The 57,671-nt window shown below is 35.9% G+C and carries 54 protein-coding genes; 9 read left to right on the top strand and 45 right to left on the bottom strand.

From position 1 onward, the window contains the following. Positions 1 to 53: 53 nt before the first annotated feature. Complete coding sequence (gene rlmD, locus AB3I20_RS03610; protein WP_071868233.1) at positions 54 to 1,430, top strand: 23S rRNA (uracil(1939)-C(5))-methyltransferase RlmD; 1,377 nt, start codon at positions 54 to 56, stop codon at positions 1,428 to 1,430. Between the two features lie 94 nt (positions 1,431 to 1,524). On the opposite strand, the gene AB3I20_RS03605 is transcribed toward rlmD, so the two are convergent. The 8 genes from AB3I20_RS03605 to AB3I20_RS03570 form a co-directional block, all read right to left on the bottom strand. Continuing rightward, positions 1,525 to 2,772, bottom strand: a complete 1,248-nt coding sequence (locus AB3I20_RS03605; RefSeq protein WP_270346104.1) for an LCP family protein — start codon at positions 2,770 to 2,772, stop codon at positions 1,525 to 1,527. Positions 2,773 to 3,163: 391 nt separating this feature from the next. Beyond that, a complete protein-coding gene (locus AB3I20_RS03600; protein WP_231885359.1) occupies positions 3,164 to 4,168 on the bottom strand; it encodes a DUF916 and DUF3324 domain-containing protein in 1,005 nt (334 codons plus the stop codon). Between the two features lie 33 nt (positions 4,169 to 4,201). After that, positions 4,202 to 4,810 carry a WxL domain-containing protein gene (locus AB3I20_RS03595; RefSeq protein ID WP_067480775.1) on the bottom strand — a complete coding sequence of 203 codons (609 nt, stop codon included), beginning with the start codon at positions 4,808 to 4,810 and terminating at the stop codon, positions 4,202 to 4,204. A 24-nt stretch (positions 4,811 to 4,834) separates the two neighbouring features. Further along, the gene (locus AB3I20_RS03590) at positions 4,835 to 6,199 is read right to left on the bottom strand and encodes an adhesive domain-containing protein (protein WP_368026948.1); all 1,365 of its coding nucleotides are present in this window, start codon (positions 6,197 to 6,199) and stop codon (positions 4,835 to 4,837) included. Between the two features lie 33 nt (positions 6,200 to 6,232). Continuing rightward, a complete protein-coding gene (locus tag AB3I20_RS03585) occupies positions 6,233 to 7,720 on the bottom strand; it encodes a Mur ligase family protein (RefSeq protein ID WP_368026947.1) in 1,488 nt (495 codons plus the stop codon). A 29-nt stretch (positions 7,721 to 7,749) separates the two neighbouring features. Further along, positions 7,750 to 7,989, bottom strand: coding sequence for a hypothetical protein (locus AB3I20_RS03580; protein ID WP_067480764.1), 240 nt, complete (start codon positions 7,987 to 7,989; stop codon positions 7,750 to 7,752). Beyond that, the gene (locus AB3I20_RS03575; protein ID WP_368026946.1) at positions 7,989 to 9,674 is read right to left on the bottom strand and encodes a hypothetical protein; all 1,686 of its coding nucleotides are present in this window, start codon (positions 9,672 to 9,674) and stop codon (positions 7,989 to 7,991) included. Before AB3I20_RS03575 ends, AB3I20_RS03580 begins: the two co-directional genes overlap by 1 nt. Positions 9,675 to 9,745: 71 nt before the next feature. Then, positions 9,746 to 11,734, bottom strand: coding sequence for an adhesive domain-containing protein (locus AB3I20_RS03570; protein ID WP_368026945.1), 1,989 nt, complete (start codon positions 11,732 to 11,734; stop codon positions 9,746 to 9,748). 482 nt (positions 11,735 to 12,216) lie between these two features. On the opposite strand from AB3I20_RS03570, the gene AB3I20_RS03565 reads away from it, so the two are divergent. Together AB3I20_RS03565 and AB3I20_RS03560 are read left to right on the top strand one after the other, a co-directional pair. Beyond that, positions 12,217 to 12,651, top strand: a complete 435-nt coding sequence (locus tag AB3I20_RS03565) for a hypothetical protein (RefSeq protein ID WP_368026944.1) — start codon at positions 12,217 to 12,219, stop codon at positions 12,649 to 12,651. A gap of 386 nt (positions 12,652 to 13,037) precedes the next feature. Continuing rightward, positions 13,038 to 13,664, top strand: coding sequence for a hypothetical protein (locus tag AB3I20_RS03560; RefSeq protein ID WP_368026943.1), 627 nt, complete (start codon positions 13,038 to 13,040; stop codon positions 13,662 to 13,664). A gap of 136 nt (positions 13,665 to 13,800) precedes the next feature. Here AB3I20_RS03560 and AB3I20_RS03555 read toward each other — a convergent pair whose 3' ends face one another. The 3 genes from AB3I20_RS03555 to AB3I20_RS03545 form a co-directional block, all read right to left on the bottom strand. Further along, the gene (locus tag AB3I20_RS03555; RefSeq protein ID WP_067480755.1) at positions 13,801 to 14,001 is read right to left on the bottom strand and encodes a cold-shock protein; all 201 of its coding nucleotides are present in this window, start codon (positions 13,999 to 14,001) and stop codon (positions 13,801 to 13,803) included. Between the two features lie 136 nt (positions 14,002 to 14,137). Continuing rightward, the gene (locus tag AB3I20_RS03550) at positions 14,138 to 14,746 is read right to left on the bottom strand and encodes a superoxide dismutase (protein WP_067480752.1); all 609 of its coding nucleotides are present in this window, start codon (positions 14,744 to 14,746) and stop codon (positions 14,138 to 14,140) included. A 114-nt stretch (positions 14,747 to 14,860) separates the two neighbouring features. After that, on the bottom strand, positions 14,861 to 15,319 hold the full coding sequence (locus AB3I20_RS03545) for a GtrA family protein (RefSeq protein ID WP_067480749.1): 459 nt from the start codon (positions 15,317 to 15,319) through the stop codon (positions 14,861 to 14,863). 245 nt (positions 15,320 to 15,564) lie between these two features. On the opposite strand from AB3I20_RS03545, the gene AB3I20_RS03540 reads away from it, so the two are divergent. Both AB3I20_RS03540 and AB3I20_RS03535 read left to right on the top strand, forming a co-directional pair. After that, on the top strand, positions 15,565 to 16,374 hold the full coding sequence (locus tag AB3I20_RS03540; protein WP_067480746.1) for a DUF1189 domain-containing protein: 810 nt from the start codon (positions 15,565 to 15,567) through the stop codon (positions 16,372 to 16,374). A gap of 122 nt (positions 16,375 to 16,496) precedes the next feature. Further along, on the top strand, positions 16,497 to 17,444 hold the full coding sequence (locus AB3I20_RS03535; protein WP_086270798.1) for a phosphoglycerate dehydrogenase: 948 nt from the start codon (positions 16,497 to 16,499) through the stop codon (positions 17,442 to 17,444). Between the two features lie 135 nt (positions 17,445 to 17,579). Here AB3I20_RS03535 and AB3I20_RS03530 read toward each other — a convergent pair whose 3' ends face one another. The 7 genes from AB3I20_RS03530 to mltG all read right to left on the bottom strand — a co-directional run bounded on the left by AB3I20_RS03530 (position 17,580) and on the right by mltG (position 23,156). Further along, positions 17,580 to 17,879 carry a HesB/YadR/YfhF family protein gene (locus tag AB3I20_RS03530; RefSeq protein ID WP_067480740.1) on the bottom strand — a complete coding sequence of 100 codons (300 nt, stop codon included), beginning with the start codon at positions 17,877 to 17,879 and terminating at the stop codon, positions 17,580 to 17,582. A gap of 18 nt (positions 17,880 to 17,897) precedes the next feature. Beyond that, entirely contained in the window at positions 17,898 to 18,563 is a 666-nt protein-coding gene (locus AB3I20_RS03525; RefSeq protein ID WP_067480737.1) for a TrkA family potassium uptake protein, read from the bottom strand. Positions 18,564 to 18,772: 209 nt separating this feature from the next. After that, positions 18,773 to 19,405: a response regulator transcription factor gene (locus tag AB3I20_RS03520; protein ID WP_067480731.1), complete on the bottom strand. Its 633-nt coding sequence runs from the start codon at positions 19,403 to 19,405 to the stop codon at positions 18,773 to 18,775. Between the two features lie 6 nt (positions 19,406 to 19,411). After that, a complete protein-coding gene (liaS, locus tag AB3I20_RS03515; protein ID WP_075492152.1) occupies positions 19,412 to 20,479 on the bottom strand; it encodes a two-component system sensor histidine kinase LiaS in 1,068 nt (355 codons plus the stop codon). Further along, positions 20,476 to 21,207 (bottom strand): cell wall-active antibiotics response protein LiaF, encoded by a 732-nt coding sequence (gene liaF / locus AB3I20_RS03510; RefSeq protein ID WP_067480723.1) that lies wholly within the window; start codon positions 21,205 to 21,207, stop codon positions 20,476 to 20,478. The genes liaS and liaF overlap by 4 nt, the downstream gene beginning before the upstream one ends. A 162-nt stretch (positions 21,208 to 21,369) precedes the next feature. Beyond that, positions 21,370 to 21,849: a transcription elongation factor GreA gene (gene greA / locus AB3I20_RS03505; protein WP_067480720.1), complete on the bottom strand. Its 480-nt coding sequence runs from the start codon at positions 21,847 to 21,849 to the stop codon at positions 21,370 to 21,372. 134 nt (positions 21,850 to 21,983) lie between these two features. Continuing rightward, positions 21,984 to 23,156, bottom strand: a complete 1,173-nt coding sequence (gene mltG, locus AB3I20_RS03500; protein ID WP_270344705.1) for an endolytic transglycosylase MltG — start codon at positions 23,154 to 23,156, stop codon at positions 21,984 to 21,986. 169 nt (positions 23,157 to 23,325) lie between these two features. Between mltG and AB3I20_RS03495 the strand changes: the two genes are divergently transcribed. Continuing rightward, complete coding sequence (locus AB3I20_RS03495) at positions 23,326 to 24,483, top strand: serine hydrolase domain-containing protein (protein ID WP_368026942.1); 1,158 nt, start codon at positions 23,326 to 23,328, stop codon at positions 24,481 to 24,483. 70 nt (positions 24,484 to 24,553) lie between these two features. Here the strand turns inward: AB3I20_RS03495 and AB3I20_RS03490 are convergent, their stop codons facing one another. Continuing rightward, on the bottom strand, positions 24,554 to 25,504 hold the full coding sequence (locus AB3I20_RS03490; RefSeq protein ID WP_368026941.1) for an NAD-dependent epimerase/dehydratase family protein: 951 nt from the start codon (positions 25,502 to 25,504) through the stop codon (positions 24,554 to 24,556). A gap of 116 nt (positions 25,505 to 25,620) precedes the next feature. Continuing rightward, positions 25,621 to 27,003, bottom strand: a complete 1,383-nt coding sequence (locus tag AB3I20_RS03485; RefSeq protein WP_368026940.1) for an O-antigen ligase family protein — start codon at positions 27,001 to 27,003, stop codon at positions 25,621 to 25,623. Between the two features lie 133 nt (positions 27,004 to 27,136). On the opposite strand from AB3I20_RS03485, the gene tagD reads away from it, so the two are divergent. Then, the gene (gene tagD / locus AB3I20_RS03480; RefSeq protein WP_067480702.1) at positions 27,137 to 27,541 is read left to right on the top strand and encodes a glycerol-3-phosphate cytidylyltransferase; all 405 of its coding nucleotides are present in this window, start codon (positions 27,137 to 27,139) and stop codon (positions 27,539 to 27,541) included. A gap of 49 nt (positions 27,542 to 27,590) precedes the next feature. Here tagD and AB3I20_RS03475 read toward each other — a convergent pair whose 3' ends face one another. From AB3I20_RS03475 to map, 24 genes are all read right to left on the bottom strand, one after another. Further along, positions 27,591 to 29,015 carry a flippase gene (locus tag AB3I20_RS03475; RefSeq protein WP_368026939.1) on the bottom strand — a complete coding sequence of 475 codons (1,425 nt, stop codon included), beginning with the start codon at positions 29,013 to 29,015 and terminating at the stop codon, positions 27,591 to 27,593. Further along, positions 29,012 to 30,160 carry a CDP-glycerol glycerophosphotransferase family protein gene (locus tag AB3I20_RS03470; RefSeq protein WP_067480695.1) on the bottom strand — a complete coding sequence of 383 codons (1,149 nt, stop codon included), beginning with the start codon at positions 30,158 to 30,160 and terminating at the stop codon, positions 29,012 to 29,014. The genes AB3I20_RS03475 and AB3I20_RS03470 overlap by 4 nt, the downstream gene beginning before the upstream one ends. 8 nt (positions 30,161 to 30,168) lie before the next feature. After that, the gene (locus AB3I20_RS03465; RefSeq protein WP_086270796.1) at positions 30,169 to 31,164 is read right to left on the bottom strand and encodes a glycosyltransferase family 2 protein; all 996 of its coding nucleotides are present in this window, start codon (positions 31,162 to 31,164) and stop codon (positions 30,169 to 30,171) included. Continuing rightward, positions 31,165 to 32,220 carry an NAD-dependent epimerase/dehydratase family protein gene (locus tag AB3I20_RS03460; protein WP_368026938.1) on the bottom strand — a complete coding sequence of 352 codons (1,056 nt, stop codon included), beginning with the start codon at positions 32,218 to 32,220 and terminating at the stop codon, positions 31,165 to 31,167. It abuts the gene before it with no gap. Between the two features lie 11 nt (positions 32,221 to 32,231). Then, positions 32,232 to 32,933, bottom strand: coding sequence for a 2-C-methyl-D-erythritol 4-phosphate cytidylyltransferase (locus AB3I20_RS03455; RefSeq protein ID WP_067480686.1), 702 nt, complete (start codon positions 32,931 to 32,933; stop codon positions 32,232 to 32,234). Further along, the gene (locus AB3I20_RS03450) at positions 32,930 to 33,784 is read right to left on the bottom strand and encodes a phosphorylcholine transferase LicD (protein ID WP_082294049.1); all 855 of its coding nucleotides are present in this window, start codon (positions 33,782 to 33,784) and stop codon (positions 32,930 to 32,932) included. The genes AB3I20_RS03455 and AB3I20_RS03450 overlap by 4 nt, the downstream gene beginning before the upstream one ends. A gap of 70 nt (positions 33,785 to 33,854) precedes the next feature. Next, complete coding sequence (locus tag AB3I20_RS03445; protein WP_083571949.1) at positions 33,855 to 34,658, bottom strand: glycosyltransferase; 804 nt, start codon at positions 34,656 to 34,658, stop codon at positions 33,855 to 33,857. A gap of 91 nt (positions 34,659 to 34,749) precedes the next feature. Next, positions 34,750 to 36,138 (bottom strand): sugar transferase, encoded by a 1,389-nt coding sequence (locus tag AB3I20_RS03440; RefSeq protein WP_067480678.1) that lies wholly within the window; start codon positions 36,136 to 36,138, stop codon positions 34,750 to 34,752. A gap of 235 nt (positions 36,139 to 36,373) precedes the next feature. Continuing rightward, positions 36,374 to 38,512, bottom strand: coding sequence for a glycosyltransferase family 2 protein (locus AB3I20_RS03435; protein ID WP_270346141.1), 2,139 nt, complete (start codon positions 38,510 to 38,512; stop codon positions 36,374 to 36,376). 35 nt (positions 38,513 to 38,547) lie between these two features. After that, positions 38,548 to 40,128, bottom strand: a complete 1,581-nt coding sequence (locus tag AB3I20_RS03430; RefSeq protein ID WP_067480670.1) for a bifunctional 2-polyprenyl-6-hydroxyphenol methylase/3-demethylubiquinol 3-O-methyltransferase UbiG — start codon at positions 40,126 to 40,128, stop codon at positions 38,548 to 38,550. After that, on the bottom strand, positions 40,118 to 41,338 hold the full coding sequence (locus tag AB3I20_RS03425) for an ABC transporter ATP-binding protein (RefSeq protein ID WP_067480667.1): 1,221 nt from the start codon (positions 41,336 to 41,338) through the stop codon (positions 40,118 to 40,120). Before AB3I20_RS03425 ends, AB3I20_RS03430 begins: the two co-directional genes overlap by 11 nt. A gap of 11 nt (positions 41,339 to 41,349) precedes the next feature. Then, a complete protein-coding gene (locus AB3I20_RS03420; protein WP_067480665.1) occupies positions 41,350 to 42,156 on the bottom strand; it encodes an ABC transporter permease in 807 nt (268 codons plus the stop codon). A gap of 248 nt (positions 42,157 to 42,404) precedes the next feature. Then, a complete protein-coding gene (locus AB3I20_RS03415; RefSeq protein ID WP_368026937.1) occupies positions 42,405 to 43,667 on the bottom strand; it encodes an EpaQ family protein in 1,263 nt (420 codons plus the stop codon). A gap of 52 nt (positions 43,668 to 43,719) precedes the next feature. Further along, positions 43,720 to 45,720, bottom strand: a complete 2,001-nt coding sequence (locus AB3I20_RS03410) for a hypothetical protein (protein WP_271026828.1) — start codon at positions 45,718 to 45,720, stop codon at positions 43,720 to 43,722. Positions 45,721 to 45,766: 46 nt separating this feature from the next. Then, positions 45,767 to 46,618: a dTDP-4-dehydrorhamnose reductase gene (rfbD, locus tag AB3I20_RS03405; RefSeq protein WP_067480659.1), complete on the bottom strand. Its 852-nt coding sequence runs from the start codon at positions 46,616 to 46,618 to the stop codon at positions 45,767 to 45,769. Between the two features lie 79 nt (positions 46,619 to 46,697). Beyond that, positions 46,698 to 47,726, bottom strand: a complete 1,029-nt coding sequence (gene rfbB, locus AB3I20_RS03400; RefSeq protein WP_071868223.1) for a dTDP-glucose 4,6-dehydratase — start codon at positions 47,724 to 47,726, stop codon at positions 46,698 to 46,700. A gap of 22 nt (positions 47,727 to 47,748) precedes the next feature. Continuing rightward, entirely contained in the window at positions 47,749 to 48,321 is a 573-nt protein-coding gene (rfbC, locus tag AB3I20_RS03395; protein WP_067480653.1) for a dTDP-4-dehydrorhamnose 3,5-epimerase, read from the bottom strand. A 13-nt stretch (positions 48,322 to 48,334) separates the two neighbouring features. Next, entirely contained in the window at positions 48,335 to 49,201 is an 867-nt protein-coding gene (rfbA, locus tag AB3I20_RS03390) for a glucose-1-phosphate thymidylyltransferase RfbA (protein ID WP_067480649.1), read from the bottom strand. 100 nt (positions 49,202 to 49,301) lie between these two features. Then, the gene (locus tag AB3I20_RS03385) at positions 49,302 to 50,009 is read right to left on the bottom strand and encodes a glycosyltransferase family 2 protein (RefSeq protein ID WP_368026936.1); all 708 of its coding nucleotides are present in this window, start codon (positions 50,007 to 50,009) and stop codon (positions 49,302 to 49,304) included. Between the two features lie 4 nt (positions 50,010 to 50,013). Then, the gene (locus AB3I20_RS03380) at positions 50,014 to 50,841 is read right to left on the bottom strand and encodes a glycosyltransferase (RefSeq protein ID WP_271026832.1); all 828 of its coding nucleotides are present in this window, start codon (positions 50,839 to 50,841) and stop codon (positions 50,014 to 50,016) included. Continuing rightward, positions 50,841 to 51,641 (bottom strand): glycosyltransferase family 2 protein, encoded by an 801-nt coding sequence (locus tag AB3I20_RS03375; protein WP_368026935.1) that lies wholly within the window; start codon positions 51,639 to 51,641, stop codon positions 50,841 to 50,843. Before AB3I20_RS03375 ends, AB3I20_RS03380 begins: the two co-directional genes overlap by 1 nt. Then, entirely contained in the window at positions 51,642 to 52,772 is a 1,131-nt protein-coding gene (locus AB3I20_RS03370; RefSeq protein ID WP_067480639.1) for a glycosyltransferase family 4 protein, read from the bottom strand. Between the two features lie 89 nt (positions 52,773 to 52,861). After that, positions 52,862 to 53,785, bottom strand: a complete 924-nt coding sequence (locus AB3I20_RS03365; protein ID WP_067480635.1) for a YihY/virulence factor BrkB family protein — start codon at positions 53,783 to 53,785, stop codon at positions 52,862 to 52,864. Positions 53,786 to 53,808: 23 nt separating this feature from the next. Next, entirely contained in the window at positions 53,809 to 54,573 is a 765-nt protein-coding gene (gene map, locus AB3I20_RS03360; RefSeq protein WP_067480633.1) for a type I methionyl aminopeptidase, read from the bottom strand. Between the two features lie 163 nt (positions 54,574 to 54,736). Here map and AB3I20_RS03355 point away from each other — a divergent pair, with 163 nt between their 5' ends. Beyond that, positions 54,737 to 55,180 carry a flavodoxin gene (locus AB3I20_RS03355; protein WP_075491562.1) on the top strand — a complete coding sequence of 148 codons (444 nt, stop codon included), beginning with the start codon at positions 54,737 to 54,739 and terminating at the stop codon, positions 55,178 to 55,180. Between the two features lie 300 nt (positions 55,181 to 55,480). On the opposite strand, the gene AB3I20_RS03350 is transcribed toward AB3I20_RS03355, so the two are convergent. Further along, on the bottom strand, positions 55,481 to 56,053 hold the full coding sequence (locus AB3I20_RS03350) for a TetR/AcrR family transcriptional regulator (protein ID WP_368026934.1): 573 nt from the start codon (positions 56,051 to 56,053) through the stop codon (positions 55,481 to 55,483). 260 nt (positions 56,054 to 56,313) lie between these two features. Between AB3I20_RS03350 and AB3I20_RS03345 the strand changes: the two genes are divergently transcribed. Beyond that, a complete protein-coding gene (locus AB3I20_RS03345) occupies positions 56,314 to 57,546 on the top strand; it encodes an aminopeptidase (RefSeq protein WP_095803746.1) in 1,233 nt (410 codons plus the stop codon). Positions 57,547 to 57,671 lie beyond the last annotated feature (125 nt).

Below are 57,671 nucleotides of genomic sequence, written 5' to 3'. Positions count from 1 at the left end.
CAGCGATTTTGTGATAGAATAGACCCACATCAAACGAAAAAAAGGAGATACCTATGGCAGAAACAATTGTCAAAACCGGACAAACAGTTCCTTTAAAAATTAAACGACTTGGTATCAATGGTGAAGGCATTGGCTACTTCAAACGATTGATTATTTTTGTTCCCTATGCTTTACCAAAGGAAGAAGTACTGGTAAAAATCACCAAAGCGACACCTCGCTACGCTGAAGCAGAACTTGTGAAAGTGAAAAAGCCGAGTAGTCAACGTGTTGTCGCTCCCTGTCCTGTTTATTACGAGTGTGGTGGTTGTCAATTACAACATTTAGCCTACCATGCACAACTCGATTTCAAAAAAGATTTGCTTTTACAAGCACTTGAAAAATTCAAACCAGCTGGCTTTCGTCATTTTTCTTTATTACCAACGATTGGCATGGAAGACCCTTGGCGTTATCGTAACAAAGCCCAATTTCAGCTAAGAAAAAACAAAAAAACAAACCAAATCGAGGCTGGTTTGTATCAAGCGAATTCACATAACTTAGTTCCGCTGACTGATTGCTTAGTCCAAGAACCTCGAACACAAAAAGTGATGAATACGGTCGTTCGCTTGTTAAATAAATATGATCTACCCATTTATGACGAACGAACAAATAGCGGTATCTTTCGAACAATCATGGTTCGTGTGGGAATCCAAACGGGGGAACTACAAGTCGTCTTCATTACTCGTAGCCAAAAGTTCCCACAAAAAAATGCACTGATTCGTGAAATCAACGAGCGATTACCCGAAGTAGTTTCCATTATGCAAAATGTTCAACCGCAAAAAACTTCTTTAGTAATGGGTGACGAAACAATTCATCTTTGGGGAAAAGAAGCAATCGAAGAACGAATCAATGAAGTCACTTTTGATCTATCGCCACGCGCCTTTTTCCAACTGAATCCAGAACAAACAAAAGTTCTTTATCAAGAAGGAATCAAAGCACTGGCAATCGAAAAAGATGACACAGTTGTGGATGCGTATTGTGGTGTTGGAACAATCGGGTTAAGTGTTGCAAAATATGCCAAAGAAGTTCGCGGAATGGACATTGTTCCTCAAGCAATTGATGATGCAAAAAAAAATGCCACTCGTTTAGGCTACGACAACACTCGCTATGAAGTCGGAACGGCAGAAGAACTTTTACCTAAGTGGCTCGAAGAAGGGTTCCAACCAGATGGAATTATCGTTGATCCACCTCGAACTGGTTTGGATGCGAAATTAGTTCAAGCTTTGTTGAAACATCCAGCCAAAAAATTGGTTTATATCTCTTGTAATGTTTCAACCTTGGCGCGCGACTTAGTTGAATTAACAAACTGTTATCAAGTCGACTACTTGCAATCTGTCGACATGTTTCCACAAACTGCTCGCTGTGAAGTCGTTGTAAAGCTAACAAAAAAATAAACGGATAAAAAGAAGTTTTCATTTCCGATCGATCAACCAAAATCGCCCTATTAAAAGTTACTCAACGACTTTTAATAGGGCGATTCATTTTTAGTTAATAATTTCCATTGTAATTATATTGATTCGTATCTTCTGGTGTATATTGCTCATATGTTTCTTGATTGTTGTTTTGATCGTAGTTATTTTCAGTACCATACCCATTGTCTTGATTGTTATAGTCTTGGTTATAATTACCGTTACCATCTGAGTAGGTTGATGAATAATCGTCTGAATAACTGTTGGAATAGTCATTTGAATAATTATTTGAGTAGCCATTTCCATCGGTGACAATGCTACTCGAAGTTAGACCCGTTCCATCTTCTGAATCATCATAAAACATTTGATACGCATTGTCATTTTCTAAATTAGGCAAAGTACTACTTGTTTTCAAGTCTAATTGTTTTTTCAATTTGTTTTGAACTTTCAATAACTCATTTTGACCAAGAATTTGGTAATAAATTTCGTTAATTGTCGTGCTTTCTCCTTGCAGTTGTCCTTGATCGATTTTGCTGAATGCTGCAGTGTAATTCGTTGCAACATCTAACATGTCGTCCCACTCCAAGTCTGTCTTCACGTTGTTTTCAACTGCTTTTAAAATCTTTTGATAATTGCTCACACCATCTAGACTTAGTACTTTGTTGACGATTTTTGTTACAACTTCACGTTGACGACGTTGACGACCAATGTCCCCTTCTGGATCTTCATGGCGCATTCTGGCATAAGCTAATCCTGTTTCACCATCCAGCTTTTGTTTGCCAACTGGCACGTGAACACCATCTAGGGTAAAGTCGATTTTATTATTGACTTCAATCCCACCAACTGCATCAATCAAATCTTTCATTCCATCCAAATTGATCGTCACATAGTGATCAAGTGGTATGTCCAACAACTGTTCAATCGAATCCATTGCCATTTCAACTCCGCCAAATGCGTAGGCATGATTTAATTTGTCCACTGTTCCATAGCCAACGATGTTCGTATAAATATCACGATCCAAGCTGACAATTGTTGAAGTTTTCTTTTCTGGATTAACTGTCACAACCATCATGGTGTCTGAACGTCCTTGTTCTGTTCGTCCCAATCCACCAGTGTCTAGTCCGAGTAATAAAACGGAAAATGGTTCTCGATCGTCAATACTAACTTTGTCCGATCGTTTAGTTGAAACTCGATTTAAATTCTTTGAAATTTTGTTGACTGTTTGATTTGCTTCACCCATAAATTTGATTCCATATGCCGAAAGTCCGACAATCAAAAGAACAAAAACTCCGAGAAAAGCTAAAACTACTTTTTGCCACCGCTTCATAGTACACCTCTGTTTCACATTTTCTAAAATATTTTCTCATACAACAATTTATTCAGCAATTCCCCACTTTAATCATAATAAAACTTTAAAAAACAGGAACAAAATGCGAGGAAATTATGTAAATTTTCAAAATTCTTCATTATCATACCATAGCACTTCTTTTGAGAAAAGTCAGAATTGTGCATAAATGAGCGATAAATTGACAGAAAATGAAAATTTATGCTGGAAGTTTTGGCACCAAGTGGTTATCTCCAAGCAATGAGAACACTTTTCTAAAAAATAAGTTCTCTTTTTACCTATCCTATTCAAGAACACTTTTATGATAAAAAATTTCTAAATACCACACAAAAAAGCTGGAACACCACACTGTCCCAGCTTTTCGATTCAAACTTTATTCATTTTGGTTATTTTTTCGTAATTTGTTTAGTAACCAGACAATGACTAAAACCAGTCCCACGATTGTCCCAATCCCTAGCCATATCAACCATGGAAACGGCTTTTCAGGTTCTTCGATTGAAGCATCTTTTCTATTGTAAGAGTCAGATGTCTTCTTACTCACCTTGAATAACGTTTCATCACTCCAATGAAAGTTTTCTTTACTAACTGTTATCTTTAAACGATACGTTCCCTCCTCAAACTTTTGTCCTTCTAAAAAAATCAAGTATGCCATCCCGCTATTCGGAGCAAATCCGATTGCTTGATTCCCACTTAATTGAGGAGTTTCTTCATTTCCGTTAAATAACTCATACTGAATATCAGCTGTCGATAAATACGTTGCCTTTGTATTTTGTAAACCTACCTTCACAGCATTTCTGCCATTAACTTGAGTTGGGGAAGCTTCCTTCATTTCAAGAACAGGTTCAATTTTTTCTCGTTCATTTTGTAGCAAGACAGCTATTTCTCGAGAAAAGACATTTTGAATGTTACCTTGTGCTTTTTCTCGTGGCTTTTCTTGAAGATAAATTCCGCCAGCAAGCACACCTTCAAATGGTTTATTTGGCATTGTGACAGTTAACTCAAGAATTTTTTGTTCATTTTCTTTTAAAGTAAATTCTTTTTGTGACAATTGAACTACTTTCTCAATATCGGCTGGTAATGCTTGCGTTGTATCCTGGTTTTTCCCTGAATACTCGACGACACCAAGTTGGTTCGTTCTTGCGCGATTAAAAGAAGGAATAATCGTGACTGGCGACTCTTTTAAATTAGTCACGGTTACTTTTAACTGAACCTCTTGTTCAGGTGCTAATTGCAAATCAAAATAGGCATCATTTTGGGAAGGTATTTCCTGATCCGGCTGAATTTGCGCATCAAAACTTTGAAGTGATTCTCCCTGAACCGGTACTATAAATCCCAAACTCAATCCTACTATTCCGAGTATTCCAATCAACCATTTCACAATTATCCCTCCTCTTTTCATCTACTCAAGTTTTTATGGTTCGGGTGTTGAAGAAAATGTCCAATTCAAGGTTGTCGTATACTCTGCTGCTACTTTATTCGTATTAGCTGGTACCGCTAAAGAAAACTGGTCAATTGCCAAAGAAGTATCCCCAGAATTCTCCCCAGCAGTTGCACTTAATACCGTAAATTCTTGGTTAAATACCTGAATAGCTAATTCATCATTTTCATAAGTGCTTGTTGGGCTTAAAGATAAGTTATTTGTAACTGAACCAAACGATAAACTTAACACTGCATCTGTCAATTCCACTTCGTCACTCGTTTGAAATTGTTCGACTTGTGCTACTTTCACCAGCCAAGTTCCTGTAAGATCTCCTCGGTTATCTCGAACGTCAACTGCTCCAGTTGTTGCAGGCGCTGTCTGTTCACCAGTCGTAGTAGCAATCCAGTTTTCCGGTGTGACGGTTTGAATTGGATGTTCACCAAAATTTAAATCAGTCGGAATCTCACTAGTGTAATCGAATTCCAATGCTCCAGGGATATAATTCACTTCACCTTGTGTCTGTGAGTCTGCCAAAACAAATTGACCAGAGAATAAGCACAGCCCTAACATCGCTAAGCTTGTAAAAATTTTCTTTTTCATAACAATTCCTCCTCCTTTAGCAATCTAACTAGGTGTATCTGACAACACCCACTCCAAAACAGTTTGGTAAGTTCCCGTCGACTTCACAGCTTCTTTTGGAACAAACAGTTGAAATTCACTCAGATTTAATAGAACATTACCTGGTTGCGTCGTTCCATTTAACTGGACAAGAGTTTGTTGAACGCCAACATTTAAGCCAACTGTCTGATTGGCAGTGCTACTAACTGAACCTGCAGGAAAAGTTGAAATCAGATCAGCATTTTTAATTTGTAATTGTGCCAAAAGTTCATTCGTACCTTGGTTCCATGAAGTTAGCTGCTCCACTTTTAACTGCCAAAATTTTTCTACCAATCGCGTATCACTAATTTGAATAACCCCTGTCGTTACTTGTTGATTTTCTTTAGCAATCAGTAACTCATCTATTTGCGTTTGAATGGTATGTTCACCAAAATCCAAATCACTTGGAAGCAATGCCGTTTCCATATCTAATGATCCTGCAGAAAAATAAATGGCTGTCTGCGCAACAGATTCTTCTAGTTGGATCAACGTTTCATCTGTCTGGATAAACATTCCTGAAAAATTTGCAACATAATCACTTGTAATCGCAGGCGAAGAAATTAAAAAAGGTAATGATGCTTGCGTATTTCCTAAAATTGAACCTGCTACCAACGCACGACTATCCGCAGAAGTCGGTGAATTCAAGTTATTAATCAATTGATTCAACGCCGTTGTAAACGGTGTTAATAACACGCCCAAAACCGTTCCAATTAGAGGAATTGCCGTGACAACAGTCAATAGATTTTGAACACGATTTTTTAACGTGGTAGCCAAAATCGGTAATAACCCTTGACTAATAGCTACTTCAAATTGTGTGCTAGTTCTTGGGGTAATCGCAAGAGACAAATTTTGACTACCAAAATTTTCCGAGGTTAATTCCGTTAATGCTTGATTCACAGCCGTTTTATTTGCTGCAGAGACCAGTGGCGAATTAACGATCAGAGAAATTACTGAACTGATTGTCGGCATCAATACTTGTAAAGGGGATTGGCTCAAAGGAACAGTCACCGTCGTCTGTACAGTTGCAGGCCCGTTAACTTGAACATAACCAACCATCTCCGTTGGAATTTCAAGTATTCCGTATTTTTCACCCGTTGTAATCGCTCCAATACCTACGCCATCTTCTCCCGTAAGCACAAAAGTAACTGGCGTATTTTCCACATGCAAAAATGGTTCTTCTACCGTGGTTTGGCTGTTATTTGAAAGTATCGTTGTCCCAAATAGTTCTAAAGAAAGTGCATGAACGACATAAGTCTGACTTAAAATAATCCAAACCAAGCAGAAAGTCATTCCAAGTATTTGCCAAACTTTTTTTCTTTGAAAAAAACACATCTAACCCCCTCCCTCGCATCAATTTGAACTCAATCAATGAACCTTTTGACTATTGAAATTTCTCCCTAAACTACGGATATACTGATCAATTTGCTGAAAATCGCTTCCTGTTACTGAGCCTTTAGCTAAAATCAAACTATCATCACTCAGTAGCGCTTCCAATTGATTGGATAATTCTTTTAACGTAGCAAACCAGTGAAACTTCGGATCGTTTTGTTGCTCCAAAGCAAAGATTTCTTTGAACTGTTCCCCATAGCCAAAGATATAATCAGCGTCGGCATCTTCCATATCTTTTTTGATTGCAAGATGAACAGATTTCGCTGCATCTCCTAAATCAGCAATTTGTCCTAAAATCAGAAAACTTTTTCCTAAATAATAAGGACGTACATCATTAAAATAACCAATCGCATTTCTCATAGCCGGTAATGAAGCGTTGTGGGTGTCATCAATAAACGTAACTTTTTTTTGTGGTGCAATCGTTATTGATGATTTTTCTAAAATTTTGTGTAGTGGTCTAAATGTCTCAAATTTTCTAAGATAAGGCTTGATCGTCCCTTCCACCTCATGAACCACTAGTAACGTTGCTAAGGCATTGGAAATCATTCCAGCAGAAGAAACTGTTAAATTGACAGCCATTTCTTCGCCTAAAAAAGAAATCACTAACTCACAGTATTCTCTTTTTTGTTGCCAGTGTTTGACATAGACATCAGCTAGTGAATCTTGTAATGAATAAGTGTAGATTTTCGCCTCTCTTTTTCTGGCGCCATCAACTAAAATAGTGAACTCTTCTCGCCCCATATCTTTATTGATAATTGCCGTTCCACCTTTTTTTAACCCTTCAAAAATCTTGGCTTTGTGAATTGCTACACCTTTTGTATCCTTCAACGAGCTAAGATGTGCTTCACCAATTGAGGTCACCAACGCAATATCTGGTTTAATCAACTTTGACATAGAACCAGTATCATAGGAATTCAATGCATTTACTGAAACTTCTAAATTAAAAACTTCTGGATCAGTTAATAACTTGCTCATATACAGCGGGACCGCAAAACGTACATTGTGATTTCCTCGGTTTTCTAATACTTTCTTTTCTTTAAATAAATGAGAAATCATCATTCGCGTCGATGTTTTTCCCGCAGAACCGGTAATGGCAATCACTGGTTTAGTAAAATCTGCTCGCAGCTTAGCTGACAAGTTCAATAGAAATTCCCAACTATTCGGAACGGTAAACTGTGGAACCTGAACTGTCTCATCTGTGATTGGATGTTCCGTTACAATCAAGCCAAACTCATTTTCTCTTCCAGCAATTTGTTCATTGCCATCTAACCATTTAACTGGTTTTCGATTGATATAATTTCTTCTTCCAGGCGTGATACAAACAAAAATCGTTGAAGAATAATCATGGTGTTTCTTTAAGTGTCCTGAGAAATATTCTAAATCTGTTATTTCTTGATCCAAATTTTCATACTCTCTGAAATAATTTCCTTCGATTTCCGTTAGCAATGTTCGAATGGTCGTCATTTTTTCACCCCACCTTCTTCATTTATCGGCTACCAGCGACCACGTCTTGGACGTGCCTGGTTCACGTATCTGGTTGCTGTTTTTTTAATTCTTTCAGGTGAATCATTCTGGTCGTTTTCCCAAGGATACAAGCCATTTTCATCTTTCTCATACCCAGTTAGATCTGCTGGAGGCTGCTGACCTTTCCGCTCTTTTTTCCGGCGTACCTTAAAAATAAAATAAGATAAACCAATCAAAGATAACGCAATAAAACGAATCGTTCCAACCATTAGAATCCCTCCTCTTTATTGGTATGCATTCGATAATTGATCAAGCCTGACAGAAAGTGCTCCGCATCGTCAATTCGCATTCGAAAACGGTCATGTCGGGCAAAAAAACCATAACAAACAACAGCCGGCTGTTTAAAAAATTGCGCAAATTCTGGGAACATCACACCTGTTGTTATTTCATGTAAAGCTCTCTTTTCCATCACCTGATTAATTCTAGATTTTGCTTGAAAAAAATCTTCATCTAATGGAAAGATTTCTTTTCTAAATGGACTCACTTCTAATTTAGTCATCATTTTTGATGCTGCGACTAACAATTCCAACATGGTTGGATAAGCAGTATCACGTTTATCAATGAAATTGATATTTTCCAGAGCGTTTTTTAGCCCAAATTGATAATATTCCTTTTTCTGTTGATATTTCAGTAATTCATTTGTCGCATAGCTTAACCAATGGTCGTGATATTTTTGATAATTATTAGCAACGAACTGTGCCATTAGACCTTCGCAGATTGCCAAAATTTCTTGCTGTTTCAAAATCTCATAAGCACGTAACAACGCAAACAAAATTTCACCGTCATAGTAAACGATTCGGAATTGCTCTTTCACTTGCAATTGACCATCCAGCACATGAATTGTTTTCTTTTCTGCTGTTAAAAACTTATCTTCAACTACTCGAATCAGCTCTTGTAAAAAGGAATGAAACTGTTCGTCTTGAGTTAGCTCAACATACTTAGAAACAGCGAGTATCGCCGTTGCTTGTGCGCCTAGCTTATACTCCACATCATTTGTTAGTTGCTCTTTAATGAAGAGATAATCATCGAGTTCAACTGTTAAGTGTTCCATCCCCCAGAGCAATCCATCTTTTACTGATGCCAGCATCTTTTGATCGGAAAAGTATTCGGCTGCTTCTGCCAACGCATATAAGGAAGAAAAATGTCGAACTGAATTATAACCTTTAATTGGTTGATCATAGCAGGGATAATAGCCATAAATAAATTTTCCAGTAGAAGTTAACTGATTTTCTAAATAACTACTCCCTTTAGCAATAACCAAGTCTGTCATTTGTGCTAAATTTTCTCGAGAAATTTCCCGTATTCGATTCCCATTTCCATAGTCCTTAATCGGTAAAAGTTGCCCCTCCTCAAAGTAATAGGACTTCGTTTCAAACAAATAAAAGTCCGAGCGCTGTAAGTAACTTAGATCTTGTTCATTTCTCCCGTATTTTCGTTTGACATAACCACGGTAGTTTTGTTCATCAATTTGTAAATCTGGAAGATTTTTTCCTACTTTATGTGCTTTACTTGGTTTCAAGATTGCATTAGCAACAAGTTCTTCCATTAAGAAGCTTCGTTTTCGTAAACCATCGATCCTGACATTAAAATCAACGTAGTTATTTCGGCGAACTTTTTTTAAACCTGCTAAAAACTGAGTAAAATCGATTTTTGTTTCTTTTGTCAAAATATCAATTCTTAAATAAGGAGCTTGATTGAATTGATTGATTTTATATGCGGATAAAAAGTTGTTCCAGATTGTCTTGAAATTGTTGCCATAAAATTCAATGACTCGTCCGCGTTCACTAAAATCACCGGTGCTAACAATCAGCAGTTTATTAGTCGCACTCGTTTCAACTTGATCAATGATTTCTTTGATTGAAGCCAAACTATTTTCGGTCGTCTGAACAAACATATCCTCACCTCATGAAAGACTGATGAAGAGAATGCTCCCTTCATCAATCTATTTTATTTTCCTACTTAGCTTTATTTATTCTTTTTTCCTTTGCGAAGTTTCCAAATCCCTAGTCCAGAAATAAACGCTGTTAATGCTCCTAGTAATGAGGTTGAAGCACTTGTTTGATCAGATGTTTTCGGATAAGTTTTTGGACTCGTCTTCGATGTCGCTCCAATTCCAGTCCCACCTTTACTACTTGGTGGATAACGGTCATTACCAAGTTGAAGCGGTAATTTTGGTGTCGGTCCTGTTTGCTTAACTGGAGTAGGATCATCATCGTCAGCATCAGCATCCGCATCAGCATCAGCGTCGGCATCAGCATCGGCATCCGCATCAGCATCGGCATCAGCGTCCGCATCGGCGTCCGCATCGGCATCCGCATCAGCGTCGGCATCCGCATCAGCGTCAGCGTCGGCATCAGCGTCCGCATCGGCATCCGCATCGGCATCCGCATCTGCGTCGGCGTCCGCATCAGCGTCGGCATCGGCATCGGCGTCAGCATCAGCGTCGGCGTCCGCATCAGCGTCGGCATCGGCATCGGCGTCAGCGTCCGCATCAGCATCGGCGTCAGCATCGGCATCGGCATCAGCATCGGCGTCAGCATCGGCATCGGCATCAGCATCGGCGTCAGCATCAGCATCGGCGTCGGCGTCGGCGTCGGCATCTGCATCATCGTCGTCTTCATCCGGAATAAATGCTTGCGTTGGTAAACTTGGAATCTCATTCTCATCGTAAGCAATCAACTGAATTTCATCTAATGGATCAACGTCCTCTGAAGAAATTGGAATAGTAAAGCTTCCTGTTACTTCATCCGCTGGTCCTTCACCAATCAATACTCCATCTTTATAAATTCTTACTGTAGCACCAGGATCAGCCATACCCGTGACTTCATAGCCATCAGCTACATTTCCAGTCACCTCAACATTGTAAGGAGCAGTTACATCACTTGCCTCATAGAAAACCGGTGTGTACCCGTCATAATTTGAAGCAATGTCAATCGCCAATAGACTTGATTTAATCATCGTTGCTAAAAAACCTGCTTCATAGGGATTCGAGATGTCTACTCCCGCTGTCAATAAGTCTTGATAAGTTGGATCTTGGATTAGAGTTGGAATGGTCACGGTTGTTTCACCAAGCACACTGCCATCTACTAAATTACCAATCAATGCAGAACCTACGTTAACTAAAGCTAAAGCCGTATTGTAAGTGAGTGTAAAAGCTGGTTTAAGTGTGGCATTTAACGTTCCATTAACTGCACTCGCCGCAATCGTGCCTGCTATCCCTGAGCCAGAAGTTGGAACTGCTTGGATAGATTGCACTGCGTTATTCAAATCTGTTAAAATATCCGTTAGTGATTCACGAATGATTACTTCAAGAGCACCTTCGAGTTCAGCATAGATGTATTCATCACCTTGAGCTTCGAGTTGCAAAGCAACATCAGCAGCCGTTAAATTACTTAGGTTATTCAATAAGTCTAACTGTGTATAAACTTGTGATAAATCTACTGTTGCTAACGGGTTAAGTGCTAGTGCGGCGTTTATTCCATTCACTAAGGTAGTCACCGCACCATTTACAACTGTTAGTAACGGATCTAAGGCATTCGTAGGAAGCAGAATTTCGGTTGAGAATGTTCCATCACCATTTGGCGTTACTAGTCCTTGCATTTCTTCTGGAATTGCTAGAACTGCTAGACGATTTCCTGGTAAAACACTTAAATCAATTCCACTATCTGCTGATATGATAAAATCAACAGCACGACTAGTATTTTCTAAAGGATAAGGGGCAGAGCTGGTGGTTCCACTTGTATTATCCGAAGTTAAATTACTGAATAGCTGTCCGCTAATCAAATCTGCGTAAACTTCGTTCGTTTCAAGGGTAAAAAGTGGCGTAGCAATTGAAATTGGGGCTAACCCTAACAACATACCTGTTGCTAACGACGTTCCTACAAGCAAGTACTTTCTTGAGCGGCGCTTAGCACTTGCTTTTTGGTCCATTAATTTTCGGTAGTCCTTTTTCATGTTTATCCTCCTTTTTGAAACACATCTCCTAACTGTCCTGTCCTCCGACAAAAGAATAAATATGTGAAGTAGCTAACGACCTCCCCTTTATATTCGATTTTTATACCTAAAAGGCGCCTTTTTAGGTATTTTCATTCACTAGCAACTTAAGTTATTCGGAGTTTATCAAGGGTATATTATAAAATCTATTATTTTGCTCGTTAGTCAATAAAATAACCACCATTAAACGAAATTGTTACTTTAAGATTAAAAAATAATAAAAAATGTATTATAATATTCACCATAAATAGATAAAAACTCTTATAAAACAAATAAATCTATAACACGCAAAAAAGATAAAATATCATACGATATTTTATCTTTTTGTAGTTTTACGTTATTTTTTCTTATTTTTTGCGTTTATTAAGTTACAAAAAACGAGAATTTTTAACGAAGTTTACTAATATTATCTATTTTAAATAATTTTTGGAGGAATAACTTATATGAATCAATTTTTTAGTTTAGAACGTCCGATACAAATGCAGTTGACCATTCTTGAAACACTTTACTTTTCAGAAAAGTCTTATTCTTTAGAGAAACTTGCTCACTCAATCTCATCTGACAAACGATCAGCTGCTCAATATTGTCAAAAAATCCAAGAATTACCAAATGCGATTCATTTTTCCAAAACTTCATCCTATTATCGTTTCTCAGGTGATGCAAAAGAGTATCAGCTCCTACGTTCAGATATCTTAGCTCTATCACCGATTTTCCAACTAGTTTACCAGTTAATTTTACTTTCTAAAATTCAAATAAACGAGTTCTTGGATTCACTTGAGATCAGTGAATTTATTTTGCGTAGACATATGACACAATTAAATAAAAACTTGATCCTTATCAAATCCAAATCAAAACTAAAAAAGGAGACATTTACCTAACTGGAAAAGAAACGCAAATTCGCTATTTTAGTTACTTAGTTCTATGGGAGACTTATCAGGGCGTAACCTGGCCTTTTTCAACCATTGACTTTGAACAAACATTATCTGATGTAGAAGGTCTTTTTGAAGCTGTAGGTCAGCAACCAAATAAAATAAAAGCTCTGCAATGGTGCTATATTTCTGCCATTAATCTCTTACGATCCTCTCAAGGACATTTAATCGATAACAAGACATTACCTTCATTTACCACACAAATCTGGAAAGAATTTTCGGAAGAAGTGGAAAGCTTTCAGCAAGCAATTGGAGATAAACTTTCGGAAACAGAATTACGTTTTTCTTTTCTCTGGATGCAGTCAAAAACAAATTTTTATTTAGCAGAAAATTTTTTGGAAAGAGCGCTAAAGCTTCATTTGGCAAAACAAACTTCAGCAAGATTATTTTTGATTAAGTTTTTTTCCTATTTAAATACATTGAAACGAAATCAGCTTAACCATATCAAAAAACGTAAGCTGTTAAACGCAACCTTACTAGCTAACTCGATGCACGCCATTTTATTTCCGAACTTTTTAACATTAAATAAAGAATTTATTTTTGATATAGAAGAAAAACATCCAAAACTCTTAGAGGAAATGACGCGTGTCTGTACCGAGTTCAAGGATCAAGACCAAGCGCTCTATTGGTTACAACCTTGGATTTTGACGGAAGCATTCCTGATTATTGCTCCACCAACTTATTTTGATAAACAGGTCAATATCAAATTTGAAAGTGACCTTCCTCATTCACTAGAGTTAGCGACAATGAAAAAAATCAATGATTCTTTACGTCCGTACATCAATGTTTTTATGACAAATGATCTTGTGATTCAACCAGATTTGATTATCCGAACAACAGACACGTTACTTACCATGCCAAAATTTGAAGAAGAACCAACAGCTGTTACAATTTCCATCCAATACATTGAAAAACAAATCCATTCACTGGTTCACTTCATTAAAGAACGTTTTACTCCATAATCCATTTTTTCTATAAATATAAATAAAAAAGGAGTCATGGCATACGCCACAACTCCTTTTTTGCATGATCTTGTAAAAGAAGTCAACTTTTTTCAAAGTCACTTGTTTTTGACAAGATCGTTTTATTCAACAAATATTATAATTTAGTCACTTCAGCAGCTTGAGGTCCGCGTGAACCTTCAACAATTGTGAATTCAACTTCTTGGCCTTCTTCTAAGCTCTTGAAGCCATCTCCTTGAATTGCTGAGAAGTGTACGAATACGTCATCTCCGCCATCTACTGTAATAAACCCAAATCCTTTTTCATTGTTGAACCATTTAACTGTTCCGTGTTCCATAAGTGTATAGCCTCCAAAAAATGTTCTTGTAAGAATTCTTCTTACAAAAATATTATACCGAATTTAGAAAACGCTCGCAAGGCTGTTTTTCACTTTTTCCGGAATCAGTCAAAGAGAGAGCTAACACATAAACACGTTATTTTGCTTGTTCAAACTGTTTATTTACTTCATCCCAATTCACAAGGTTCCAGAATGCTTCGATGTAATCAGGACGTACATTTTTATAGTTCAAATAATATGCATGTTCCCACACATCCAAGCCTAACACTGGTATTTGACCTTCCATCAAAGGTGAATCTTGATTAGCAGTTGAAGTAACAACTAATTTGCCATTATCAACAGCTAGCCAAGCCCAACCAGAGCCAAAACGACCAGTTGCAGCAGTTTTGAATTCCGCTTTAAATGAAGCAAAATCACCAAAAGCAGCATCAATTGCTTCTTTGATTGCTCCTGTTGGTTCGCCACCGGCATTTGGTGCCATAATTTTCCAGAAGAATGAATGGTTTGCGTGACCTCCACCGTTATTGCGAACTGCAGTTTTAATATCTTCAGGAATAGCATCCATATCAGAAATTAATTCTTCTACTGATTTTTCGCCAAGTTCTGGATATTTTTCGATTGCTGCATTTAAATTCGTAACATAAGTATTATGGTGCTTGTCATGATGAAGGTGCATTGTTTCTTCATCGATATAAGGTTCTAAAGCATCATATGCGTATGGTAAATCAGGTAATGTGTAAGTCATTGAAAATCTTCCTCCTCAGTAATTCTGTTAGTCTTTACACTCAAAAGAGTAACAAAGAGTTGAGATTTCTTCAAAAGTTATGCCTACGATTTTTGTTATTGTTCTTTGATTTGATCATTTGGTTTCTTTGATTTCATCGATTACCTCAGTTTTTTTGAAAATAAATAACTTACTGAATACATAGTTAGCCAAAACAACTAAAATTTGTGTAATGATTTTGGCCACATACTCGTTACTATGGAGCCCCTGAATTAGTAAAATCATAGCGCCCATATCCAGTCCATAGGAAACAATTCGATAAAAAAGAAACTTGCCAAATTCTTCCAGCACGTGCCAAAAACTTGGTGATTTAGAATGAAAAACCCAAATTTTATTTGTTACAAAAGCGAACAACACTGAACAAATCCAGGAAATCGTATTGGAAACAACCATGCTGAAACCAAATACTTGTAATGCCAACGCAAAGGTCACGAAGTTTACCACTGTTGCTAGTCCGCCAAAAAAAATGTACACAAAAATTTCCCAGTACCCTTTTTCTTCTAAAAATTCTTTGATTTGCAGATATGCTTTCATTTTTGAACCTACCTTATTAAAATTCTTATTTATCATACGCTATTTTCGCAAAATTTTCAGCCAGATTATCAAAAAATTAGTAAACAGCTTCGTTTAGCCATAAAAAAACAAGCAACTAATTTCTTTAAGAATAACATTTTTCTGATTGACAACCAATCAATCGTGTAATTTTGGCTCCTTCCCTTGTATTTCCAGCCATACTTCGCTAGAATTGCTGTTGAAGACAATACTAAAGAGGAGCTATTATGACAACAAAACAATTATTATTCAGTTCATTTACACAATTCAAAAATCTCAAAGAGGCACGACAAACTCCTTTTTGGAAATCAATTCTTTATCTCTTAGCGCTAAGTGTAATCATGGCTTTGCCAATTTCATTCCAAGTCTTTCAAGTTTTGGATAACATCAAGACAGATGGACAACAAATTGCAAAAAAAATCCCTGATTTTGAAATCAAAGATGGGCAATTAGATGCCCATGGCGCTGAAGGTTTCATTTATCAAACAAATTCCATCATTTTTACTTTTGATCCAGATGGAAAACGTTCTGAACATGACATCTCAACTGATTTGATGGGTAATTTTATCAGTGTTGGCATGCTGAAAGATCAAATGGTTATTGCCTTACCAAATTCTGGCACAACTACTTCTTTGTTGGGTAGCAATGAAATGACCTTGAGTTATTCAAATGAAGCATTAGCTAACTTGAATGGGAAACAAATGCGTGAAGTCTTAGCAAAATCAACGATTCCGTTTTGGATTAAAGCAGTGACTTTTATTATCACTATTTATCCAAGTTTTCTTAACTTACTGATTACATTAATTATTGCAAGCTTTGCCGGTTATATCTATGCTCGTTTGCGTTTGACTAGAGCAACATTCCTTGATTGTTTAAAAACAATGATTTATGCGATTACTTTACCAACACTTCTTTCCACTGTGCTTTTAATTTTTGTTCCAACATTTGATACAAGTATCTTCATCACGTTAGTTGGGTTATTTATTTTCATTCAGGCAAGTAAAGGTTGGCCAAGATTTCAATTACCAAAACAATAATTCTATTTGAGCTATGACAGCTGTCATAGCTCTTTTTTTATTTGCTGACCTCTTCCTCATCAACTTACTTCAAACTTTTCATACTTTGCGCTAAACTTAAGACAAGAAAGGTGGTCAAATCTATGAAACAGCCAATCATTTACTCCACTCGTCCTTTTCGTGACGAATTTATAAAACAAATTCAGACATTTGCACCAAATTATCAATTCAAAACAGAGCTAACTCCTGCTGAACTCTCACAAGTCGAGATTAGTTTAGGTTGGAATCGTGAATTTCAGTCTGAACTACTAGCAAGTAATAACTTGAAATGGGTTCAATCCATTTCTGCGGGTGTTGACACATTACCATTGGAAGAATTCTCAAAGCATGACATTTTACTTTCAAATGGTAGTGGTATCCATAGTGAATCAATTGCTGAACATCTAATGGGCGTTATCTTTGGATATTCACGTGGTCTTTTTCAGGCACAAAAAGCACAAGTTTCTCAAAATTGGCTTGGCTCATCTGTTCACTATCAAGCAATCCAGCATAAAAAACTGCTGATTATTGGTACTGGACGGATCGGTAAAATGGTTGCTCAAAGAGCAGAAGTTTTTGGAATGGAAATCTATGGTATCAACACGACTGGTCGGCCAGTAGAGCATATTAAAGAAACCTTTCCGTTAGCAAAACTTAAAGAAGTCTTACCAACCATGGATATTGTAATCAATATCTTACCCTTAACCGAACAAACTAACGGTTTATTTAATCAAGAGTTGTTCACTTTCTTTTCACCAACAGCGCTCTTCATCAATGTTGGTCGTGGACCATCTGTTAAGACCAACGAACTAATTGATGCGCTCAATCAAAAGAAACTAGCTTTTGCTGCGCTAGATGTCTTTGAAGAGGAACCACTCCCAGAAAACAGCCCACTTTGGTCAATGGAAAATGTGTTGATTACTCCACATATTGCTGGTTTGACTCCCCATTTTCAAACTAAATTTATGGATATTTTTCTCAAGAATCTTGAAAGTTATCTTTCAACACAGACTCTTGTAGTCAATCAAGTACAGTTGCTTTCTGGTTATTAAAATAAAGGTTCGCTCACTGAATAAAATCGATTAATCATGTAATTTTTTATTTTGTGAACGAAGCAGATTAGAGTTATTAGTCAAAAAATAACGGAGAAACCAATCAATGATTTCTCCGTTGTTTTTATTTTATTGTTAATCATTTTTTTCAAAATGATAGGCTGGTTCATCCTTTTTGGCGTCGTAATCGACAACTAAATCGTATCCTTTGAAGAACCATTCATCCGCTTCTTCAATAAAGAACTTCATGCCATCAATCAATTCTTCTTCAATGACATTTTCTGGTTCTTCAACTGATAAACCAATCGAAAAGCCTTCGTGTACCTCTGTTTTACCATAAACTTTTCCGAAAAAGCGAATGCCAAGATTTTCAGGTGGATTCACTTCTTTTTTGAACCATTCTTGTGCTGCAGGTGTTACTGTTAACTTCGTCAAAATCACTCACCCCTATAATTATTGATTCATTTTATCGTCAAGCATCTCTACATCTTCCGTTTCTCCAATTACTAATAAATTATCATTTTGACGGACAAACTCATCTGCTGCTGGAGAAACAACCACTGTTCGATCCACTCGACGAATCGCTACAACAGTTAAATCAAACCGTTGACGGAAATTTAGTTCGCCAAGTGTTTTATTGAAAAACTTAGGATTAGCTACTCGAATTTCAGCTAATGAGTACGCATCCGTCAGTTCTAAGTAATCTAAAATATTTTTTGAAACTAAATTATGCGCAATTCGAACACCCATATCTCTTTCCGGATGTACTACGCGATCTGCGCCAATTTTTTCTAAAACGCGTGCATGATATTCATTTTGTGCCTTCACTAGTATGTTAGGTACACCCATTTCCTTGACCATTAGCGTTACTAAAATGCTAGCTTGAATGTCTTCACCAATCGCCACAATCACATGGTCAAAGTTACGAATTCCTAACGAGCGCAAAGTCATCTCATCTTGCGCATTTGCTACCACTGCATGCGTAGCAATATTCATATATTCATTTACGCGATCTTCATTGCTGTCGATTGCCAAAACTTCTTGTCCTGATTCAATCAATGTGCGACAAATACTGCCACCGAAACGACCAAGACCGATGATTGCAAAATTTTGTTTCAAGTCATTACTCCTCTTCATCCTTATTTCTTTTCAAGTATAGCAAAGCCTTTTCAAAAACAAAAGGGGCGAGACTTAGCCAATCTTTTTTCCTTCAAAAATTGACTGATTTTCCTTCAAAAAAATAAAAAAGCGGGACAAACACAAATTTGTTTTGTCCCACAGTCTTTTTAAATTCAATCAGCTGTTCATTATCAATTGCTTTTTATTCGTTATTTGACCAAACCATGTTTGAACGCATAAATTGCGGCTTGTGTACGATCCTCAACTTCAAGTTTTGCCAAAATATTTGAAACATGGGTTTTGACTGTTTTCAAAGTGATAAATAACTCATCTGCGATTTCTTGATTACTCTTTCCTTCAGAAATCAACATCAGAATTTCATTTTCTCGTTTCGTCAAGTCTTCATGCAGAATTGGTTCGTTTCGGCGGCTCATTTTTTCCATCATTTTGGTTGTTACTTCTGGCTCCAGTACTCGTTCGCCACGTTGCGTCGCGCGAATTGCATCTGCGATTTCATGCGCAGTCGAAGTTTTTAATAAGTAACCTGCAGCACCAGCCTCAATTGCAGGATATACTTTTTCATCATCAATAAAACTGGTGACAATAATAATTTTTGCCTCTGGCCAATCTTTTAAGATAGCTTTTGTTGACTCAATTCCATCCATTTCTTCCATCACTAAATCCATTAGAATAACATCTGGTCTCAGTTCCATTGCTTTCTCATAGCCAATTAAGCCATTCTCAGCCTCTCCGACTACTTCGATATCCTCTTGAATAGATAAGTAAGAAGAAACGCCTAAACGCACCATTTCGTGGTCATCTACGAGCATTACTTTTATCATCCGCCGTTATACCTCCTTAATTAAAGGAACCTTGATCTCGACACTCGTTCCCTGTCCCTTAAAGCTAATAATTTTCACTGTGCCACCAATTCCTGCAACACGTTCTTTGATATTTCCTAAACCGTAACTTCCCGTTTTCGTTTCGTTCATATTGAATCCCGTTCCGTCATCAATGACCCGTAACAATAAATTATTGTCGATTCGGTGTAAATAAACCTCTAATTCATTCGCTTTTGCATGGCGTAATGTATTTGAAAGCAACTCTTGCACAATTCGGAAAAGATGATCTTCGATTGAACTGGATAATTGAACATCTTCAATCTCCCACTTCAATGAAATTTGAATTTTATTTTGTAATTCTTTTAATAATTGCTCAATTCCTTGTTTCAAACTTTTCTCTTCCAGATTAACTGGGCGTAAATGTAATAATAACGCGCGCATCTCTGATTGAGAAGCGTTGATGATCTCTGCGACCATACGTAGTTGTTTCCGAAAAACTTCTGGTGTATCACTTTTTTCTGCCTGCTCAGTCAAAGCAGACATCATCATCATGGCTGCAAATAACTGCTGTGAAACAGAGTCATGCAATTCACGCGCTAATCGATGACGCTCTAATTCTAAAATTTCTTCTTTTGTTTGTCCATTTACATATTGCGGACGACTTGTCAAAATTTGAAGTTCACTAGAAACTTCAATCATTTTTTCTTTAATTTTAATAATTTCTTGGTCAATATCTTTGATATATTCGTTATCAGCTGCTGCTAAAATCGGTTGATCCAAAATTTTTGCATCATAGTTCCCAGAAGAAATTGCTCGTAACTTTTCTTCGATTTTACCATATCTTGTTTTTTGAACAACTGATACGATCAAAAAAGTCAATAATCCTACACCTAAAGAAATCGCAAATAGATGAAAAATCAGTGGTACATAAAGCAATCTTGCTTGCAGTAATTCTGCCCACCAATGTTTCTGTTTACTTGCATAAAAATAGGTGAACATAGCGAATAAAATAACCATAAATGTGCTAAGCGAGGCATAAAAGGCAATCATTGGTCGAGAAATTTTCCCAATCATACACGGATCACCTCGACATCACCAAGCAAGGTATTCGTAATAATTTTCAATCGACGTGGATTCTCGTCATAATCATTACTGTAAATTTTGATTGATTCATTTTTCAATGCAAATTGTTCTTCTTCAAAGTAAACATTTCCAACTATCGTCGCATGCTCTAAACTGATAGCAATCCCTAATGGAACAAGAATTCTTGTTCGACCGACACCTTTTCGAACGATGACAATATTATCATCTTTAGGTAACAAAGTATTGCCTAAATCAATGATTGTATCACCCGTAGCAATCGCAATATTGATGTCATCCCATTCATACACATCTGAACCAATTCTCTGATTGCCAATCAATTGTTGTTTCGTACGTTCGTTGTTATGTGGTTTCAACTGTTCTGTCTGAATCATCATCATTTGCTTTTTGCGCCAAAAAGCATTCTTGGTTAAATCAATGCCAGAAATTTCAACACCCTTTAGTCCAATAAACAACACAGCAAAAATCAGCATCAACCAGAGTGCTGGACTGCTAACTAAACTGAAAAAAAGGATCAAGCTCCCTAGAATCAATTGAAATTTTTGGAATTTTTTGCGTGGTTGTTTGCGTAGTGCCAAATAAATATTGAGTGCGCCAAAGACCACGAAGATTAAAATTTCTGTATTATTAACAATTTGCCAAACAGCAAATAATAGCAATAAGGTTTCTACTACGACAAAAAATCGTAAAGAACTATTCATCAGCTTGCTCCTTTCCTATTCACTTTCTTCATCATACCTATTTTTTCTAAGCTTTACTATAGGTCTCTGGTTGTAAAAAGCTCTTTTTCTTATCAAACAAACCAAAAAGAAAGACCTAGACTAATCATCTGATTATGCTCTAGGTCTCTAGTTAACAAAAAATTAAGCCTGTTCAACTTTAACGATTTTAACTAACATATCTCCACCTGGTGTAGTGATTGTTACTTCATCGCCTTTTACTTTTCCAATCAAAGCTTGTGCAATTGGAGAGTCATTTGAAATCTTACCGGAAAATGGATCAGCTTCAGCACTACCAACGATAGTATATTCTTCTTCATCACCATCAGGAAGTTCAACAAATGTAACTGTTTTTCCGATTGAAACTTCGTCAGAATCCACGCCATTATTATCAATGATTTGTGCAAAACGAATCATTGTTTCAATCGTTGTGATACGTCCTTCTACAAAAGCTTGTTCATCTTTTGCTGATTCATATTCTGAGTTTTCTGACAAGTCACCAAAGCTCCGAGCAATTTTGATACGCTCAATAATTTCTCCGCGTTTAACTGTTTTTAATTCTTCCAATTCTTGTTCTAGTTTTTCTTTTCCTTCTAGCGTCATTGGGTAAACTTTCTCTACCATTCGTAACGTCTCCTTCATCTCAATAAACTACCACAAAAGGTAACCTTTTATGGACTATAGTCCAAAAAAGATTACCATGCTTTTTCTAAAATGTAAATGTTTTTCTAAAAATGAATGAATAACACTAGTCTATTTTATGATTTATTGACATATTTTTCAACTAATTCTAAGTGTTCTTCATACGTTTTGGCAAAGTAAACATTTCCTGTACTTATGTCTGCCACAAAATAGTAATAATCATTATCTGCAGGAGATAAGACTGCTTTGATGGACTCCTCACTAGGACTATCAAATGGTCCAGGTCCAAACCCAGGATTCGTGTATAAGTTATATGGAGAATCAACCGCAGTATCAGCATAACTTACTGTCTCTTTGTGTTCGCCAAGAGCGTATAAAACGGAAATATCCGTTTGTAGCGGCATATCTGACTCAATTCGGTTATAGAAAACTCGTGCAATATTCTTACGATCATTTTCCTTGACGCCTTCTTTTTCAACTAAAGATGCCAATGTCAATACTTCTTGAACAGTGCGATTTTGTTGCTTAATCGTCGCATAGTAATCTTGCATAACTGAGTCTGTTTTTTCAACCATTTGGATAACTAAATCTTTCAACGAAGTATCCTTATAATAATCATAAGTAGCTGGGAACAAATAGCCTTCTAAATGATATTTTACATCTTTAGCTTGAGATGAACTTTCCAGCAATTCTGGGAATTTTTGATACAACTCTTTTAAGAAAGCATCATCTGTTATCAAATCTAAAAATTCTTGCTTGTCTTTCCCGGTAATCTTAGCCACCCGACTTGCTATTTGATCGATATCATAACCTTCAGGAATCGTGATTTTCCCATCAGCAACTTCTTTGGGTTCAGCAGTACCACCTTCTTGCAGTAATTTACCAATCTCATCTAAAGTCATGTTTGGAGCCATTTGATAAAATCCTGCTTGGAAACCAGTTAAATTTTTGAATTTCGTATAATAATTAAAAACGATACCACTTTTGATAACATGATCGTTTTCTAGGATTTCACCAATTTGTTTATTCGAAGAACCACTTGGAATCTCTACTTGAACCAATTGACTATCCGAATTATCTAATGGTTTTAAACCACTTTCAACATACTTATAGGTAGTAAAACCAAATACTCCAACGATTGCTAATAAAGTGATTACGATCACTAAAATGATCTTGCCAACGATTTTATCTTCTTTTTTACGCAAATTTTTACGTTTGACCATCACTTCTTGCGTTGTCGTGTGTTCAATTTTATTTTTTTCTTCTGGATGTTGTTTGTTTTCTGACAAAACAACTCCTCCTTACTCTCAAGTTCATAACTTCATCCATTATACATGAAATTCCTTTCAGAGTGAATTCTTTTCATAAAATATATTATTGCAAAATTGTTAGTAGGAATCTTCTTACTATCCGTATTAAAATGAAGATGTTTTAACAAATATCAGAAAGGGTCATCCTATGCACAATAAAAAACATCAAAAAAGGCAAGCAAGGAAAAAGACGGTTCTTCTTGCTATCTTAACAATTTTTCTGGGATTAGGCGTAACCACGAGTTGGTATTTGCTCCTACTTTCTGACACAATCAAGCCCGTTGCAGATCAAGAACCAGCAACTGTCGTAAACTTGACAGCTTCCGAAAAAAAAGCAGCAACGGAAATGGATCAATTGCTGAAAAAATCGAAATATATTGGCACAATCTATGTTCGAAAAAACAATCGAATTATCTTAGAGAAAACTTATGGCTATGCAGACAAAGAAACAAATCAGCCAAATTCTCTATCACTCGACTATCAGATTGGTTCGATTCAAAAAGCGATGACGGCACTCCTCATTCTAAAACAAATCGAACAGAAAAAAATAAGCTTTACAACACCTTTAGCAACCTTCTATCCGCAAATTCCAGGTAGTCAATCAATCACGATTCACGACTTGTTGACAATGCGATCAGGGTTGCATAAGACCGAGCAACCTTCTGTTCCACTGACTGACCGTGACATTGTTCAATTTACTGTAGAACATTTAAAATGGACTGATTACCAGACGTATCATTATGAACCACTAAACTTTACTTTATTGGCTGGAATTCTAATTCAGTTGACTAATAAAAGCTATGAAGAGCTATTATCAGATTCGTTAATCAAACCTCTTCAATTGCAACACACCGATTTTTATGAAAATGTCAAAAATTCTCCTCAGCATGCAAAATCTTATCAAATGTCAGCTGATGATGACTACTGGAAAGAGTTAGATGAAAACGAAACTGCGATCCATAACGAATTAGGAACCGGAAATATCAGTATGAATACGTATGACTTGGCAGCTTTTTTTACAAAAGTACTATCCGGTCAACTTATTCCCAAAAAACTACTCTTCTCACTTTGGCAGAATAATCAACTGAAACATCCTTATAGCGGGGGTGTTTACAGCGGTGCAGATTACATTTTAGCGCAAGGGAACATCAATCGTTTTCACTCAGTTGTTGCTATGACAAAAGATACTAAAAACGCAATCGTTATGCAAAGTAATATCCAATCTGACACAAAAATCAAACCTGGGGCAGTTGCTATCAGGAATCAACTGTACGAAATTCTAACAGGCAAAAAACTTCCTTCATAATTTTAACTACAAAAAAATAGCGAGGTGGTAAGTAAAATTACCGCCCCGCTATTTTTTCAAAGTAAATTCTTTACTTGACAAGCTCACTTTCAATATAGCATTTCATACCAGCCAAAATATCAAATTTTGGCTGATAGCCTAATGTTTTGATTTTTGAAATATTTGCCAAAGAGTCGTGAATGTCCCCTGAACGTTCCTCTTCAAATTTCAGTTTCAACTTCACCTGTAAAATTTCATCAATTGCCTGAATCAATTCAAGTAACGTTGTACCGTCACCGGTTCCTACATTAAACTGTTTGCCTAATGCTTCTTCCTTCGTTGCCACTAACATCAGCGCTTGAATCACGTCTTCGATATAAACGAAGTCTCTTGATTGACTGCCATCACCAAACAAAGTGAAAACAGTTGTCTCACCTGCCAATTGTTTTTTGTAGCGATCCATTAAAATCGAAATAACACCGCTATAAGGTGAATTTGGATTTTGATTTGGCCCATACACATTAAAGAATCGAACGGCGCTAGTTGGCACATCATACAAATGATAATAATCCAAAACATATTGCTCTGCTGCAAATTTATCCACTGCATAAGGTGTCAACGGACGAATCACAGACTCTTCTTGTTTTGGTAAAGTCAATTCATCTCCATAGACAGCTGCAGAAGAACTGAAAACTAAACGCTTTAGTTTGGGTTGATATTGGCGAATCAATTCTAATAACATCAAAACACTTTCAAAGTTCACCCGATGTGTTGCAACTGGACGCGCAACAGAATCTGCAACACTCGCAACCGCAGCTAAATGAAAAATATAGTCAAATGAATGATCACGTAACAATTTCTCCATTAGGCTTTCATCTGTCACATCACCTTTTACAAATTCAAGATTACTTGATACAACTAAATTCTCCTGTTTTCCCATGGATAAATCATCCACAACAACGATTTTATTTTCTTTACTTAAATAATTTGCTAGCGTAGAGCCAATAAATCCAGCTCCGCCAGTGATTAATATGTTATCCACTCAATTCAACTCCATTGTATTTCTAGGACCCATTATACCTAAAGACTAGCACCTTTCACTTACAAAAACAATCCATAATTTCCGTTCTAATTTTGAATAATTATGTTGAACGGATACTATTCTGAAATTCCCTTTTGAATTTTTCCTAGATGACTCCAAAAAACGAACGCTCCAATCGTGCTAACTAACACGAGTTCTGTAATAAATAATGCAGAAACTGCAATAGTTAAAATAATCAAAATATCAAAAAAGACTTCATCTTTAATCAGATTTTCTTTGGTAAAACAGTATCTTAAAACTTTATAGCATTGAATAAAAAAGAAACTAAAAAATGTTATCAGTCCCAATCCACCAGTAGCAGCCATGATTAAAAAAATAAAGCTATGGGCAGTAAGATTATCTTTTCCCATGAAAGTATGTGGGAGTTTATCATGTGCATATTCAATATAATAACCTGGAGACCCTCCAGAAATTGGGTTGCTCTTAAAAATTTCAACTGCACTTGCCCACAGTTGGAAACGTAAATTAGAAATATCGCCTCCTTCTGTATCTGGTCTATCAAGATCAATTTTTTCTTTTGGTGGTACTTTTTGGTCTGGTTTGGTTGGAGAATTAGAATTTTTCAAATGCGTAATCGTTGGTATATACGCCCAAGCATTAGCTGTTACGTGATTAAGTCCATAAATTCCAATCATAGAAAAACAGCCAACTGTTAACGAAACAATCCATTTATAAATCAATTTTTTAGCAAAGTAGTTACTACTAAATAGTGAAAAGAACGAAAAAATAAATGTCGTAACTAGCATACAAACAAGGGTGGTTCTCGAACCAGATAAAGCTATAAATGAGAATTGAATAATAATATTCAAAATAATCAACGATTTAAGTAGCATATGCATTGATGTTTTAGTAATTAGATAATACATTCCTATTATGATGACAACAAATGAGATAACCGCTCCAAAGTTAGGATCCGTATAAACACCAAATAGTCGATTTCCCAACCAACCTAATCTGACTGGATAGTATTTATATTTGATTGGAATTTTAATTCCATATTGAATGACAAACATGTACAAAGAAATACTATTTGTAAAAAACCACACACTAGAAATTAACCAACTAAATACCTTGAAAAAAATATTTGTACCGTAATCTTTTCCAAACTGGTAAACAATAAAGAAAAAGATAGATTGCCACATCAATAACTTGATATTTTGACTATACCCATATTTTAAGTTCATTAAGCTACTAATTAGCATAACACCTAAAAAAACATATAATAGCCAATCATATTTTCTCAGATTTTTTTCTCTGAATGCAATGATAAAATCAACAGCTACTAAAAGACAACCAAAAATTCCTGCCGGCCAAAATAATAGAGTATCGTATTTTGTAGGTAATAATAGATATGGTCCGACAGATCGCAACATTAGAATAAAACTAAAGAAAATAAAGTAGCATCCTTTAACACACATAAAAACTTTTTTATTAAACATACTTCTCCTCCACTAAAGGTTATTCCTCTTAAATAACCTTTACTTATTCCCTGTAAAACAAACAATTCCTTCCAATTCTATCAAAAAAATGTTAGACTAACAACATATTATCAATGATTATACGAGGTGAAAAATGAAAAGAGTAATTACCTATGGTACTTTTGACTTGTTACACTACGGACACATCAACTTGCTAAAACGTGCTAAAGAATATGGTGACTATTTAATTGTTGCTCTTTCAACAGATGAATTTAATTGGGACGAGAAACAAAAAAAATGTTATTTTAGCTATGAGAAAAGAAAACAACTTCTTGAAGCTATTCGATACGTTGACTTAGTTATCCCTGAAAAAAGCTGGGATCAAAAAGCAAAAGATATTAAAGAATTTCAAGTCGATTACTTCGTGATGGGCGATGACTGGGCAGGACACTTTGATGAGTTAGAACAACTAACAGATGCAGAAGTTATCTACTTGCCTAGAACTCCTGAAATTTCTACGACACAAATAAAAAAAGATCTTAATTCAAAAGACAAGTAAATAAAACAAAACTCCTTCATTATTTAAAAAATAATGAAGGAGTTTTGTTTTATTTGAACATTCTACTAATTTCTTCTTTTAGATGTGGAAAATTAAAATAAGTAATTGGTAGATACACTAGCACAATAATGATAGATTTTAGTGCCATATCTAAGAAGCTAGAGTCTAATATCGTAGGAACAAAATAGTAAAACAACAACGACAAAGCCATACCCATGACGAAGAATAAATTGATTCGTTTATCAAAGAAATAACCAACCTGAATTTCATCTCTAATAAAGAAAATCCTGAAGAAGCAGACCAAAAATTCTACAATTACGAGTACTAATGTTGCCCCTAGCGCACCATATTTAGGCACTAATAAAATGTTACCAACTATACTGATCAAAGCTCCAATAATCATTGGATAAGCAAATTCTTTGTCTTTCTCAATTGCAATCGTAAATTGATTAGCAAATACCCCTCCAATTGGGCTAAAGATAATGAGTAAGCATGAGAGTAACATATTGATTACCATTGGCTCAAACTTTTCACCAAAGAACCATGGAACAAATTCTTTCGTATTGACAAAAACAACGCTAAATAAAATCATCGCAATAATAAATGTATAATCAAAAGATTTTTTTGTGTAAATTAGAATATTACGCTTATCACCATTAGCTTGTGCTTTTGAGATTTTTGGAAGCATAACAATTGTAATAGAAGAAAGCACAGCCAGGATAATTCTAGCTATCTTTTGCGACTGATCATAATAAGATAATTCAGTAGGATTAACAAAATAACCAACGACCGTTTTATCTAATGTCGTATATACTTGCATAAACAATTGTGGGACTAAGATAATAAAAGCGGGTTTCCACAATTTTCTAAAAAGAGCTGAATTAAATTTAGGTCTGTATACCTTACCTTTGATATTTAGCCAAAAAACCAGACTTCCTAAAAAGTTAGTGATAGATGTAATAAAAACATAAATCCACAAATCATCTTTGGTAGTTACAAATAAGACAATTAAAAAAACTGAAGAAATTTTGATTAACGTATTCCTTATTACAACTTTTGCAAATTCCTCAATCCCTTGGAAAAACCATGAGATATCCAGTGTTAACCCCAAAATAAATATCAACTGAATGAAGTACAAATTTTTGTATTGGATATCAAATAGATAAATATACATGATGTAAACAATTGAGGCACCCAGTCCAATTAAAAGTTGCATGAAATAAATATTCCAAAACTGCATCGAGAGTTCTTTTTTGTCATCTCGCGCTTTTGCAATATTACGAATACGAAAAGGATTCATTCCTACAGCAATGACAGTCATTAAAAATTGCGCTATTGAAAATACATAACCATAAACGCCTAGCCCGTCAGCTCCAATTCTACGGCTAAGAATTGGAATTGTGATTAACGGCAAAACAATTAAGAAAACCTGATAAATTGCATTATAAATAATATCTTTTAGTGTTTTTTTCATTTACTTGCCTTCTTCATCAATTCGATTACTTTTTCTGTACTAGTTCCGTCCTCAAAATTCCCCACATAGTTCAGTAAACGTTCAGAACTATTCAACAAATCTTGTGCTTGTTCTTCAAAAATTTGAATCAACATCTTTCCATCTTGAGCAACAGGTACAGGCAATGAACCTAACTCAATATAAAACCCACGTTCCTTGCTGTAAGAATCTTCATCATAGTTAAATAAAATAAGCGGTTTTTTTAATAAAGCATAATCAAAAAAAATAGAGGAGTAATCAGTGATTAGGACATCTACATTTTCAAATAAATTTTCTAGCGGAATACCATCATCCACAAGTTCCACTTCATGTCTTTTCATATACTCTCTACTTTTTTTGTCATTAGCTAAACGTTGATTTACGTTGGGGTGAAACTTTGTCATAAAATTAAGTTTTTGACCTCGAAGCGCAAAAAATTCTTTCAGCACGTTGATTTCAAGTTTTTCTAATTGAGGAATTCCATTATTTTCCATATTATTTCTGAACGTTGGAGCAAACAATATTGTAATTTCATTCTTATTTAAATAATCAGATTGTTGTACATTTGCTTTTGAAACAAGCTTATCATTTCTTGGCGTACCAATTTCTAATAGCTGATTCTTTGAAACACGAAAAGCAGATAAATATTTTTCTGAACTATAGCGATTACCCGATAAAAGATATGTGATTGATTCACTATCTTTTTTAGCATATTTCAAATAATGACTTGATAATTTATCTTCTGCATCAAATTCAATTTTTTTCAATGGTGTCCCATGCCACGTTTGAAAATAAATCTGTTTTTTACGTTTTCCATATACAATCGTTTTTCGACTATCATCAATCCAGAATTTAGATGTATACAAATAATAAGTACTTAGTAAAGAATCTGTATCTACTCTCTTTACATCATTTGGCAAATCATTTACCTGAACTCCCTTTTTCAAGAGCCATATACATTTGTAATTCAAATTTTGATTACCTATTGTTTCAGAAATCACACGTGGATTTCCAGAATAGTTTCGACCACCGAAACTAGAAAAAACAATCCTATTTTCTTTTAAAGGAAACATTTTAAAAATTACTGGAAAAACATATCTAGAAAATAATTTTTTTATTTTATTCATATTTACAATTACCTCATAGATTCTATTCTATTCAAGACACTAGCTGTCACTTTACTTTTGGATAAATGATATGGGAGATTAGGATGTTTCAATAAAAATTTCATTAACTTTTTCAATTTTGGTGAAAAGTCTGGATCTGCTTGAGCTTCTTGCTCAAAGCGAGATAAAATCTCCATTGATCGGTCATAATCTTTTTGATTTGAATAGTTGTTCTCAATCATAGACATCATCATTCTTACCGCTGTATAGACGTATCTTGAGCGAACATTTAATGACACTTCTGGATAGAACTTGTCAATAAACATAATAATCTCTTCATGTATATCAAAAGTATCAAATTTTCTAGGATTAAAACTACCTCGTAATATACTTTTTGGACTTTGGAAATAATGATATTTTTCAGATGAATTTAAAGCAATCCGATTTGACTTATCAATTAAAAGATATGTTGTTGCTTTATCTTCCATTAACTTTCCAACAGGGAATCTTAAATCAGAAAATAAATTCATATTGAACAATTTATTATTGGCAGAGTAACCGATATTATTACTAGTGAATAATGATTTCATCGCCTCATGTTTATCCAGTACCAACCAATCTTCCTTGGTTGGCGTTAACTCTTTAAGTTCTTTTAAATCATTTATCTTTTTCAGTTTTATTACTGATATTTCTGCATTAAAAGTTTGAACACCGGCATATAGAAGTTCTAAATAATCTGGTTCAATCCAATCGTCACTATCAATAAAGCAGACAAAATCTCCTGTCGCTTGTTCTAAGCCAGAATTTCTAGCTGCACTCAATCCACCGTTTTGCTGATGAATAACAGATACCCTATTATCTTTTTTCTTGTATTCGTCAGCAATTTGTCCACTGTTATCTGGTGACCCATCATCTACAACAATAATTTCAAGATTAGAGTATGTTTGGTTGGAGATTGAATCTAAGCAACTTTCTAGATAATCTTCTACATTGTATACTGGTACAATCACGCTTATTTTATGCATCTACTTCACTTCCTGAATAATTTTCACTGTATGTTCTAACGATTCCTCTAAATCAAATAAAGGCATCCAGCCCGTTGCTGTCAATTTTATATTGTCCAAAACAGCTGTATTTGCTTTAGAAAATCCTTTACTTTCAATTTCATCTGGTAATTCAAAAATAACTTTTTTACCACTGATGTTTGCTAATTTTTTTGCCAAATCTTTCAAATGTAAATCAAATTGCTCGTTTGAAACATTGTAAGCTTGACCACTTTCACCATGTAATAGTAAATACAAAATTGCAGAAACTGCATCTGCAACATAAACATAAGAAAAGTATTGGTTACCTTCACTTTTTAACACGATATCTTCCTGATTGACAGCATTTAGAATAAATTGAGAAGAAGCTTTGGTATCAGAAGTTAACATCGTTGGCCCAAATGTTCGGCATAGACGTGGAATAACAATATCTAACCCATTTTTCGCAATGTATGCTTGACAAAGTGATTCGCTCACTCTTTTGCCTTCTGGATAACCAGCACGTAACGTATTACAGTCAATATAACCACAATATTCTTCGTTAAATTTTTCAACGTCTCCACGATTTTCACCATAAATTTCAACTGTTGATAAAAATAATGTTCGTTGGACATTGGTTGCCGCTGCATGTTTTAACACTTGATCTGTCCCAGCTAAATTGGTCATGATAGTTCCAATTGGATCAGTTGCATAGGCTTTAGGATGTGTGTTGCTTGCTCCATGAATCATATAATCAACCAAAAGATCTTCCGGTAAAGGTTCTGTCACGTCGCCTTCAACAATCTCAAAAGTTGACAAGTTTCGATATGTTAAAAAACGCGTTTCAAGTTTTTCCCGATTTCTCCCCATAGCAAATACTTTGATTTTTAATCCCAATTGCTGGTTTGCTAGCATCAAAGTGTCAATTAAAAATGAGCCAATCATTCCAGAAGCACCAATCATTAAAATTGATTTACCATCAAGTTTTTCCAGTTCAGGTAGACTCTCAACTACTTTCGCCAAATCAGCTTGATACATGGGCTGTTCAACTAATGTCATCTTTATCTCACCTAATCTTTCATTTTTAAATAAGCTTTAAACAATTCCAAGTCATCCGTTGTAGTCAACTTGATATTTTTATCAGAACCAGCTGCAAAATATAACGTCTCACCCAGATCTACCATCATTGTATTTGTGTATGAAGAATCAGTCATCCCAATGTTTTCTGCTACCGCGCGGTTATAAGCTGCAAGCAGTTTACCATATTGATAGGCTTGTGGAGTTGATACTCTTCGCAAAGTATTACGGTCCACGTATTCAACCGTCGTATCCTCCGTTTTTTTAATAAAAATTTGTTCATTATAAGGTAATGAAGTCACGCCATTTCCATATTCCTTACATTTCACAATAACATCAGACAAAACAAGTTCATCAACCAATGGACGAATACCATCATGAATAATGATCGTATCATCTTCATCAGAATGGTCTTTCAAAAATTGGACGCCATTATTGATTGATTCTTGTCCTTTTGAACCACCTGTTATTACCCATTGAACTTTACTTATATTAAATTCTTTAATGTAAGCCCACATCGTTTCTTCCCATCCAGATTTACAAACCACTAAAATGCGATCAATTTGTGGATGTTTCTGGAATGATTCAAGTGTGTAAATAATGATGGGTTTTCCATCGATACTAATAAACTGTTTTGGGATATCTTGTCCCATCCGTTTACCAACACCACCGGCAATAATAATAGCTGTAATCATCTGTTGCTTGCTCCTTTAGTTAAATAATATTTTCCTTGGTAATTTTTGTATGAATGATCTGGATCAATGTAAATTGAATCATGTATTGTTTTTTGATTTTCTAAAGATGGACGTTGCATGTAATCACCAAACGCAGCACGTAAATAATTGTCATATCCCACAGGAATTGGCATTTTGGTCTCTTCAAAAGGAACCCAAACAGCCTCAGAAAAATCCTTAGCAGAGTAAATATTTCCCATATACTTTGGTCCAACGCATAGTTCAGTCACATTTTCTGTCGGCTTTTGATTATACTTAGTCATTTGTTTTTCTGCAAATGACCAAATTTTATAGCGAATATTATCAGATTTAAAAGTATTCAGTAACAAATTACTACCAAAAGCTAATATACCACCATGATTTTCTGGAACTACTTGTGAACAAAAAAGGGCATATACAAGAGCCCATAGCTTTTGAATTTTTCGGCTAACTTTAGAATCTGGTGCAACATCCAATGGAAAGATATCAATCGTAATACCATGAACAATATTTAAATCTTTTTGATATGTTTTTATGAACGTTGTTTCTTCGTCTCTTATCGTCATAAATGAATTATGATCATTGTAAGTTGCTGAAGCTTTCTGTACAGGAAGAGTTTGATTGATTTGAGCTTGAGACCATAAATCGTAAAAACGTTCATAATCATTTCTTGGCATAAAAAAGTCTAAATCATCATCCCATGGAATAAAGCCACCTTCTCTGATTGCTCCGATTGCTCCACCACCGCAAAAATAGCATAATAATTGATTTTCTTCACAAAAATCGACAATTTTCTGTGCCATAGTCAAGGTAACTTTTTGGACCTTTTGCATTTTAGCATCTGTGCTATACAAAAAAAAACCTCCTGTTTTATCTAAAAATAAGATTACATATTCCTAATTCTTAATTTCTTAACTGCTTTTCGTAGAATTTACCACGCAGTTTATTGGGCAACAAACTAATTACTACATGTCCACCAGTAACAAATAGAAAATCCGTCACAGAACCCAGTCCATCACGCCAAATATGGTAGCGCCCCTTGATTCCTGGCAACAAATAATTTATACCACCACGTCGAGCATACATGTCAGCACCTGCACGAGCGTGAACTAACGGTTCTTGAATGTTGTAGCCTTGATAACCAGCCTTCAATAACCTTACCCATAAATAATAGTCTTCAAAACCTTTTAAAGGACGATAATTTCCAACAGCTAATATCGCTTTCTTATCGAACATCACCGTCATGTGATTAAACGGGTTTCTTTTTTTAGAAAATGCACAAATTTCCTGATTTGTTTCTGGCACTAGGCGACGACCAATAATTTGATCTGTCGAGTCAACAAACTCTTCGATATTACTCCCAACGATTGCAATATCAGGATTGCTTTCAAAAATAGCTAATTGCTTTTGTAATCGTTCTGGAGCCATAATGTCATCTGTATCCATTCGAGCAACTATCTGATATTTAGTGTGCTCTAAACCTTTAGCTAGAGCAACACCTAATCCTTGATTTTTCTCAAATTTCACAAGTGTGAATATATCAGGGGCTACTTGCTGAAATTTCTGTACAACTGCTTCTAAATCAGAATTAATTGGTCCATCATATACCAAAACAATCTCATCTGGCATAACTGTCTGTTTAAAAATACTTGTTAATGCTTCATTCAGATATTCTGGTTTTTCTTTATCATATAAAGAAAGAAGCATACTAATTTTATTTTTTTCCAATTTCTTCCCCACTTATCTTTTGTGTAGCTTACTAAGCTTAGGCTACAGCATTGATTTAAATTATCTCTATTTATCCATAAATCTTATCTTCTGGGAAATGCAGTTCTGCTAAAGAACAAGCAGCTTCTTCATCCACACCTTGTGAAGACATTTTATCGAATAAAATTTTAATTGTTTGCAATAAGATTTTCAAATCCAATAACAACGAATATTTTTTGATATATAACAAATCAAAACGCAACTTACTATTGTAGTCTGAGACATATTTCCCATAGACTTGCGCATAGCCAGTAATACCCGCACGGACATTATGACGTAAATAGTAATAAGGATTTTCTTCATTAAATTGATCAACAAAGAATGGTCGTTCTGGACGTGGACCCACGATTGACATATCGCCTTTTAAGACATTAAAGATTTGTGGTAATTCATCAAATCGTACGGCACGAATAAATTTACCAACAGGCGTTACGCGTGCGTCATTGCTTTTAGCAAGGACTGGGCCTGATTTTGATTCAGCTGTTGCGCTCATTGAACGGAATTTATAAATCGAAAATTCTTTTTGATTTTTTGTGATACGCACTTGCTTATAGATAACAGGACCTGGTGATGTTACTTTTACTAAAATCGCTGTTAATAACATAAATGGTGAAGCCAAGATCAACAAAACAAGTGAAACAAGAATATCAAATAATCGTTTGAAAAGCTCATCTTCTGGAGGGATTCTAAAACCAGATGATTCAATAATGCTTTCATCTTCAAAATTCATGATATTTGGATTGATCATGATCAAGTTTTCAAATGTTGTATTTAAAAATAATTTTTTCTCTTTCTTGGTAACCAACTGGTAGATTTTAATTTTTTCTTGTTCTTCAATTTCCGAAGCCAAGTACACAATATCGATTCCATCAATCAGTTGTTTCGTATGCTCATAAAAATGATCAACGATAACTGCTTCTACTTTATGTTTATTATTTTTCTTTGATTGGAAATTTTGAATTGCTGGTGCAACATCTTTTTCTAAACCAACAATAATCACTTTTTTGTCACTGCTGATTTTCAAGTAAAGTTTATACACCAAAATGCGATAAGTGCTGACCAAAATCGTTCCGATCACAAAAGAAAGTAAGATAACTAACCGCGGAAATGCAAACCAGCGCCCAGCAAAAGTTACAATCATAATCCCAAAGGTCATCAATACTTGACCAATAACAGTTACAAAAATAATGTCGCTGATCATTCGATTATAAAAGACGTAAGCCCCTAACAAAATATTAAGAACAATAAATATAATCGAAATAAAAACTGCGGAATTCTCAAAAGTTTCAAAGTTACGCACTGGTATTTCTCCTTGAAACTTCAGTAAAAAGCTTATATAGACTGCAACGTTATAAACAATCACATCCATTAAAATAATAAATATTCTGCGAGCGGCGCTCCACTCCCCATTTTTATTCATATATACACTCCTAACCTCAGAATAATGCCTTTATCATCTTACCATAGCAAGCCTTAAAAGCCTAGCGAGTAACCAAAATGTAAAGGAAATTAAACTATTATATGCAATAAAATAGACTATTTTATCTTTTCATTTTTGTTTCTAAAATCCACACTCGGTGTCTTCATTCTTACAGGCGTGATAAATAACAAAAAGCGATGAACGTATCCAAGTTCGATACGTTCATCGCTTTTGATTAGTCTGGTCTTAGAGAAAAATCGCCAATACCTTCTTTAGTCAAATTATCATTGTAAAATGGATCGTGTGCAATGTAGCTTGGCCACTTGTCTTGCATTTTTTTGATTTCACCAGCAAAGCGTTTTTGTTTTTCTGGAGTATCTTCATATCCTCTTGATTTTGATTCAAAATGATAAAGTTCCACTTGATGTGCGTAAACATTGTTACGTCCCAGTTCATAGACTTTCAAACATAGATCAACATCATTAAATGCAACTTCTAATGTCTCGTCAAATCCGGAAACAGCATGAAAGTCACTTGCTTTAACCATCATACAAGCTGCAGTCACTGCTAAATAATCAACATCAATCACCAAACGACCAAAATAACCGCAGTGTGTTTTATCATAATTATTTAGCGCATGTCCTGCTACGCCACCAATTCCAACAAGGACACCAGCATGTTGGGTTGTTTCATCTGGATAATACAATTTTGCACCTACACAGCCAATTCGATCAAATTGTGCATAAGAAACCATTGTCGTCATCCAGTCTGGTGCAATAACTTCAGTATCATTGTTCAAAAATAAGAAATACTTTCCACTTGCTTTTTCAGCTGCTAGATTATTGATCCGTGAGTAGTTAAACGGAATATCAATCAACTCGACAATGAAACGATCGTTTAAACGTTCTTTGTAGTTTGCAAACAATTCTTGCATTTTTGGATCCGTACTTCCATTATCTGCAATAATAATTTCATAGTTGGGATATGTTGTTTTCTCAATAATTGAATCAACACAGACTTTTAAATCTTCATACCCATTTTTAGTTGGAATAATGACACTCACTAAGTCTTCTTTAATCACGTCATACATCACTTCATAAAAACCCGAGATTCTTCCCGGACGTACTTTCCCTTTGATTCCACGACGATTCAGTGCATCAGTCAAAGCTTTTACACCAGAATCATAAATATAACTTTTCGCTTCGCCACTACTTGCTGTAGAACCTGGAATCGTTCGCCAGTGATACAGAACTTTATCAATATGATAAATGTGATTTGCTGGAATTTTTTCTGTCACACGTAAAACAAGATCATAATCTTGTGAGCCCTCATACCCCTTACGAAATCCACCTAATTCTTTCACGATGCTTGTGCGATAAACACCTAGATGAGAAATGTAATTGTTTCCCATTAGTGTATCTGGTGACCAATCAGCTTTAAAATGGGGGTCAAAACGATTCCCATCAGAATCGATTTTATCTTCGTCGCTATAGATTAAATCCAGCTCAGGTCGTTCGTTCAATACCTTGGCTACTTCATATAGCGCTGAAGCTGGCAACTCGTCATCATTGTCCAACAAAGCTAAAAATTCACCCGAAGCTAATTCTAAAGCTGAATTAGTTGCTAAGCTAATATGTCCATTTTCTTGTCGAAAGACGACTTTGATTCGCTCGTCTTTTGCTTGGTAAGTTTCCAGACATTTGCGAATAGCCGGATCTGTTGAAGCATCATCACTAATGCATAGTTCCCAGTGATCATACGTTTGTCCTAGAACAGAATCAATGCATTTTTCTAACCACTTAATTTCAACATTGTAAACAGGCATAGCAATTGAAATCAATGGACGATATTCTAAGGTAGTAGCAGCTTTACGCTGTGCTTCTAAATCAACTTTTTCGTGACGAGTAATCCACTCTGCATAGTCAACTGAACCAGGTTTCAATTCTAGCTTGACGCGACGAACAGCTTTTTTTAAGCCATGTGTTCTTGCGTAATTGACACCCTTTTTCAGCAAACGTATTTGTTTTTGCCAAGAGGTCTCAAATCCATCATCGAAAGGATAACGTCCATTTAGCTTCACGGCAATTCCATTTTGGTGAGTAGTTGTCTGAAAATCTAAGATAGCTTTTCCTTTTAATTTTCCTGAAAGTCGAATTTTAAATCCGCTTTGCGTTTTGACATCTAGTTCGTATAAATGATTGATGTCTAAACGAACGACAGGCGTTGTTTCAATCAAAACTTGGCTTTTTTCTACTGTGACTGAAGGGATTTCTTTAGTTACTTCATCAATTGCCCAACCCACAATAAGTAAGTCTCCAGTAGCTCGTTCCCGAGTGATTGTATCAATAAATACAGCAATTTCTTTCTTTGTCACTGTCCAGTTACTCCTTTATCAAGTAGGCCAATGAATTACATTTCAATAATCCAAGTTTGACCATTTTCTGCTGTTACTTCAATTAAAAATGTACGTTCATGTTCACAAAGAATCTGCAATTCAAAACCGGCAGAAACATTTTCTGCAAGATTTTCAGCCTCATTCACTTCTTTGCGATAAATCGGTTTAGCATCGAAAAACGGTGATTGATCTACTGATAAATGATAAGACAATGCGTTTCGATCTGCTTGTGAGATGCCCCAACCAATAATTGTTAAAACTTTGGTTTCTTCATCCCAATGCTTTTCATCAATACATAACGCTAACTCTTTTGCTTGAACTTTTTTAGGGGTTTCTTTTGTTCGACGAGTTTTTTTTGATTTAATTGCCCATTCATCGTTATCTAAAAGTGAGCAATAACGCGTAGTTGTTGTTTGCAAGTAATGATCAAGCTTAGCATTTTCTTCTCTAATTTGATAATTATCTTTTTCTAAATCTGCTATTTTCCCTGTCAATTCTTGATGAACAGCCATCATTGGTTGAACAGTTTCCAAGACTTCTGAGAAAGTTTGAGTAAGCTCTCCAATAAAACGATAATGGATACTCACCGTTAATTCGTGTCCAGCGACATTTTTTACCGCTAACTCTGGTACGCTTTTTCCATCAAATAGATAGCAATCCCTGTTTGTTTTTAGCGCAGCATTTGAACGAATGAAATCAATTTTCTCTCCCGCAATTTCAGCAGTAAATTCAATAAAACTTGGCTGTTTTTCAAAACGGAATAACACGTTTTCAATATTTTCAGCAATTGGAAATGTCAAACGTTGGTTTTCACCAGTGTAATTGTTAATAGGAATCTGTTGACTGGTTTCTCCCTCAGCCGTTTGTTGAACCAAATCAAAGACTTTCACGTAATTTGAATTTTGTGGCTGTGCAATTTCGGGTACTGCCTGTTTTTTTAACGAGAAGAAGTATTGATAAACTTCTCCAAATGGACGCATTTTGAAGTCATATCGAACCGCTTCTGGCAAATCTTCGTAACGAGAAGAAAGCTCGGTGTCTTCTACTGCTAAGTATAAATAGTCTTCGATGTTAATCATCAAGCCAGCTTTTTCAAACACTCTTTGAAAACCATCATGCGTATAAAATGAATTGTGTGTTTCATCTAACAAGCCATAAGAAGTCCATGGAAGTTGATTATTAAATAAATCAATCATTACAGAGTTATGAGCTAAGTTAGGGAACGTAATCAAAATTTCTCCATTTTCACTCAAAAATTCACTGACTTTTTTCAAAGTTGCGCCTGGATCAACCAAATGCTCCAAGACATCTGCAAACAAAACATAATCAAATGTTTGACCTTCAAAATAAGTGGCCCATTCAAAACTTTCAATGTCCCCATAAAAGCCATCCTGTGCAAATTCACTCACAAAATCAAATAGCTCTTTATCTAACTCGACAATGCTAACCTCACATTGCTTCGCACCAATCAAATGTTTTGTTAATCGGCCATTTCCCGGACCAAATTCTAACACTTTGCTTCCTGGTTTGATTTGAGTGGCGATTTTTCCAACACTACTTTGCTCATCTAAATCCATTTCAAAATCATATTTCATCTTTTTGACTACCTTCTTCCCATTTGTGATCCAAGATGACAATACCTTCACCAATGTATGAGCCACTAACAAATAAGTTCATATATTTTGTCTTATAAACTAACGGAACTGTAGCATTTTCTTCAAAAACTGCCACATCAAAATAATACTCACCAGCTAGTAAGCCTAGTTTTTCATATTCAAGATAAAAAACATTTTCACCTTTTTTCCAAGGAATCGTTATGTCATCCAATAATGTGTTCAAGCCACAAACATAAAAATTATCAACCGTTCGTAAAGCAATCCCCAAGACTGGTTTTTTGATTGACTCGTCTTTGACATTATAGGTAACTTTCACAAAGAGTGTCTCCCCTTGTTCAATCATATCGACCGGTTTCTTCTCTTTATCAAGCAACTCGGCACTTAGCACATCAACAATATCTGGTGCGGCATGACGTTCAACTTGATTCTTATTGCGGTCGACTGTCTTCACTGATTTTTTCTTCAAGAAGTTTTCATAATTGGTCGTAACGTCCATCGTATCCCCGTATTCTACGACTTCACCGTTTTTCAACCAATAACTACGGTCACAAAAACGACGAATTGAGCTAATATCATGGGATACGAATAAAATCGTTTTTCCAGAATTCTTGATTTCAGTAAATTTTTCCATACATTTCAATTGAAACTCTAAATCACCGACTGCTAATGCTTCATCAACAATCAAAATATCTGGATTAACATTGATTGCTACCGCAAATGCTAAACGGACAAACATCCCGCTTGAATAAGTTTTTACTGGTTGATAAATATGATCCCCAATATCGGCAAAATCAATGATGTCATCGACCATACCTTCAATTTCATCTCGTGAAAATCCTAAGACCATGCCATTTAAAAAGATATTTTCATAGCCAGAATATTCTGGATTGAATCCAGAACCTAACTCAAGCAATGCAGAGATTTTTCCATCGATTTCCATTGTACCAGCAGAAGGTGTCAACACACCGGTAATGATTTTAAGCATCGTCGATTTTCCTGAACCATTTTCGCCAACAAAACCAATCATTTCGCCTTTTTTTATTTCAATATTAACGTTTTTCAATGCATAAAAGACATCGTGATAAGATTTTTTGAAAGGATTCAGTGCCTCACGAAAACGATCACTCGGTTTTGCGTACATATTATATGATTTGGTGATGTTTTCTAATTTAATCGCATATTCTGTCATTTCTATTCTCCTTACAGTACATCTGAAAAATGTGGTTTCAATCTACGGAACACAGCTGAACCAACCACAAAGAATGCTAATGTAACTACCCAAAAGTATAAAGTATACATGCCATGTTCAAAGAACCACGCTTGGCTCAAGAAAGATTCACGATACCCTTGAACGATGTAATAAAGTGGATTTAATTTCAAAATTTGAACAATTGTCGGGTTAAACTGACTTGGACTCCAAAGAATTGGTAATGTCCACATAATCAATTGCAACAAAATCGTAATGAATTGTACGATATCTGGTAAAAACGGTTGGATAGATGCTGTCAACCAAGTGATCCCTGTTAAAAATGCACACATACAAAATAGATAATAAATCAGTTGTAGTGTCATAATGGTTGGGAATATTCCATGTCCAATTGTCACAACTAAGCCAATCACGATAAAAAAGAGGTGTGTGTATAAATTAGATAAAATTTTCGTACTTGGCAAGATACGAATGTTGAAAACGACCTTCTTGACTAAATACGTGTACTCTCGAAAGACTAATGTCGTTGAGGTAAATGCATCTGAGAAGAAGAACCAGGGAACCATCCCCGTAATCAGATAAACAATGAATGGATATTTACCATCAGTCATTGCAGCTTTCAAGCCGAAGCCAAAGACTAACCAGTAGATCAACACAGTGAATATCGGGTTGATGAATGCCCACATGATTCCTAAAAAAGAACCAGCATAACGTGATTTAAAGTCATTTAATGAAAACTGAATCAATAATTTTCTGTTCTGATAAATATCTTTCATAAATAAAAACAGATCTTTAAACATTTGTGTTCCTCCAAGCGATTTCTGTTAATTACAATCAACTGCCATTTTACCATATTTTTACTAGCTGACTGCGATATTATTTATTTCTTAATTTTTCTATTAAGTAACAAATACTCGACCGTTACTATTCTACAAAAGATAGTTTCTAATTGCAATCAAGCAAGGTATCACTTCATTTCTGATGCATACTTATTTTTATAAAAAAAGAGAGTGAAACAAAACTGTTTCAGCCTCTCTTTGATTACTTCTTAATGATGATACTTCTTCATCCGTGAAAATTCATTGTGATTCTCTTCTGGATTTTCGAACGACTCATCTGCTGTTTCTAATTCATCCGGTACTTTTTGCATTTCTGCTGGCTGGTCAAAGCGGTGAACACTCATTCCTAGTAATAGATAAATAATCGGAAGCCAAGCGAAAGAAGTCAAAGTATCTTCCATAAAAGATTGTGTCATTATGCCAAAGAAAGCCCAGATAAAAGTTAATTGGCCGTTCGATAAATCACCTTTTAGTGTTCTTCGACCAATAAAAATCAGTAATAAAGTAACCACGATGGCTAATCCAATCACTCCATAAAGATTCAAGAAAGAATTATAACTATTATGATTACCCAAAACTTGATTTGCTCGTTTCGTGTAAAAATAAGGTTTCATTCCTACCAACACTTGTTGCGTTTTAGCAACCAAAGTCTGATAAAAATCTGCCCAAATTTCTTCTCTTCCAGTAAAAAGATTTACTTCTTTTGAAGCTGCCGCAAAATATGAAAGTGGTAAAGCGGCAACTGCGGTCACCGTATAAATGATAAATGGTGCGCGAGTCACTCGCATAAATGACTTAGGAATCAAGTCCAAAAGAATAAAAACGATCAATGCAACTAATGCACCTCTTGACTGACAAACCCAAATCGTGGCAAACGCTGCAACGACAGCTGGCACACTTAACAGACGAATGTACCACTTTTCAAATGAGCTAGCAAAACCACTAATTAAGAAAGCCAGTGTCATCACTGATGCGCCTATCGTGTTGGTATTGATCCAAATATCAGAAAGCTTGTTCCCTGGAGACCAGATACTTTGTCCTTCACGAATCGGAATTTCCGTAAAAACACGATAGACAGTCACTGTCAGAACAACTGAAAACAACAGCAAGAAAACAGCTCGATCTATTTTTCCAAACTCAATCCATTTTATCGACAATACAAAAGCAATAATCAACGGAATCATCATATCTGTGTAAAATGAAGCGCTTCTCACTTCTCTGAAATACGAAAAGAAGAAAAAGAATAGGAAACCAATCCCAATAAAAATAAAATCAATACCTCTTGCTTTGTAAACATTCAATAAAAACAAAACGGCTATGCCGCCCAAAATTAATTGCGAACTATTTTCATATAAAAATAGTGCAGTGTTGTTGCTTAGCCCAACGGTCCATATAAAATACAATGAACCTACTAATAGAAGCAGCCAAGCAACACTCATTTCATTAATCATTTTTCGTAGGATTTTCTGCATTTCCCCACTCTCCTGTACTAGCTTCTCTCTTTTATTTAACTGAATAACTTTGTTATTGCTGGCTAATGATTTGTCCATTGGCCGGATAATCTACTTCAAATATTCGATAGCCATCATTGTCTGGGCCATATAATTGAGTAAACTGCGCCTCATTTAATTGATTGTAGTCTGCTAAAGGTCGCTTACTTACGACATAACGTATACCAAATTTTTCGGCATCATCAAAATTCAATGTCACAGAGAACATATCAGGTCGATCAAGGATAAACGTTGTGTCTTCCTTCGCAATAAATGCACGAGTGTGGGCATAACGATTATAATATTTCTCATAGGTTCCATCTGGATCAATGATTTCCCATGCTTTCATATCTGGATAAAAACGAACCGTATTGAATGATTTTACTCCAAGTGTTGGTGTAAAATTATACAATTCATCTTCAGATAACCATAATTGATCTGGATGTTCGTTATTGATTTTTTGAATTTCTTTCGCTAAAGTCTTTTCAAAAATAGCACCCGTTCCTTCAACAACCGGATTGACAAAAAAACCAGAAGCGACAATTAATGCTGCGAATGAAACATAAAACAAATGTCTTTGGTGAAACAAAGCAAACCCTAGCAACAATGTTCCTAGTACAACGATCCCTGTAATTTCAATCCCTGAAAAATAATTAATCATGCTAGAAGTGAAGATTGCCACAGCAAACGTTCCAGCATTAACAACTAATAAGACAATTTTATACCAGGTTGGAATAACATCTTCTCGCCAAACATAGGCAATGAACCAAATCGTTAACAGACAAGCTGCAAAGCCAAAAGTTGTAAATGCACGGGATGCTGGTACATAGGAAAGAAGCGTAATTTCAGCTAATTCTTTTGGTAAGCCAACGGTGATCCAGAAAATCGCAAACAAACAAAAAACCATTAATATTCGTCCTAATAATTTCTGTTCACTGTTTTTCTTACCAAATAATACAAATGGGCTAGCCAAAAGCACAGTTGGGAAGAAATGATAGAAAAAGGCTACTTCTGAATTATTTGAAAACGTAATGTCTGTAAATGGAATCTTCCAGTTAGTCAAAAAGTAAAAGAACTTACCAAAAGTGAATTCTCCACCTGTACTGATTCGTTTTCCTGGATACAACGTTTCTAGTGAAGCCATCAGGGCATCCTTCGAAACTAGCCAAAAATGAACCATGATCCCTCCGATTATCGCTATCGCCCCGACAATCAGGACAGCATCCAATAGATCCCAAACTACTTTTTTCCTGAAATGAATCAACAGGCCAACAAAATAAAAGACGAGCAAATAACCTAACATTACTTGATGTGCTGGGTAAATGACTAAAATGAATCCTAAGCCAAAAATAACTACCAGCAACATCATCAGGGCTCGTATCCCTTTGCGATCATGTTGATAAAAATAATGATAGAAAGCCACCATCAGTCCGACAGTGAAGAAAATCAAATCTCCCACATGTTGCATGAACCACCATTGAACAGCCGGCGCAAAGGTCAGTGCAAATGAACCAACCAATGACAATCCCTTTCGTTTTCTAGTGATGATCATCAATAATTCAAAAGACAACAAGAGCATGCCGACGATTTTCATTCCCCAGTACCAAGATAGCCCTCGATCACGTCCCAAGAAGAAAAACCCCCAGTTAAATGGCTTGCCGATAACCGTAATGTCTTTAACCGGTGAATTATAAGCAATAATCATATTTTGACCATTTAAGGAGTAATCTTCGTTGATTACTGGATAATCATTTTCTGCTTGCGAAAGATAAAATGGCGTCTGTACCAGCCATTCATCTGAGCGAACTTCACGATCTTTCCCAAACAAAACATCTGTTTCTTTCCCGTCATCTCGCTGAGAAACGTATTTATCCCACATGCCAATTGAGCTGCCATTTAAATTAAATGTGACGACTATGACAATTGCTAGTAAGCCAAACAAATAACGGAGCCTAAGCAATGAGTCAAAAATTGTCTGAGGCGCACGATTTGTTTTTTCAGTGCTATGCCGTACACTTCTCGTTTGTTTTTCCATAAAATTCCCCAATTTCTCTTTTGTTTCCTAAACTAGCAGAAACGAATTACGCTTTTGCTTCTTCAGCGGCAATCAGCATTTGTGCCAAAGCTTCTTGCCAAGTTGGAATAGAAAAACCTAATTTTTCAGCTTTCTTAAGACTCATCACAGAATATTGTGGACGTACTGCTTTTTGTGGAAATTCCGCTGATGTCACAGGTGCTACTTCCACGTCAGTATCTTTTAAGATTTCTTTCGCGAATTCATACCAAGAGCAACTGTTTTCGTTTGATAAGTGGTAAATGCCATATGGTGCTTTTTGTTCAATGACGTATACCATGAACTCGGCTAGTGTACGTGTCCATGTTGGGCGTCCAAATTGATCGTTTACAACTGTCAAACGATCGTGTGTTTCCGCCAGACGTTGCATTGTAAATACAAAATTATGGCCATAGATACCAAATACCCAAGAAGTACGGATAATATAATAATCTTCTAAAATTTCTTCGACAGCTTGTTCACCTAAAAGTTTTGTTCGACCATATTCGTTCAACGGATTAGTTGAATCATCCACTTCGTATTCTGCTTGTTCTTTCTTTCCATCGAATACATAGTCTGTACTAATGTAAACCAATTTAGCATTGACCGCTTTCGCAGCAAGTGCAACATTTCTTGTACCGTCGACATTGATTTTCTCGTCTAATTCTTTGCCTTCATCCTCTGCTTTATCAACTGCAGTGTAGGCTGCACAATGAAAGATAACATCCGGTTTCAATTCGGCGATATATTCCATGGTTCCTTTTTCATCAGTAATGTCTAATTCTTTCGCATCTGTCGAAACATATGGTAGATTTTTTTCATCTAATAGATGGCGCAATTCTGTACCTAATTGGCCATTTCCTCCAGTTAATAAAAACATTGTTTTTCGCTCCTTTAAATTTGTTTGAAAAAAGAGACAGGCTAGCGCCTGCCTCACACTTTTATCTCATCAATAATTGTTATTGACCATTTTTGGCATATGCTGCTTCTACGGCTTCTTTTTCTTTTTTCCACCAGTCTTCATTTTCTTCATACCACTTGATCGTATTCGCTAAACCATCACGGAAATTCGTGAACTCTGGCTTCCAGCCAAGTTCTTCACGTAATTTAGTTGAATCAATTGCGTAACGTAAATCGTGACCCGCACGGTCTTTTACGTGATCGTACGCATCTTTTGATTGACCCATCAACTCTAAAATCAATTCCATCACTGCTTTATTGTCTTCTTCGCCATCGGCACCAATCAAATATGTTTCGCCAATTTCACCTTTTGTCAAGATTAACCAAACAGCAGATGAATGATCGTTTGTGTGAATCCAGTCACGCACATTTTTGCCGTCGCCATATAATTTAGGACGAATACCACTTAAAACGTTAGTGATTTGACGTGGGATAAATTTCTCAATGTGTTGATAAGGTCCATAATTATTTGAGCAGTTAGAAATTGTTGCACGTAACCCAAATGAACGTACCCAGGCTTTCACTAATAAATCTGATCCCGCTTTAGTTGAAGAATAAGGACTAGAAGGATTGTATGGTGTTTCAGCTGTAAATTTTTCGCCTGGACCATCACCATGTCCTGGTAAATCTTCTCTTAATGGTAAATCGCCATACACTTCATCCGTTGAAACATGATGATAACGCACATCATATTTTCGACAAGCTTCCAATAAAGTATATGTCCCAATAATATTGGTTTGAACAAATGGAAATGGATCTTTTAATGAATTATCGTTATGTGATTCAGCTGCATAATGAACAACTGCATCTGCGTCTTTCACTAGACGATCAACTAATGGTGCATCAGCAATATCGCCCACCACAAGTTCTACCCGATCACTTGGTAATCCCGCTAAATTTTCTTTGTTTCCAGCATAAGTTAATTTATCTAAAACAGTTACATGAACTTCCGGATGGTTTTGTACGACATAGTGCACAAAATTTGAACCGATAAATCCAGCGCCACCTGTTACAATGATATTTTTCATTAAAATGGTTCTCCTTTAAAGTTTAAATTTCGCCATAAACGAATGGATTTTCTGCTTCAAATTCTTTTAACGTTGGATGGTTATGATCCTTTTCTGACATAATTGCTTTACTGATGTCAATTGGCCATTCAATGGCTAACTCAGGATCATCAAAAGCAATTCCGCCATCTGCAGCAGCGTCATAATAGTTATCGCATTTATAAAGGAAGTTGACATCTGGTGTCAGCGTAACGAATCCATGCGCATATCCTTTAGGAACAAGTAGTTGACGATGGTTATGTTCGGATAAAATAAAGCCGTCCCATTGTCCATAAGTTGGGCTGCCTTTACGAATATCAACGACCACATCTAAAACTGCTCCAGTGACTACACGAATCAATTTTGTTTGAGCAGATTCTCCTTTTTGAAAGTGTAAGCCACGTAGTACGCCGGCTTCAGCAGATAAAGAGTGATTATCTTGAACAAAGTCATAAGTCAACCCATGTTCTTCAAATTTTGCTTTTGAATAGCTCTCAGTAAAAAAGCCACGGTGATCACCAAAAACATCCATTTCGATAATCTTGACATCTGTTAATTTTGTATCAGTTACTTTCATGTTGTCAGACTCCCTATTCAGCGGCCAAAGCTAATAAATATTGACCGTATTGATTTTTTTTCAATGGTTGCGCTAATGCAAACAATTGTTCTTTCGTAATGTAGCCCATGCGATAAGCAATTTCTTCTAAACAAGCTACTTTTAAATTTTGACGTTTTTCAATGGTTTCAATAAATGTTGAAGCTTCAAGTAGTGATTCGTGTGTACCTGTATCTAACCAAGCAAACCCACGTCCCATCAATTCAACAGATAAAGTTCCTTTTTCTAGGTATGCTTTATTGACATCTGTGATTTCTAATTCACCACGTTCAGATGGTTTAATGTCTTTTGCAATTGAAATGACATCGTTATCGTAGAAATAAAGACCTGTAACAGCATAGTTTGATTTTGGTTGAGTTGGTTTTTCCTCGATTGACAAAGCATTCATGTTCTCATCAAATTCAACAACTCCAAAGCGTTCAGGGTCATTTACATGATACCCAAACACCGTTGCGCCACTTTCTTTTGCTGCAGCGCGCTGCAACATTTTAGATAGACCGCCACCATAGTAGATATTGTCGCCTAAAACTAAGCAGACACTGTCATCGCCAATAAATTCTTCACCAATGATAAAAGCTTGTGCTAAACCATCAGGACTTTCTTGAACTGCATACTCAATTTGAATCCCCAAGTCATGCCCGTCCCCAAATAATTCTTCGAAACGAGGTGTATCTTGTGGTGTTGAAATAATCAAGATTTCTTTAATTCCAGCCAACATCAATGTTGACATTGGATAATAAATCATTGGTTTGTCGTAAATCGGCATCAACTGTTTTGAAGTTGCCTTTGTCAATGGGTACAAGCGTGTTCCGCTTCCCCCAGCAAGAATAATTCCCTTCATGGCTTTAAGCGCTCCTTTTTTCAAATTTCACTTTGTTATTATCTCATCAATCCAAACATTTGTCATGAGCTATTTGGCATTTAATACTTTTTTATTAAACTTAGTGTCGCTGCCACTTTCTTTTTAGGTAGGACACCAATAAATGAAATCGCCACGCCAATTTTTGTTGAAAACTGGAATGCGTTTGGATCTCACTTGCGTTCAAGTCGTGGCGTCGATACAACGTCAACGGTTCGCGAATAAATCCGACCTGATTTCCACCTAATAAACCAATCCACATATCGTGCATAGGTACATCATCTGGAATTGGTAAGATTTTAGGCTTCAGACTCGAACGAAAGGCCATACCAGCTCCAATATAATGACTACGGACAAAGTTATTCAACCATCCTTCTTTTGAATGCCGATAAGTAAAATAAGAGGGATAAATGGTTTTAAGATCCTCGTCCACAATCACCAAGTCCGAAACAACAACTTGCCTTTTCGGATGGGCTGCAAAATCAGCCGTTATCCTTTTCACTTTATTGTCTAACCAAACATCATCTTGGTCAGCCAAAAAAATGATTTCCCCACTTGCTTGTTCAATTGCATGAGCAAAATTTTGAATCAGTCCACGTTGAGGTCCTTTTAATAGTTTAATACGTGAATCTTGTTGTGCGTATTCCAGCAAAATATTCCAAGTGCTGTCAACTGAACCATCATCAGAGATAACTAACTCATCGGTTGTAGAAAGCTGTCGTAAAATGCTATTTAATTGTTCTCTCAGATATTTTTCGCCATTAAATGTGGCCATGCAAACAGATCGCAAAAACTTACACCTTCCCCATCTCAACATAAACTCGCAAGGTTGAACGCCAAATTTTTCGGTTCTTCACTGTCAAAAATTGTTTAATGCTTCTTAACAGCAGCTGCTTACGATGCTTTTTCCAATGAATTTGATCGTACTCGCGATAAAATTTTGTTTCGGCAGCTAAAATCGATTCATATCTTGTTGTCGATACTTTTTCATAATTGAGCACAGATAAGTCATGCTCCAAGCGAATTGGTAAAATTTCAATTTTTTTGTGAAGTTGATGAACTTTCCAAAAAAACCAATGATCTAAAAAATCTAAAGAAAAAGCAGGATTAAACCCGCCAATTGTTTGTAGAAATGAGATTGAAAAAACTGTTCCCGAATTGATTGCCATCACTCGTTGCTCCGTCAGCCCTACTTCAGAAACTGCTCGATAGGTACGATTAACATACTGATCGGCATAAACAGGTGAAATTTGTTGCCCTTGATCAAAAATCATCGGTACAGCAACAACACAGTCATCTGAAAATTCAACCTGACTGATTTGCTCCAAATAGCTTTCATTTAAGACAGTATCTTGATCCAACGTAATCAGTCGTTGAATCGTGGGTTTAGCTTGCGACAGTGCATAGTTGTATGCTGCTGCCAATCCCGGATTTTGCGCATCATGATAGTAATTCACGAACTTTTTTTCAAACAATGAATGGTGTTGCTCCGTTGGACTGTTATCAAAAATAACGAGTTGGATTTTTTGATCCACCACAGCTTGTGATAATAGAGCAAAAGAAGGTGTTTTTTCTATGGGTTGCTGATACAATACGACAACAACTAAATTAGTTGGTTTCATTAGAAAAAACGCCACCCCCACTTATGGAAAAATTTTGCCATCGAAGACATAAAAATTCGGAATAATTTAAAATTACGATGTGCACCTTTTCCATATAAATGAACGACTGAGTGCGTTGGGGTATACAGTAATTTGTAACCCGCTTGTTCAAATTTCAAACACAAATCATTGTCTTCAAAGTACATAAAATAGCGAGAATCAAATCCTGCAACTTCAGTAAACTTCACTGTGTCAACGACCATGAAACTCCCAGAAATCATACGAACATAACTATTTTGATTTAGCGGAAGATCCCTGCACTCAAACTTAGCCAATCGTTTATCAAACAACTTTTTCACCCATTTAAAGGGAATGAAACGCAGCATATAATCAAAAACATCTAGGCGTTCACGAATCAAATATTGAATAGAACCATCCTCGTTTAAAATCTTAGGTGCTAGCATCGCACATTCAGGGTGTTCAACCAGTAACTCAACAACTTCGGTAATTGTTTGCTCGTCTACCAAAATATCCGGATTAAAAATAACAGCATAGCGATACTTGCTGTTCAACAGATTTTGATTATGTCCGTAACCAAAACCACTGTTTTCCTGATGAAAGTTAATGTGTAGATAAGGATAGTGTAAATACTCCTTCAATTTAGCCTGATATTCAGGCGAGGAGTTATTATCAAAAATAATGATCTCAATTGCTGGGTTTTCACCAATGGTTGCAATCAAGGTATCTAATGTACGAAAAATCTTTTGACTATTTGCGGTCACTATACTGATTAGGACCGGCTGTTCTAATTTTTTATTCATCTAATGATGGTCCCATTTCTTCAAATATTTCTGCAGTACTTGCGTACGATATTCTTTATTTCCCAAAAATCGTAAAGTTTTCAAAATAAATTGATGTTTCTCACCAATCAACCCGATTAACTCCAGTAACAAAATAATCGCAAATAACATTACTAGTACCAGAACAATTGTCCCGACCTGACCAGCATAATTCATGATCATTGCTGTGAAAGAAAACATTAATGCCATCGCATAAATCGCCAAAACTGCTCCTTTGTGTGTGAAGCCTAAGCTTAATAAGCGGTGATGCAAATGCTTTTTATCCGCAGTTGAAAAAGATACTCGGTTTGCCTTGCGACGAACGATTGCAAAAAAAGTATCCGTTACTGGAACACCCAAAACAATCAATAAAGAAATTGATGAAACAAACGTTACATTTTTTAACCCTTGTAAAGATAAAACAGCCAACATAAACCCTAAAAATAATGCACCTGTATCCCCCAAATAAATCTTAGCAGGATAAAAATTATACGGGAAGAAGCCGATGATACTCGCTACTAAACAGAAAATAACAATTGGAATATACACAGTGGATGAATGCAAAAAGAAATACCCAATGATTCCAATTGTAGTCAACCCAATAAGTGATACTCCCGCAGCCAACCCATCCAATCCATCAATCAAATTCACGGCATTCGTAATACCGAAAATCCAAAAGATTGTTACTGGAAAGCTTAACCACCCGAGTTCAAAATGGCCAAAAAATGGTAAAGTAAACGAGTCGATATGAATACCCGCTAAAAAGTAGATAACAAGTGAAGCGAATAAGATCCCGACACTCTTTTGTTTTGGTGTCAACTCAAATCGATCATCTAATACCCCCGTAATGATAATAATCAACGCTGCTAATAAAATTGGTACAATATAAAATCTTGGAATAATATCATGAAACAAAATCAACGTTGAAATAACAAAAGATATAAAAATTGGCAACCCTCCGGCACTTGGCATCGGTACTGTATTGATTCTTCGCGCGTTCGGTTTATCGACCATTCCTGTTTGGACAGAAATTATTTTAAATATTGGTGTTAAAATCAACGATAATACTATCGTTAGAAAAAACCTAACGACCATACTAAACGAAACAAGCATCTGGACACCTACTTTAACTTGAGAGTTTTCCCGTTATTATAAAACACTACTAATAGTTTACAATAAGTCGAGTAAAAGAACGTAAGAATTTACGTTTTTTTATTAGAAATTTTATTTTTTATTTTTTCAACCCAACGATTAAGCGGGCCTTTACGACGTGTCGCCTGACTCCCCAATACATACTCTTGAACAACCGCATTAATGATTCCACCAAGAATAACAATCGTGGCAGCAAAGTTCAACCACAGCATCAAAACGATGAAACTTCCAATGATTTGATAACCGCTGACACGTGAAGCAAAATACTTCGCATAGATCCCAAAGACCTGCGACAACAACATCCAGCCAACCGTGGCAAAGATTGTTCCAGGTAAAATCGTTTTTAACTTCAATTGTGCATTAGGCACAATCAAATAAATCAAAAACAAAATCACAAATAGCGCAACTAATGTTACAGGCCATTTCAAAGCTTGGAACTGATCAATCAAATGTAGCGGAAACTGAAAAATCGGTTGAATTGCTTCAAGAATCAAGTTTCCTAACCCTAAGACGATTGTCACCCCACCTATCGCAACCATAAATAAGACAATGACCACTAATGAAACAAGGCGGACAATCAAAAAGTTCTTTCGATTGTCCACACCATAGGCTTTATTCATTGCAATTTGTAATGCGTTGATACTTTGACTTGCTGACCAAAGCGCAGCTAATGCAGAAATTGAAAGCAATCCGCCAGAGCTTTGCGTCAGTAGATCTTTGATTGCAGGGCCAATAAATTGGTAAATCGTTTCAGGCATAACCTCTCGAACATAAGTTAACACTGTATTTGGATCAATATTCAAAAAAGGCAATACGTTGCCAAATGCAATAATCAGCGGAAACAACGATAACAACAAGTAATAAGCAACAACCACAGAAGTTGTTCCAATTTCCGAATCATTCATTCGCTTTTGCGTTGTTTCGATAAAGCGCATAAAATCCTTATTTTCTTTAATTTTCTGCCAAATCCCCATTTATTTCCCCTATACTTTTGTTATTAGTATGTGCCTTCTTCACCTTGTGACGTTAAAATTTTTGGACCGTCTTTCGTAATCGCCAAAGTATGTTCATACTGACAAGATAACCCACCATCACGCGTATATGCAGTCCAGCCATTTGGGTCCATTTTCATCTTCCAAGTTCCGGTATTGACCATTGGTTCGATGGTAATGACCATGCCTTCTTTCAATCGAAGTCCTTTACCTGCTTCACCATAATGAGGGACAGCTGGTTCTTCATGAATCGTTGGACCAACGCCATGACCGATGAAATCGCGGACAACAGATAAGTTTTCAGATTCAACATAGGTTTGGATTGCATGACCAATATCTCCAATGCGATTGCCGACTTTCGCTTGTTCAATCCCAAGGTATAATGCTTTTTTTGTTACTTCCATTAAATGATCGATTTCAGGTGTTGATTCGCCAACGACATACGCCCAACAAGAATCAGAAATGCCACCTTTTAAATCAATACACATATCAACTTTAACTAAATCGCCACTTTCTAGTGGTTTTTTGCGAGGAAATCCATGACAAATTTCATCGTTAATACTAATACATGTCGCATATTCGTAACCTTCAAAGCCGATTTGGGCAGCAATTCCACCGTGGCTTTCAATATAATTTCTGACAAAAACTTCAATATCCCAGCTTGTAATACCAGGCTTGATAAAATCGCGTAAGTTTTTATGCACGTCTGCTAATAAGGCGCCAGACTCTGCCATTGTTTCAATTTCACGTGCTGATTTTAATGTAATCATTCTCTCGTCTCCTTTTTACAAATCGTTCTCATTTTACCATAGTTACCAACGTTTAGCCAAATCACAGTTATCATCTCATCGAGTTCTATTTTCTTTTTTACGCATGGTTTGGTATAATTCTTACGTATTAAGTTAAAATCGTTGATAAATTAGGAGGCAAATCATGACTTTAGCAAAAATCGTTTATGCAAGCATGACCGGCAATACTGAAGAAATTGCTGATATTGTAGCAGAAGCTTTTGAAAATTTAGATATTGATGTAGAAATCAATGAATGTACCCAAGTAGATGCAGATGAATTTGAAGACGCAGACATTTGTGTTGTCGCAACCTATACATATGGTGATGGTGAACTACCAGATGAGATTGTTGATTTTTATGAAGACTTGCAAGAAGTTGACCTTGAAGGAAAAATTTATGGCGTTTGTGGTTCTGGCGATACATTTTATGATGAATTTTGTAAATCTGTAGATGACTTTGATGCTGTCTTTGCCAAAACGGGGGCAACAAAAGGAGCAGAAAATGTCAAAGTGGACTTGAACGCTGAAGAAGAAGACATCGAAAATCTTGAAGCCTTTGCCAAAGCACTTGTCGCTAAAGCAAACTAGTTTCAACTACTCAAATATATGTAAGAAAACCGCTAAAAATCACTGTTTGATTTTTAGCGGTTTTTAGTTTTACCGATTTTTTCTACTTACTCGTTACGCACTAAAAACAATAAAGAGTCTGGGACAAAACCAAAAATTCAGCTATTCTTACTACATTTTTTAATTAAGAAAAGCCTAAAATCAGCGTTTTAAAAAACGAATTTTAGGCTTTTTTTCTGTTTAGGCTTCTTTTGTCCAAGCTCTTTTTCAAAAAATGATTCAACTAGCTTATGTAAAAACAATGTACAGCATAAAGTCACACTAATAATTTACCTTGATTGGTTCTTCCTGTACAAGAATTGCATCGATACTATCTTGAATCAATTTTTCAATTTGAGCATCAGTTGGGTGAATAATTCCTGAAGACATCAATGCAGCAATCCCAGTTGCGACGATCCAAGTACCATTATGAAGTGATTCGATTTGTTCTTTTGATAAATTTGCATATGCAACATCTTGTTTGACTGCATTCGTGAAATAATTATAAGAAAATTCTTGCATCTCTTCCCCTCCACCATACTCTTCCAAGTATAAAGAACGATACAATTTTTTCTCACGATTGGCAAAATGAATGTAATTGTACGCTAAATCAATGATTTTATGCCCTGTGTGTTCAACTGGAAAAACTTCATTGCTTAGATAACTATAAATTTGTTCAAATAACTCTGTTTTTAAATCATCCATATTTTTGAATTCCAAATAAATTGGCTGTGTCGAACATTTCATTTTACTGGCAATATTTCTTGCAGTAAATCTTGAAAAACCCTCTGTAGCAACCACTTCATACGCAGCAGCTAAAATCTGCTCTCTGGTAATCGTCTTTTTTCTTGCCATAATTTTTTAATCTCCTCAAAAATTATTTATAACGCTTCCACCTATAGGTTATTTTAATTGTAACACGTTTTTTTTGATATGCAAAATTTGTTTTTTTACTCTTCGTCCACCCTTTTATCACAGGAATACTCTTGGTTTCCGTTTTTATAAAAATCATAAAATCCAACATATCCATTCCTTATTTACTAATTGTTTCTACTATTAATAAATGTTATCATATTACTGGTTATTAAATCAAATAATGAGGGGGAGTAATATACATGTTAGCAAATTTTAATAAATACCTTGAGAAATATGCACGTCTAATCACTGAAACTGGTGTCAATGTTTCAGCAGGACAAACCGTTGTTCTACAAATCAGCGTTGACCAAGCACCATTAGCACGTCTGATTACACAGGAAGCCTACCAATTAGGAGCTGCGGAAGTCATCGTACAATGGACAGACGATACTATTCAAAAAGAATTTTTAACTCATGCTGCAACAGACCGTATCGAAAATGTCCCACAATACAAAATCGACCAAACAAATGACTGGGTAGAAAAAGGGGCTAGTCGAATTAGCGTTGTTTCTGCTGACCCGGATTCTCTAGCTGGTGTTGATGGCGATCGTGTAGCGAGTTATCAAAGCGCTGTTGGTAAAGCAATGATCAATTTACGTAAAGCAACTCAAGCAAACAAAGTAAGTTGGACAGTCGTCGCTGCTGCTGGCAAACAATGGGCAGCCAAAGTGTTTCCTGATTTACCTGAGTCCGAACAAGTCGATGCACTTTGGGACGAAATTTTCAAAACTACTCGCATTTATGAAGAAGATCCTGTACGCGCATGGAAAAATCACGATGAAAAATTAGCGAAAAAAGCAAATGAATTAAATCAAGAACAATTTACTGCTTTACACTATACCGCACCAGGAACTGACTTAATTATTGGTCTACCGAAAAACCATTTATGGGAAGGTGCTGGCAGCTTGAACGCACGCAACGAAAAATTCATGGCAAACATGCCTACTGAAGAAGTTTTCACAGCTCCTGACAGTCGTCGTGTAGATGGATTTATTTCTAGCACGAAACCTTTAAGCTATGCTGGAACAATCATCGAAGGAATGAAATTTACCTTCAAAGATGGAAAAGTGATTGACTTCTCTGCTGAAAAAGGCGAAGAAGTTTTAGCAAAACTATTAGACACAGATGAAGGCGCACGTCATTTAGGTGAAGTTGCTCTTGTTCCAGATCCGTCACCCATTTCCCAATCTGGTATTATTTTCTTCAACACTTTATTTGATGAAAATGCTTCAAATCACTTGGCACTTGGTTCGGCTTACGCATTCAGCTTAAAAGGCGGAACAGAAATGACCGAAGAACAACTAGCTGATGCTGGCTTGAACCGTAGCCAAACCCACGTAGACTTCATGGTTGGTTCTAATCAAATGGATATAGACGGTATTCGCGAAGATGGTTCAACTGTTCCAATCTTTAGAAATGGTGATTGGGCATAGCTTTTTTCTAACCAAGGTATTTATCTGATAAAAAGAACCCTCTACGACACGGCGTGGAGGGTTCTTTACTGACTTGATGGGTATGCTTTCAAAACCCAGGTGCAATGCAGCAGATTTCAGTAATT

Source organism: Enterococcus sp. C50 (genome assembly GCF_040887505.1).
GTDB lineage: Bacteria > Bacillota > Bacilli > Lactobacillales > Enterococcaceae > Enterococcus_B > Enterococcus_B thailandicus.
Note: the sequence above shows the minus strand (reverse complement) of the source record. Positions and strands in the feature narration are given on the sequence as shown.

What these genes read in the sequence shown, in the direction of transcription:
- AB3I20_RS03365 (WP_067480635.1), bottom strand. Translation starts at nt 53,785, where the DNA reads ATGGGGATTTGGCAGAAAATTAAAGAAAATAAGGATTTTATGCGCTTT.
- AB3I20_RS03380 (WP_271026832.1), bottom strand. Translation starts at nt 50,841, where the DNA reads ATGAAACCAACTAATTTAGTTGTTGTCGTATTGTATCAGCAACCCATA.
- AB3I20_RS03535 (WP_086270798.1), top strand. Translation starts at nt 16,497, where the DNA reads ATGAAACAGCCAATCATTTACTCCACTCGTCCTTTTCGTGACGAATTT.
- AB3I20_RS03420 (WP_067480665.1), bottom strand. Translation starts at nt 42,156, where the DNA reads ATGTTTAAAGATCTGTTTTTATTTATGAAAGATATTTATCAGAACAGA.
- AB3I20_RS03570 (WP_368026945.1), bottom strand. Translation starts at nt 11,734, where the DNA reads ATGAAAAAGGACTACCGAAAATTAATGGACCAAAAAGCAAGTGCTAAG.
- rfbB (WP_071868223.1), bottom strand. Translation starts at nt 47,726, where the DNA reads ATGAAAAATATCATTGTAACAGGTGGCGCTGGATTTATCGGTTCAAAT.
- AB3I20_RS03475 (WP_368026939.1), bottom strand. Translation starts at nt 29,015, where the DNA reads ATGAAAAAAACACTAAAAGATATTATTTATAATGCAATTTATCAGGTT.
- AB3I20_RS03350 (WP_368026934.1), bottom strand. Translation starts at nt 56,053, where the DNA reads ATGGCAAGAAAAAAGACGATTACCAGAGAGCAGATTTTAGCTGCTGCG.
- AB3I20_RS03370 (WP_067480639.1), bottom strand. Translation starts at nt 52,772, where the DNA reads ATGCTTGTTTCGTTTAGTATGGTCGTTAGGTTTTTTCTAACGATAGTA.
- AB3I20_RS03540 (WP_067480746.1), top strand. Translation starts at nt 15,565, where the DNA reads ATGACAACAAAACAATTATTATTCAGTTCATTTACACAATTCAAAAAT.
- rfbA (WP_067480649.1), bottom strand. Translation starts at nt 49,201, where the DNA reads ATGAAGGGAATTATTCTTGCTGGGGGAAGCGGAACACGCTTGTACCCA.
- AB3I20_RS03375 (WP_368026935.1), bottom strand. Translation starts at nt 51,641, where the DNA reads ATGAATAAAAAATTAGAACAGCCGGTCCTAATCAGTATAGTGACCGCA.
- AB3I20_RS03590 (WP_368026948.1), bottom strand. Translation starts at nt 6,199, where the DNA reads ATGTGTTTTTTTCAAAGAAAAAAAGTTTGGCAAATACTTGGAATGACT.
- AB3I20_RS03495 (WP_368026942.1), top strand. Translation starts at nt 23,326, where the DNA reads ATGCACAATAAAAAACATCAAAAAAGGCAAGCAAGGAAAAAGACGGTT.
- tagD (WP_067480702.1), top strand. Translation starts at nt 27,137, where the DNA reads ATGAAAAGAGTAATTACCTATGGTACTTTTGACTTGTTACACTACGGA.
- greA (WP_067480720.1), bottom strand. Translation starts at nt 21,849, where the DNA reads ATGGTAGAGAAAGTTTACCCAATGACGCTAGAAGGAAAAGAAAAACTA.
- AB3I20_RS03450 (WP_082294049.1), bottom strand. Translation starts at nt 33,784, where the DNA reads ATGCAAAAGGTCCAAAAAGTTACCTTGACTATGGCACAGAAAATTGTC.
- AB3I20_RS03410 (WP_271026828.1), bottom strand. Translation starts at nt 45,720, where the DNA reads ATGGAAAAACAAACGAGAAGTGTACGGCATAGCACTGAAAAAACAAAT.
- AB3I20_RS03550 (WP_067480752.1), bottom strand. Translation starts at nt 14,746, where the DNA reads ATGACTTACACATTACCTGATTTACCATACGCATATGATGCTTTAGAA.
- AB3I20_RS03470 (WP_067480695.1), bottom strand. Translation starts at nt 30,160, where the DNA reads ATGAATAAAATAAAAAAATTATTTTCTAGATATGTTTTTCCAGTAATT.
- AB3I20_RS03460 (WP_368026938.1), bottom strand. Translation starts at nt 32,220, where the DNA reads ATGACATTAGTTGAACAGCCCATGTATCAAGCTGATTTGGCGAAAGTA.
- map (WP_067480633.1), bottom strand. Translation starts at nt 54,573, where the DNA reads ATGATTACATTAAAATCAGCACGTGAAATTGAAACAATGGCAGAGTCT.
- AB3I20_RS03575 (WP_368026946.1), bottom strand. Translation starts at nt 9,674, where the DNA reads ATGTTTGTTCAGACGACCGAAAATAGTTTGGCTTCAATCAAAGAAATC.
- AB3I20_RS03585 (WP_368026947.1), bottom strand. Translation starts at nt 7,720, where the DNA reads ATGACGACCATTCGAACATTGCTAACGGAAATCGAAGGAAATTATTTC.
- AB3I20_RS03440 (WP_067480678.1), bottom strand. Translation starts at nt 36,138, where the DNA reads ATGAATAAAAATGGGGAGTGGAGCGCCGCTCGCAGAATATTTATTATT.
- AB3I20_RS03445 (WP_083571949.1), bottom strand. Translation starts at nt 34,658, where the DNA reads ATGCTTCTTTCTTTATATGATAAAGAAAAACCAGAATATCTGAATGAA.
- AB3I20_RS03555 (WP_067480755.1), bottom strand. Translation starts at nt 14,001, where the DNA reads ATGGAACACGGAACAGTTAAATGGTTCAACAATGAAAAAGGATTTGGG.
- AB3I20_RS03425 (WP_067480667.1), bottom strand. Translation starts at nt 41,338, where the DNA reads ATGACAGAATATGCGATTAAATTAGAAAACATCACCAAATCATATAAT.
- AB3I20_RS03565 (WP_368026944.1), top strand. Translation starts at nt 12,217, where the DNA reads ATGAATCAATTTTTTAGTTTAGAACGTCCGATACAAATGCAGTTGACC.
- AB3I20_RS03605 (WP_270346104.1), bottom strand. Translation starts at nt 2,772, where the DNA reads ATGAAGCGGTGGCAAAAAGTAGTTTTAGCTTTTCTCGGAGTTTTTGTT.
- rfbD (WP_067480659.1), bottom strand. Translation starts at nt 46,618, where the DNA reads ATGTTTTTATTAACTGGAGGAAATGGCCAATTAGGTACAGAATTGCGC.
- AB3I20_RS03545 (WP_067480749.1), bottom strand. Translation starts at nt 15,319, where the DNA reads ATGAAAGCATATCTGCAAATCAAAGAATTTTTAGAAGAAAAAGGGTAC.
- AB3I20_RS03345 (WP_095803746.1), top strand. Translation starts at nt 56,314, where the DNA reads ATGTTAGCAAATTTTAATAAATACCTTGAGAAATATGCACGTCTAATC.
- AB3I20_RS03485 (WP_368026940.1), bottom strand. Translation starts at nt 27,003, where the DNA reads ATGTTTAATAAAAAAGTTTTTATGTGTGTTAAAGGATGCTACTTTATT.
- rfbC (WP_067480653.1), bottom strand. Translation starts at nt 48,321, where the DNA reads ATGAAAGTAACTGATACAAAATTAACAGATGTCAAGATTATCGAAATG.
- rlmD (WP_071868233.1), top strand. Translation starts at nt 54, where the DNA reads ATGGCAGAAACAATTGTCAAAACCGGACAAACAGTTCCTTTAAAAATT.
- AB3I20_RS03430 (WP_067480670.1), bottom strand. Translation starts at nt 40,128, where the DNA reads ATGAAATATGATTTTGAAATGGATTTAGATGAGCAAAGTAGTGTTGGA.
- AB3I20_RS03465 (WP_086270796.1), bottom strand. Translation starts at nt 31,164, where the DNA reads ATGCATAAAATAAGCGTGATTGTACCAGTATACAATGTAGAAGATTAT.
- liaS (WP_075492152.1), bottom strand. Translation starts at nt 20,479, where the DNA reads ATGATTGGGAAAATTTCTCGACCAATGATTGCCTTTTATGCCTCGCTT.
- AB3I20_RS03580 (WP_067480764.1), bottom strand. Translation starts at nt 7,989, where the DNA reads ATGGTTGGAACGATTCGTTTTATTGCGTTATCTTTGATTGGTTTATCT.
- liaF (WP_067480723.1), bottom strand. Translation starts at nt 21,207, where the DNA reads ATGAATAGTTCTTTACGATTTTTTGTCGTAGTAGAAACCTTATTGCTA.
- AB3I20_RS03595 (WP_067480775.1), bottom strand. Translation starts at nt 4,810, where the DNA reads ATGAAAAAGAAAATTTTTACAAGCTTAGCGATGTTAGGGCTGTGCTTA.
- AB3I20_RS03355 (WP_075491562.1), top strand. Translation starts at nt 54,737, where the DNA reads ATGACTTTAGCAAAAATCGTTTATGCAAGCATGACCGGCAATACTGAA.
- AB3I20_RS03415 (WP_368026937.1), bottom strand. Translation starts at nt 43,667, where the DNA reads ATGCAGAAAATCCTACGAAAAATGATTAATGAAATGAGTGTTGCTTGG.
- AB3I20_RS03455 (WP_067480686.1), bottom strand. Translation starts at nt 32,933, where the DNA reads ATGATTACAGCTATTATTATTGCCGGTGGTGTTGGTAAACGGATGGGA.
- AB3I20_RS03520 (WP_067480731.1), bottom strand. Translation starts at nt 19,405, where the DNA reads ATGATAAAAGTAATGCTCGTAGATGACCACGAAATGGTGCGTTTAGGC.